Annotated in this window: 53 protein-coding genes and 2 pseudogenes; 44 read left to right on the top strand and 11 right to left on the bottom strand. The window is 59.2% G+C overall.

Features of this window, described 5'->3' with window-relative positions:
• Positions 1–112 precede the first annotated feature (112 nt).
• Complete coding sequence (locus tag J7E36_RS09925; RefSeq protein WP_215002323.1) at positions 113–1138, bottom strand: phage portal protein; 1026 nt, start codon at positions 1136–1138, stop codon at positions 113–115.
• Positions 1135–2895, bottom strand: coding sequence for a terminase ATPase subunit family protein (locus J7E36_RS09920; protein ID WP_215002321.1), 1761 nt, complete (start codon positions 2893–2895; stop codon positions 1135–1137). Before J7E36_RS09920 ends, J7E36_RS09925 begins: the two co-directional genes overlap by 4 nt.
• Positions 2896–3063: 168 nt before the next feature.
• Between J7E36_RS09920 and J7E36_RS09915 the strand changes: the two genes are divergently transcribed.
• The 12 genes and pseudogenes from J7E36_RS09915 (at position 3064) to J7E36_RS09865 (ending at position 9326) form a co-directional block, all read left to right on the top strand.
• Positions 3064–3894: a GPO family capsid scaffolding protein gene (locus tag J7E36_RS09915; RefSeq protein WP_215002319.1), complete on the top strand. Its 831-nt coding sequence runs from the start codon at positions 3064–3066 to the stop codon at positions 3892–3894.
• Positions 3895–3936: 42 nt separating this feature from the next.
• Complete coding sequence (locus J7E36_RS09910; RefSeq protein ID WP_215002317.1) at positions 3937–4956, top strand: phage major capsid protein, P2 family; 1020 nt, start codon at positions 3937–3939, stop codon at positions 4954–4956.
• A gap of 3 nt (positions 4957–4959) precedes the next feature.
• The gene (locus J7E36_RS09905) at positions 4960–5661 is read left to right on the top strand and encodes a terminase endonuclease subunit (protein WP_215002315.1); all 702 of its coding nucleotides are present in this window, start codon (positions 4960–4962) and stop codon (positions 5659–5661) included.
• Between the two features lie 103 nt (positions 5662–5764).
• Positions 5765–6226, top strand: a complete 462-nt coding sequence (locus tag J7E36_RS09900) for a head completion/stabilization protein (RefSeq protein ID WP_215002313.1) — start codon at positions 5765–5767, stop codon at positions 6224–6226.
• A complete protein-coding gene (locus tag J7E36_RS09895; protein ID WP_215002311.1) occupies positions 6226–6438 on the top strand; it encodes a tail protein X in 213 nt (70 codons plus the stop codon). The genes J7E36_RS09900 and J7E36_RS09895 overlap by 1 nt, the downstream gene beginning before the upstream one ends.
• 45 nt (positions 6439–6483) lie before the next feature.
• Positions 6484–6807, top strand: coding sequence for a phage holin, lambda family (locus J7E36_RS09890; RefSeq protein WP_215002309.1), 324 nt, complete (start codon positions 6484–6486; stop codon positions 6805–6807).
• Positions 6804–7646 carry an N-acetylmuramidase domain-containing protein gene (locus J7E36_RS09885; protein WP_215002307.1) on the top strand — a complete coding sequence of 281 codons (843 nt, stop codon included), beginning with the start codon at positions 6804–6806 and terminating at the stop codon, positions 7644–7646. The genes J7E36_RS09890 and J7E36_RS09885 overlap by 4 nt, the downstream gene beginning before the upstream one ends.
• A complete protein-coding gene (locus J7E36_RS09880; protein ID WP_215002305.1) occupies positions 7643–7849 on the top strand; it encodes a hypothetical protein in 207 nt (68 codons plus the stop codon). The genes J7E36_RS09885 and J7E36_RS09880 overlap by 4 nt, the downstream gene beginning before the upstream one ends.
• Positions 7850–7902: 53 nt before the next feature.
• A pseudogene (locus J7E36_RS25255) lies at positions 7903–8211 on the top strand (Rz-like lysis system protein LysB); the annotation flags it as partial.
• On the top strand, positions 8132–8389 hold the full coding sequence (gene lysC, locus J7E36_RS09875; protein WP_215002303.1) for an Rz1-like lysis system protein LysC: 258 nt from the start codon (positions 8132–8134) through the stop codon (positions 8387–8389). The pseudogene J7E36_RS25255 and the gene lysC, both read left to right, overlap by 80 nt.
• The gene (locus tag J7E36_RS09870) at positions 8386–8862 is read left to right on the top strand and encodes a phage tail protein (RefSeq protein WP_215002301.1); all 477 of its coding nucleotides are present in this window, start codon (positions 8386–8388) and stop codon (positions 8860–8862) included. Before lysC ends, J7E36_RS09870 begins: the two co-directional genes overlap by 4 nt.
• On the top strand, positions 8859–9326 hold the full coding sequence (locus J7E36_RS09865) for a phage virion morphogenesis protein (protein WP_215002299.1): 468 nt from the start codon (positions 8859–8861) through the stop codon (positions 9324–9326). The genes J7E36_RS09870 and J7E36_RS09865 overlap by 4 nt, the downstream gene beginning before the upstream one ends.
• On the opposite strand, the gene J7E36_RS09860 is transcribed toward J7E36_RS09865, so the two are convergent.
• Positions 9323–10540, bottom strand: coding sequence for a hypothetical protein (locus J7E36_RS09860; RefSeq protein WP_215002297.1), 1218 nt, complete (start codon positions 10538–10540; stop codon positions 9323–9325). The two genes, J7E36_RS09865 and J7E36_RS09860, sit on opposite strands and share 4 nt — an antisense overlap.
• A 123-nt stretch (positions 10541–10663) precedes the next feature.
• On the opposite strand from J7E36_RS09860, the gene J7E36_RS09855 reads away from it, so the two are divergent.
• The 14 genes and pseudogenes from J7E36_RS09855 (at position 10664) to J7E36_RS09795 (ending at position 21344) form a co-directional block, all read left to right on the top strand.
• Positions 10664–11236 (top strand): phage baseplate assembly protein V, encoded by a 573-nt coding sequence (locus tag J7E36_RS09855; protein WP_215002296.1) that lies wholly within the window; start codon positions 10664–10666, stop codon positions 11234–11236.
• Positions 11233–11577, top strand: coding sequence for a GPW/gp25 family protein (locus tag J7E36_RS09850; RefSeq protein WP_215002294.1), 345 nt, complete (start codon positions 11233–11235; stop codon positions 11575–11577). Before J7E36_RS09855 ends, J7E36_RS09850 begins: the two co-directional genes overlap by 4 nt.
• Positions 11574–12485 carry a baseplate J/gp47 family protein gene (locus tag J7E36_RS09845; protein ID WP_215002292.1) on the top strand — a complete coding sequence of 304 codons (912 nt, stop codon included), beginning with the start codon at positions 11574–11576 and terminating at the stop codon, positions 12483–12485. Before J7E36_RS09850 ends, J7E36_RS09845 begins: the two co-directional genes overlap by 4 nt.
• Complete coding sequence (locus J7E36_RS09840; protein WP_215002290.1) at positions 12485–13102, top strand: phage tail protein I; 618 nt, start codon at positions 12485–12487, stop codon at positions 13100–13102. The genes J7E36_RS09845 and J7E36_RS09840 overlap by 1 nt, the downstream gene beginning before the upstream one ends.
• Positions 13099–13572, top strand: a pseudogene (locus tag J7E36_RS09835) (phage tail protein); the annotation flags it as partial. The gene J7E36_RS09840 and the pseudogene J7E36_RS09835, both read left to right, overlap by 4 nt.
• A gap of 54 nt (positions 13573–13626) precedes the next feature.
• Positions 13627–14280: a gp53-like domain-containing protein gene (locus tag J7E36_RS25520; RefSeq protein ID WP_435304166.1), complete on the top strand. Its 654-nt coding sequence runs from the start codon at positions 13627–13629 to the stop codon at positions 14278–14280.
• 10 nt (positions 14281–14290) lie between these two features.
• Positions 14291–14746, top strand: a complete 456-nt coding sequence (locus tag J7E36_RS09830) for a phage tail assembly chaperone (protein ID WP_215002288.1) — start codon at positions 14291–14293, stop codon at positions 14744–14746.
• 90 nt (positions 14747–14836) lie between these two features.
• A complete protein-coding gene (locus J7E36_RS09825; RefSeq protein ID WP_215002286.1) occupies positions 14837–16006 on the top strand; it encodes a phage tail sheath protein in 1170 nt (389 codons plus the stop codon).
• 29 nt (positions 16007–16035) lie between these two features.
• Positions 16036–16551 (top strand): phage major tail tube protein, encoded by a 516-nt coding sequence (locus tag J7E36_RS09820; protein ID WP_215002284.1) that lies wholly within the window; start codon positions 16036–16038, stop codon positions 16549–16551.
• Positions 16552–16579: 28 nt separating this feature from the next.
• The gene (locus tag J7E36_RS09815; protein ID WP_215002282.1) at positions 16580–16909 is read left to right on the top strand and encodes a phage tail assembly protein; all 330 of its coding nucleotides are present in this window, start codon (positions 16580–16582) and stop codon (positions 16907–16909) included.
• A gap of 8 nt (positions 16910–16917) precedes the next feature.
• Complete coding sequence (locus J7E36_RS09810) at positions 16918–17037, top strand: GpE family phage tail protein (protein ID WP_215002280.1); 120 nt, start codon at positions 16918–16920, stop codon at positions 17035–17037.
• Positions 17027–19627, top strand: coding sequence for a phage tail tape measure protein (locus J7E36_RS09805; protein WP_215002278.1), 2601 nt, complete (start codon positions 17027–17029; stop codon positions 19625–19627). Before J7E36_RS09810 ends, J7E36_RS09805 begins: the two co-directional genes overlap by 11 nt.
• 5 nt (positions 19628–19632) lie before the next feature.
• Positions 19633–20073: a phage tail protein gene (locus J7E36_RS09800; protein WP_215002276.1), complete on the top strand. Its 441-nt coding sequence runs from the start codon at positions 19633–19635 to the stop codon at positions 20071–20073.
• Complete coding sequence (locus J7E36_RS09795) at positions 20070–21344, top strand: phage late control D family protein (protein WP_215002274.1); 1275 nt, start codon at positions 20070–20072, stop codon at positions 21342–21344. The genes J7E36_RS09800 and J7E36_RS09795 overlap by 4 nt, the downstream gene beginning before the upstream one ends.
• Before the next feature lie 49 nt (positions 21345–21393).
• Here the strand turns inward: J7E36_RS09795 and J7E36_RS25250 are convergent, their stop codons facing one another.
• From J7E36_RS25250 to J7E36_RS09780, 3 genes are all read right to left on the bottom strand, one after another.
• Positions 21394–21888, bottom strand: coding sequence for a BRCT domain-containing protein (locus tag J7E36_RS25250; RefSeq protein WP_231286395.1), 495 nt, complete (start codon positions 21886–21888; stop codon positions 21394–21396).
• A gap of 116 nt (positions 21889–22004) precedes the next feature.
• A complete protein-coding gene (locus J7E36_RS09785; protein WP_215002272.1) occupies positions 22005–22169 on the bottom strand; it encodes a hypothetical protein in 165 nt (54 codons plus the stop codon).
• Positions 22170–22269: 100 nt separating this feature from the next.
• Entirely contained in the window at positions 22270–22620 is a 351-nt protein-coding gene (locus tag J7E36_RS09780; RefSeq protein ID WP_215002270.1) for a helix-turn-helix domain-containing protein, read from the bottom strand.
• 84 nt (positions 22621–22704) lie between these two features.
• On the opposite strand from J7E36_RS09780, the gene J7E36_RS09775 reads away from it, so the two are divergent.
• Positions 22705–22956 carry a DNA-binding protein gene (locus J7E36_RS09775; protein WP_215002268.1) on the top strand — a complete coding sequence of 84 codons (252 nt, stop codon included), beginning with the start codon at positions 22705–22707 and terminating at the stop codon, positions 22954–22956.
• Positions 22957–22985: 29 nt separating this feature from the next.
• The gene (locus tag J7E36_RS09770; protein ID WP_215002266.1) at positions 22986–23459 is read left to right on the top strand and encodes a YmfL family putative regulatory protein; all 474 of its coding nucleotides are present in this window, start codon (positions 22986–22988) and stop codon (positions 23457–23459) included.
• A gap of 106 nt (positions 23460–23565) precedes the next feature.
• On the opposite strand, the gene J7E36_RS09765 is transcribed toward J7E36_RS09770, so the two are convergent.
• Entirely contained in the window at positions 23566–23727 is a 162-nt protein-coding gene (locus J7E36_RS09765; RefSeq protein ID WP_215002264.1) for a hypothetical protein, read from the bottom strand.
• Positions 23728–23749: 22 nt separating this feature from the next.
• Between J7E36_RS09765 and J7E36_RS09760 the strand changes: the two genes are divergently transcribed.
• The 10 genes from J7E36_RS09760 (at position 23750) to J7E36_RS09715 (ending at position 29846) form a co-directional block, all read left to right on the top strand.
• Complete coding sequence (locus J7E36_RS09760; protein ID WP_215002263.1) at positions 23750–23974, top strand: hypothetical protein; 225 nt, start codon at positions 23750–23752, stop codon at positions 23972–23974.
• A complete protein-coding gene (locus tag J7E36_RS09755) occupies positions 23971–24567 on the top strand; it encodes an antA/AntB antirepressor family protein (protein ID WP_215002260.1) in 597 nt (198 codons plus the stop codon). The genes J7E36_RS09760 and J7E36_RS09755 overlap by 4 nt, the downstream gene beginning before the upstream one ends.
• Positions 24545–24736: a hypothetical protein gene (locus J7E36_RS09750; protein WP_215002258.1), complete on the top strand. Its 192-nt coding sequence runs from the start codon at positions 24545–24547 to the stop codon at positions 24734–24736. Before J7E36_RS09755 ends, J7E36_RS09750 begins: the two co-directional genes overlap by 23 nt.
• A 12-nt stretch (positions 24737–24748) precedes the next feature.
• A complete protein-coding gene (locus J7E36_RS09745; RefSeq protein WP_215002257.1) occupies positions 24749–25039 on the top strand; it encodes an ogr/Delta-like zinc finger family protein in 291 nt (96 codons plus the stop codon).
• On the top strand, positions 25036–25407 hold the full coding sequence (locus J7E36_RS09740; protein WP_215002255.1) for a hypothetical protein: 372 nt from the start codon (positions 25036–25038) through the stop codon (positions 25405–25407). The genes J7E36_RS09745 and J7E36_RS09740 overlap by 4 nt, the downstream gene beginning before the upstream one ends.
• Before the next feature lie 76 nt (positions 25408–25483).
• Positions 25484–25717, top strand: a complete 234-nt coding sequence (locus J7E36_RS09735; protein ID WP_215002253.1) for a hypothetical protein — start codon at positions 25484–25486, stop codon at positions 25715–25717.
• A 6-nt stretch (positions 25718–25723) separates the two neighbouring features.
• Entirely contained in the window at positions 25724–28576 is a 2853-nt protein-coding gene (locus J7E36_RS09730) for a toprim domain-containing protein (RefSeq protein WP_231286393.1), read from the top strand.
• Between the two features lie 58 nt (positions 28577–28634).
• Entirely contained in the window at positions 28635–28973 is a 339-nt protein-coding gene (locus J7E36_RS09725) for a DUF7673 family protein (protein WP_215002252.1), read from the top strand.
• Complete coding sequence (locus tag J7E36_RS09720; protein ID WP_215002250.1) at positions 28970–29176, top strand: hypothetical protein; 207 nt, start codon at positions 28970–28972, stop codon at positions 29174–29176. The genes J7E36_RS09725 and J7E36_RS09720 overlap by 4 nt, the downstream gene beginning before the upstream one ends.
• Positions 29177–29570: 394 nt before the next feature.
• Positions 29571–29846, top strand: a complete 276-nt coding sequence (locus J7E36_RS09715) for a pyocin activator PrtN family protein (protein WP_215002248.1) — start codon at positions 29571–29573, stop codon at positions 29844–29846.
• On the opposite strand, the gene J7E36_RS09710 is transcribed toward J7E36_RS09715, so the two are convergent.
• A complete protein-coding gene (locus tag J7E36_RS09710) occupies positions 29821–30972 on the bottom strand; it encodes a site-specific integrase (protein WP_215002246.1) in 1152 nt (383 codons plus the stop codon). The two genes, J7E36_RS09715 and J7E36_RS09710, sit on opposite strands and share 26 nt — an antisense overlap.
• 103 nt (positions 30973–31075) lie before the next feature.
• Between J7E36_RS09710 and dusA the strand changes: the two genes are divergently transcribed.
• From dusA to tal, 4 genes are all read left to right on the top strand, one after another.
• Positions 31076–32086, top strand: a complete 1011-nt coding sequence (gene dusA, locus J7E36_RS09705; protein ID WP_215002325.1) for a tRNA dihydrouridine(20/20a) synthase DusA — start codon at positions 31076–31078, stop codon at positions 32084–32086.
• A gap of 168 nt (positions 32087–32254) precedes the next feature.
• Positions 32255–33991, top strand: coding sequence for a DEAD/DEAH box helicase (locus tag J7E36_RS09700; RefSeq protein WP_215002244.1), 1737 nt, complete (start codon positions 32255–32257; stop codon positions 33989–33991).
• Positions 33988–35976, top strand: a complete 1989-nt coding sequence (locus J7E36_RS09695; protein ID WP_215002242.1) for a UvrD-helicase domain-containing protein — start codon at positions 33988–33990, stop codon at positions 35974–35976. Before J7E36_RS09700 ends, J7E36_RS09695 begins: the two co-directional genes overlap by 4 nt.
• Before the next feature lie 181 nt (positions 35977–36157).
• Entirely contained in the window at positions 36158–37084 is a 927-nt protein-coding gene (tal, locus tag J7E36_RS09690; protein WP_215002240.1) for a transaldolase, read from the top strand.
• A gap of 106 nt (positions 37085–37190) precedes the next feature.
• Here the strand turns inward: tal and rssC are convergent, their stop codons facing one another.
• The 3 genes from rssC to J7E36_RS09675 form a co-directional block, all read right to left on the bottom strand.
• Positions 37191–37679 carry an anti-sigma factor antagonist RssC gene (rssC, locus tag J7E36_RS09685; RefSeq protein ID WP_215002238.1) on the bottom strand — a complete coding sequence of 163 codons (489 nt, stop codon included), beginning with the start codon at positions 37677–37679 and terminating at the stop codon, positions 37191–37193.
• Entirely contained in the window at positions 37679–38860 is a 1182-nt protein-coding gene (gene rssB, locus J7E36_RS09680) for a two-component system response regulator RssB (protein WP_215002236.1), read from the bottom strand. Before rssB ends, rssC begins: the two co-directional genes overlap by 1 nt.
• A gap of 346 nt (positions 38861–39206) precedes the next feature.
• Positions 39207–39896, bottom strand: a complete 690-nt coding sequence (locus J7E36_RS09675) for an MlaA family lipoprotein (RefSeq protein ID WP_215002234.1) — start codon at positions 39894–39896, stop codon at positions 39207–39209.
• Between the two features lie 202 nt (positions 39897–40098).
• Between J7E36_RS09675 and J7E36_RS09670 the strand changes: the two genes are divergently transcribed.
• The gene (locus J7E36_RS09670; protein WP_215002232.1) at positions 40099–40719 is read left to right on the top strand and encodes an HAD family phosphatase; all 621 of its coding nucleotides are present in this window, start codon (positions 40099–40101) and stop codon (positions 40717–40719) included.
• A 109-nt stretch (positions 40720–40828) separates the two neighbouring features.
• On the top strand, positions 40829–41098 hold the full coding sequence (locus tag J7E36_RS09665; protein WP_215002230.1) for a DUF4404 family protein: 270 nt from the start codon (positions 40829–40831) through the stop codon (positions 41096–41098).
• Positions 41099–41132: the final 34 nt, after the last annotated feature.

Raw genomic sequence — 41132 nt, 5'->3', positions numbered from 1 at the left:
CCACTTCCTGGGACACGATCTACATGTCCACTTCCAGTTCATGGTTACAGCCCCCACCGACCTTTTCTGCCACTGGCGCAGTTCGCTGTACAGAACCGAACGCCTTGGAGTCTTAAGCCTCCCCGCCGGTTGCGTAGTGTTTGAAACGCATTATTTCCTCCCCTAGCCAATGATTTAATTGCGTCATCCGCGTCTGGATGGGCTCCAGCTCATTCGCCGCATAAATCTGCGCAGCTTCCCGGATCGACCCAAACCCACCCGCGTTCTGCGGCACAATACCCATCAACTGCGGCGGAATCCGCAAGCTCGCCAGCACATCGTCACGTGTCTGATTCTTGATCGAGTTGAATTCATCCTTCGCCGCCACCTCACTGACAGGAATCAATTGAATCCCGTCCTTCTTGCCAGTCGGCGAATAGACAAACAAATTCCGAAAATTCCCCGGCCCCTTCGACTCCTTCAGCGCATTACGCAACGCATCAATATCCGCCTCAGTCTGCGCCGCATCGGTCATGTACAAGATGAACCCCGCATGGCTCCCATTCTCGTAATACTTACGCCGAAACAATGTCGCCGACTCGTTCAAAAGCGCCGATTGCAAGGCACTGATCCACTCCGGCAACCCATAAATTTCCTGGTGCAAATCCGCCTCACGCAGATGAAAAATGCTCCCTGGCTCAAACGCGTGCTCATTTTTCCATCCCTGCACCTGGTAAAACCGCCCATCCGGCCCAACCCGCATGTACTTCGCCAACGACGGCACCAGCTGCCGCGTACCGCCCAGCACCGAACGGCGCTTCTCCAAATACGCATTGCCCAGGCATAGAAAGTCCAGGGCGAACTGTTCAAAAGCCGCCCGGGACAGCATCGGGTGCGGGATAAACGTCTTGCTCAACAGGTTGCGCTTGAACATCAACCCCGAATGCAGATGCACGCTCGCTCCCACTGACCGGGCCAGGCCATTGAGCGACAACGGCGGCTCATACCACCGCCCGTTGAACCAGCACTCCAGGTAATCGAACACCTCGCGACCACCCAGCACCGGCGTCGGCTCCCCAAAGCTGAACACCTGTGTACCCGCACTGGCGGCATCGAGCGTAGCCGGCAACAGTTCCTGGCTGGCGAGTTGTTCGGTCATGTGAAAATCTCCATTCGCCCGGTATTGGCAGCGGTCTGCCCTTCGAGCGGTTCGTTGTGCAATGCGTGGAAGAGCGCCCAGGCCAGGTCGGCGTGGCCGGTGTTGTCGTTGCGCCCGGCGGTGTAGGTGAACTGGCGGCCGCCGGCGGTGATGGTCTTGCGGATTGCCATGAGCGACTGGGCCATGTCGGTCCAGCCAGCGTCGAACTCCAGCCGGCCCTTGTGGATCACGTCATAGGCCTTGAGCACAAGACGGGTTTTCACCTCGGGGGAGTAGCTGAAGGTGGTGACGGCCGGGAAGAACTGGCGCACCAGCTGGGCCACGCCGCTGCCCAGGCCGGTGACGTCGATGCCGATGTAGGTGACCCAGTAGCGGTCGCACACGCCCTTGATGGCGGCGGCCTGGGCAGCGAAGTCCATACCACGGAACTGATGGCGCTCAAGCACGCGGAATTTCCCGCCAGGCACCAGCGGCGGCGCGACCACCACTAGGCCCGAACAGTCGCCCGTCTCGGCCGGGTCGTACCCAACCCAAACCTGCCGGTCGCCAAATGGACGCATGGCGAACGGTTTGTAGTCCTCGGCCCACTCCACCCAACTGTCGACCATGCACGGCTGCAACACCGCCAGCGGAAAGATGCTCGCGCCGTCGTCGACGAATTCGCACATCAGCAGGTTGGCGAACGCCTCAGGGCTGTACTCCCGGCGCAGCTCTTCGATGTCGAATCGGTCACAACCGCCCCGCTCCGCGTCGAGGATAGTGACGATCTGACGCCACAGCCGGTCCTCACAGAACCGCCCCTGCTGGAGCGCACCATGGGACACGTCCACTTTGGTGTGCTGCGCGGCGGGCTTGCCCTTGTTGAAGCGCTCGCCGGTCCAGAAGGTGTAGGCTTCGTGAGCCATGCTCGATGGCGTCGAGAAGTAGGTTTTGCGCCACTTCTTGTGCATCGCCATGCCCGAGGCGACCTTGTTCAACTCCTCGAACTTGAACGTCCAGAAGAACTCGTCGAAGTAGAAATTGCCGTGATAGCCCTGGGCGGTACGGGCGTTGGTGCCGAGGAAAAACAGCTCGGCGCCGTTGGGCAGCACAATTGGGTCACCACTCAGCTCGACGCCGATGACTTCCCGGGCGAAGGCCTGGATGTACCCCCGAAACAGGTAGGCCTGGTTCTTCGACGCCGACAGAAAAATCTGATTACGCCCCGTGTCCAGAGCGTCGACGAACGCCTCGCGAGCGAAGTAGTAAGTGGCGCCGATCTGCCGGCTCTTGAGGATGACGCGTGTACGCTGATTGCCGGCTCGGTACCAGTCTCTCTGGTAATCAAAACAGCCGTCGATGAAGGCCTCGCGCAGCAGCTCGACCTGGTCTTCATCGATCTCATTTTTGACGGCCTTCTTCTTCGGTTCAGCGTTGCGCTTGGCCAGGTTCGGGTTGAGATCGGTTTCGGTACCGCCACCCTGGAAGCGCTGAATTCGCGCCTGCCGCTCCAACTGCCGGTGCAGCAGATCAATCTCCTTGAAGTCGCCGCCGCTTTTCCCCTCCTTGAGGATCAGTTGCACCAAACGCGCTTCCAACGCCCCGCCGATACGCTCAACATTATCGGCCCGGTCCCACTCATCGCGGGCCTTCCAGCTGTGTAGCGTTTTTTCCTTTTCGCCCGTAGCCTCGGCAATCTCGCAGACACGCCAGCCCATCCAGTACAGAAACTTGGATTGGCGTCGGGGATCGATGGGCAGCAGCGCGGGCGTCGTCATGGCCGAGATGCTGCCGCCCCACGGCCGCGACTCAACAGCGCCGCCCTTTGTACCCTCCCCGCCTACAGTCCCGCCTCGTTGCCGCCGCGCGCGCCCGTGACGACCATGCCCCTCATTGCAACGCACTGCTCAACCCAGCAGGCGCCCCACGCACTGAGGATTTCCGGCATGAAGAAGTTTCGCAGCAACTGGTTCCGCGTCGCCGTCGAGGGCGCCACCTCGGACAAGCGCACCATCAAACGCAGCTGGCTGGAACAGGCCGCCAAGAACTTCAACCCGACCACCTACGGCGCCCGCATCTGGCTGGAGCATTTCCGCAGCCTGCTGCCGGATAGCCCGTTCAAGGCCTACGGTGACGTGCTGGCCGTGAAGACCGAAGAGGTGGACATCAACGGGCAGAAAAAACTGGCCCTGTTCGCCCAGGTTGAGCCAACCCCCGAGCTGATCGCCATGAACAAGGCGAAGCAGAAGATTTACACCTCCATCGAAATTGACGACAGCTTTGCCGACACCGGCGAGGCCTACATCGTCGGCCTGGCTGTCACCGACTCACCGGCCAGCCTGGGCACCGACGTCCTGGCGTTTTCTGCGCAAAAGCCCGACGCCAGTCCGTTCAAGGACCGGCATTACTCGGCGACCTCGATGTTCACCGAGGCGCTGGAAACCGAGCTGAAGTTCGAAGAAATCGAAGAGAAACCGAGCATCGGCGCCCAGCTCTTCAGCAAGGTGCAAGCCTTGCTGACCGGCAAGCAGGCCAAGGACGACACCGAGTTCGCGCAGATCGGCGAGGCGGTCGAGGCCATCGCCGTGCACGTCAAGGATCTGCCCGACCAACTGGCTGCCGAGAAGCGTTTCTCCGCAGAACTCAACGCCCGCCTCGATCAACTGAGCAAAGACTTCACCGAATTGAAGACCCAGCTCTCCACCACCCAGGACCACAACCAAAAGACCCGCCCTCCGGTAACCGGTGGCGACAACCAGGTCATGACCGACTGCTGACAGCCGGCCACCCACAGCCCCGATCAACGAAGGACGACATTCATGCGCAACGACACTCGCGAACACTTCAACGCCTACCTGAGCCAGGTGGCGCGCCTCAATGGCGTGTCCTCGACCGCCGCCACTTTCTCGGTTGACCCGACGGTTCAGCAGACGCTGGAAACCCGCATGCAGGAATCCAGCGAGTTTCTGGGCCAGATCGGCATCATCGGCGTGGACGAACTGCAAGGCGAGAAAGTCGGCCTGGGCGTGAGCAGCACCATTGCCGGTCGTACCGACACCACCGGCAACGGCGTGCGCGTGCCTCGCGACGTGTCGTCGCTGGACAAAAAAGGCTACGAAGCCAAACACACCGACTTCGACACCGCTCTGCGCTACGCGCAGCTCGACGCCTGGGCGAAATTCCCGGACTTCCAAGCCCGCCTGCGCGACGCCATCCTCAAGCGTCAGGCGCTGGACCGCATCATGATTGGCTTCAACGGCGTCAGCGCTGCCGCCACCACCGACCGGCAGGCCAACCCACTGCTGCAAGACGTCAACATCGGTTGGCTTGAGCAGTACCGCCTCAACGCACCGGCACGCGTCCTGAATGAAGGCAAGGCGCCCGGCAAGATTGTTATCGGCAAAGGTGATGAGGCTGACTACAACAACCTGGATGCATTGGTGTTCGATGTCATTGCCAACCTCATCGACCCGTGGCATCGCAAGGATCCAGGCATCGTGGTCATCCTCGGCAGCAACCTGGTGCACGATAAATACTTCCCGCTGATCAACAAGGAACAGCCAGCGTCCGAGAAGCTGGCCACCGACATGATCCTTTCGCAAAAGCGCATGGGCGGAAAGCAACCCGTCGAGGTGCCCTATGTGCCAGACGGCGCCGCGCTGATCACCACCCTGCCGAACCTGGCCATCTACTGGCAGATCGGTGGACGCCGTCGCTACGTGAAGGAAGCACCAGAAAAGAACCGCATCGAGAATTACGAATCCAGCAACGACGCCTACGTCGTCGAGGATTACGGTCTCGGCTGCCTGGTCGAAAATATTGAGCTTGAGGAAGCTTGACCCATGGCCAGCAGCCTCGCGAAACGCCATTTCCAACGTGTCACGGCCGCCCAGGAGGCGGCCGCGACGGAGCCAACTCAAACCATGGCCGGCGCCACCGCTTACGAGCATCAGCTCAACCAACTGCTGCAAGACCGCCTGCGCCTCAAACAGGTCCAGTCCAACCAGGGCAAGGCCGAACTCAAGCGCCAGTTGCTGCCGGGCTACGAGTCCTATGTGCAAGGCGTGCTGGAGGCCGGCCAGGGTGCTCAAGACGAAGTCCTCACCACCGTCATGGTCTGGCGCTTCGATGCCGGCGACTTTACCGGTGGCCTGGACATCGCCACCTACGTGCTGGAACACAACATGGTCATGCCCGACCGTTTCGCCCGCACCTTGGGCTGCCTGGTCGCCGAAGAAGTTGCGACCGCGGCCTTCAGAGCCCAGAAGGTCGGCGAGCCGTTCGACCTGGCGATCCTGTATCGCACCGCCGAACTCACCGACGCACAAGACATGCCCGACCAGGCCCGCGCCAAGCTCTTTCTCGCCATGGGCCGCGCCACGCTGGACGGCCTGACCGAAGAACCCCCAGGGCAACCCGGCCAGCTTCAGGCCGGTGTGGACCTGCTGAAAAAAGCCATCGCCCTGCACGATGCCTGCGGTGGCAAAAAGGACCTGGAGCGGGCCGAACGCCTGCTCAACAAACGTGCCGGCACCGCCGGCTAACCGAGCGTCCCCACGCACCCCGCCGGCTCGGGGCAGATCGGCCAGGCATGCCGCCTGAACGTGAAGCCCCGACCACCGGCGACCTATTTCCGAGTGCTGTTTCATGAGCGGATTCGTAGCCGGCGGCGCCGTCGCCAGCGGCCATATCAACACCAACGCCTTCTGGCCTTCGATTGATCTCGACGACCTGCGCGCCACGCTGAGGATCGACGCCAGTGTCACCGCACCGCGTTTGGAAACCGCCGTCATTGCCGCCGTCCTCAGCGTCAACCGTGAGCTGAGCGAATGGCGCGCCGTTCAGCAAGCTGTCGGCTATGCCGAACTGGCGGACGTACCCGGCGAAAGTGTCAACGGCGTGCCGGTGCTGGTGTACCTCTATCGTCGCGCCATTGAAGCCGCCACGGGGGCCGAAGTGTGCGAGCGCTACCGCTCCTACGACACCACCCACAGCGGCAGCCAGAACGCCGACGACCTCACGCCAACCATCGACGAATACCGCCGGGACCTGCGCTGGGCCGTGCGGGATTTCCTCGGGATCAACCGCACCACCGTGGAGTTGATCTGATGCCCGTCACCGTCCGCGCTTTCCAGAACGACACCGTCGACGCCCTGTGCTGGCGTCACTACGGCCGCACCGCCGGCGTAACCGAAGCGGTACTCGAGGCCAACCCCGGCCTGGCCGACTACGGGCCGATCCTGCCCCAGGGCCTGGCCGTGCAAATGCCCGAAGCCCAGGTCGCCGCCCCACAAAGGCAGATGGTGAACCTATGGGACTGATCATTCAGCCACGAGCCCACGAACCCACCAACCCTGGATTACGGAATGAAGCACATGCCTGAACGTCCCGACACCTGGGCCTGGCTCGCCGCCTGGCTTGAGCAGAACTGGCCGGCCTTGTACGCGGGGATCCTGGCGCTGACCATCGCCGCCCTTCGGATCATCTACGGCGGCGGCACCTTGCGCCGCATGGCCGTCGAAGCCCCTTTGTGTGGTGCCCTGGCCCTGGCTGCCAGTCATGGCCTGGCACTGCTGGGCATCCCTGCTTCCACCGCGCCGTTCTTTGGTGGGGTGATCGGCCTACTGGGCGTCGAGGGCACTCGCGCCGCCGCCAAAAAGTTTTTCACCCGCAAGGTAGAACAGCTATGACGACACTTCGCTACGGGGACCGCTCCCAAGCGGTGCGCACCCTGCAAAAAACCCTGAACGCCCACGGCGCGCTGCTGGAGGTGGACAGCGACTACGGCGCCCTCACCGAAGCCGCTGTACGGGCCTACCAACTGAAGATCGGCCTGGTCGCCGACGGTGTTGCAGACGAGAAAACCCTGACAAGCCTGGCTGGCGGCAGTTGCCAGCAGTTGCTGAAAAACGCTGACCTGGTGAACGCGGCGCAGATCCTCGACGTGCCGCTGGCCAGCGTCTATGCGGTCAACGAAGTGGAGTCGAGAGGCAAAGGGATCCTGGCTAACGGCAAACCAGTGATTTTGTTCGAACGCCACATCATGTATCGCCAGCTGGCAACACCCCGCCACGAAGACGACCGCCCCGACGAACTCAAGCAGCACGCCGACCAGCTCGCCGTCGCCAACCCTGGCCTCGTCAATCCGAAGCCCGGTGGTTACGCCGGCGGAACCGCAGAGCATCAGCGCCTGAGCAACGCCCGACTGATCGACGACACCGCCGCGCTGGAATCCACTTCCTGGGGCGCGTTCCAGATCATGGGCTTTCATTGGCAGCGCCTGAGCTACGACAGTGTGCAGGCGTTCGTCGCTGACATGAACGCAGGCGAATCCCAACAGTTCGCCGCCTTCGTGCGGTTTATCCAGACCGACCCGGTCCTGCATAAAGCCCTGAAAGCCCGGAAATGGGCCGAGTTCGCCAAGCTCTACAACGGCCCGGACTACCAGCGAAACCTGTACGACATCAAGCTCCATCGCGCCTATGAGCGCTACATTGATTGCGGCTGCGGTCAGGAGGTGGCGGCGTGATCGATCTTGAAGCGGTGCGCAAACTGGACGTCCAGGACGGCAACCTGCTGGTGGTCCCGGAAAATACCGAACAAGAGGATATGCAGCTGCTGTGCGAGGCCCTGTCCTTCATGATGCCCGATTGCCGGGTGGTCATCGTGCGGGGCCCCGTGGAACAGATGGATGTCGGCGCCATGAATAAACTCGGCTGGTACCGGGCGTGAGTACCCTGCGCCAAGCCCTACTCGGTATCGCACTGATCGCGGCTCTGGGACTGATGGTCTGGAGCCAGGAACTGCGTATCAGCAAAGCGAACAAGGACACCCGACTGGCCGAGCGAGATGCCAACAATGCCCGGGAGCAAGCTCAACGCAACCTCTCAAACGTTAACGCCTTGCACACCACCCTCCAACAGGAGCGCAACGCCCAGACCACTTTGCGCGCTCAGCAGGATCAGTTGCGCCAAGGCCTGGCGAAGCGCGAACTCACCATCGAGGCACTGAAACGTGAAAACGCCGACCTACGCGCCTGGGCTACCCAGCCTTTGCCTGCTGCTGCTCGCCGGCTGCGCGAGCGCCCCGCCCTCACCGGCGCCGACGCTTATCGTCAGTGGCTGTCCGGCCGTGGTGCCCTGCACCCTGCCGGCGACGAGCCCACTCAATAACGGCGATCAGCTCACCGACCAGGACCGCATCGAAGCGGCATGGGCCGAATGTGCGGGTCAGGTCGATATGGTTTACCAACATCAGCAGGCCCAGCGATGAACAAGCCCGATAGTCTCAAGGCGCACTTGCTCGCCACCGTCGCCGAACTGAAGCACAACCCCGACCGGCTGCTGATCTTCATCGACAACGGCAAAATCCGCTGCACCGCGGCTGCCACGCTGTCGTTCGAATACAGCTTCGATTTACAGGTCATCCTCACCGACTTCACCGGCCACCCCGACAGCGTCATGCTGCCGTTGCTGGGCTGGCTGAGCGTGAACCAGTCCGAGCTGCTGGAGAACCTGAACAAGTCCGCCGAGGGCATCCAGTTCGAGGCTGACATCCTGGATAACAGCAAGGTGGACCTGAGCCTGACACTGCCGCTAACCGAGCGTGTGGTTGTGGGGAAAGACGCCGGCGGCAACACCACCGTCCGCCACCCTGGCGAACCTCAGCGGGTTGTGGCGTTCCTTGAACCTGCGTGGGTACCCGGCGCCCAAGGCACTGGCAGCGAATGGATGGTGCCGAAATGACCAACCGTCTGGAGGCACTGGAGGACTGGGCCGCTGGACTGCTGGGTCAGTTGGAGCCGACATCACGTAACAAATTGGCCCGGGGCATCGGGCAAGCGCTACGGCGCAGCCAGCAACAGCGAATCATTGCCCAGCGCAACCCGGACGGCAGCAAATACGCGCCACGCAAAAAGCGCAACCTGCGGGGGAAGCAAGGGCGGGTGAAGCGGAAAGTGCAGATGTTTCAGAAGCTGCGCACGGCAAGTTTTTTGAAGGTCCAAGGCGACCGCAACGCTATCAGCGTAGGGTTCGCGGGAAGGATCATAAGAATCGCTAGGGTTCACCAGTATGGATTGAAGGATCGAGCCGAACGGGGAGCACCAGACGTAGGATATGATCAGCGGCAACTCCTAGGATTTACCGAAGCGGATCTTGATCTGATCCGCGACGGACTGTTGGCACATCTGACTCATCATGAAAGTTAAAATTTTGTACCTGAAGGATGCACCCTAAGTCGCGGAAACATGCCTGTTTCTAGCCCATGGCTGAAAACCTTATTAAAAGCGTCATAAAAACCCTCATCACCTTCAATAAAGCGAGTGTACTGGTGCAGTTCCGTGTATGACAGAGGGATACAGGCTACGCCAGTCGCCTTGTAAAGCTCCAACATAGGAGGGGTATACTCATCATAATCATCATCAAAAAGCTCTCTCAATATCACTAGCGCATATATTCGTTTACCCGTCAAATCAATCTCAACTTCCTTTCCATCTATCAGAAAGACAAACGGAACTGTTCTCTTCAAATAGCCAATAGCTCCTTTTACTTGACCAAGTCCGCCCTTCAAAGACTTCTTGGTTGCATTTCGCTTCTTCTCAATAGTTTTGTTTAACGTACTCTCAAGATTTTGACTATCTTTGGCCTGTATAAGAATCACGCTACGAGCAGTTACCACTAGGACATCGACCACTTCTTCCTTATCATTAACCCTCAGAGGGGCAAGATAGATTTCTTTAGATTTAAATGTACGCTGAAGCAAAGCGACGATTTCTTTTTCTTGAAACGGTCCCGGTTCAGTACGTTCCAAAGGGGCCGAACTGAATCCCGGACTGCCATGATAGTCATGAGCATCAGGACGCATATCGAAGTATATGATGTCATCAGGCATAAGCGATTTTGTAAATGTCACTTTGATTGCTGAGGCATCATCTGCTTGACTGCTAAACCGAAACCACTCAGTGATGCGATCAAGAATCAAACTTTGATTCAGACCTTCAATAGAGGGAACAATGGCCCCTCTTAACATATCTTTGTGTCGTTTAGTGGAATGGAATTCGGTTCTATATGCCAGCATCTCCCTTCCAAGCTCATCAAAGAAATGAACATCAACAATTGGTGCTTGGAACAACAAAGAAAACTCTTTAGCCCTCAGCTCCTTTATGAGCGCACCACCTGACGTATAGGGGTGACGCTGATCATCAAAAAATGCAGCTAGGAAGGCGAGAGATTGAGCGCCAGGAATTTCGTATGGTATTAGATAGATAAAAAAACCCTGTCTAACCTTAGCCGTTAAGATTGCTTCCTTAGAGGTTTTTACAATCAGTTTCGGGATAGAGTCTCCCTTGATAGTTATTGGGAGCAGGCCGATAGACAAATCATGAACTTTATGCATCACGTTTGGATGCAGGATGGAAAGCATCAAATCACTCCTTGATACAACGATGTGTTCCATCACCTTAGCTGAGAAACGGGAACCTGTAGGTCGAGTTCTTACAAGGCGATATTGCTGAATTCGTACGCGCATGGCGCCACCATCGGCCCTATGAACGACTTAGCCACCCTCGCCCGCCTGATCGAAAACCTCATCCGCTACGGCACCATCGCCGCCGTCCAGATGCAGCCTCCGCGCGTGCAAGTCAAAACCGGAACCCTCACCACCGCCTGGCTACCCTGGATAGCACCACGAGCCGGCGCCGACCGCGAGTGGAATCCGCCAACCCTCGGTGAACAGGTTCTGCTATTCAGCCCCTCGGGCCAGCTCGGCAACGGCGTCGCCCTGACGGGCCTATTCAGCGACCGACTCCCCGCCAACGGCGACCGCGAAGGCCTGCACCGCGTCACTTACCGCGATGGCACAGTGATCGAGTACGACAGCCTCGCCCACCACCTCAACGCCACGCTCACCGAAGGCGGAACCACCCACCTGACCAGCACCGGCGGCATCAACATCGTCGGCAACATCACGCACCTGGGCGACTACACCCAAACCGGTAACCAAACAGTCACCGGCAAGATCACAGTTTCGGAGGATGTAGTGGCGGCGGACATCAGTCTCGTGGAACACGTGCACGGCGGCGTCACGCCGGGCAACGGCAAAACAGGGGCACCGGAATGAACCGACACACCGGCTCCGCCATCGATACCGTCGGCAGCATTGCCCAGTCCATGACCGACGTCCTCACCACACGCCTGGGCACTAGGGTCATGCGCCGCGAGTACGGCAGTCTGTTGCCCGAGCTGGTGGACCACCCGTTCAACGACATCATCCGCTTGCAGGTGTATGCAGCCACGGTCATGGCGCTGATGCGTTGGGAGCCGCGTATCCATCTGAGCCGGGTGCAGTTCCTGGGCGCGACGCTGCAAGGTCAGTCATCGCTGGATATCGAAGGCAGCATCGTCGACAGCAACGCGCCGCTGAGCCTGAGCGTGCCCTTACACCTTGGAGGCAGCGCATGAACTCGTTCGTCGCGATTGACCTGAGCCAACTCCCGGCGCCCGAGGTCGTGGAGCAGATCGATTACGAACAGATCCTTGCCGAGCGCAAGACCTACGCCATCAGCCTCTGGCCCGAGGAAGAACGGGAAGAGATCGCCGCCCGCCTCGAGCTGGAGTCCGAGCCGCTGACCAAACTGCTCCAGGAGAATGCCTACCGCGAGATGATCTGGCGCCAGCGTGTCAATGAGGCATCTGTCGCCAACATGCTGGCCTTGGCGAAAGGCAGTGACCTGGACAACCTGGCCGCCAACTACAACGTCAAGCGCCTGGTCATTCAGGCCGCCAAACCTTCGGCCGTGCCGCCCATTCCGTTGCTGATGGAAAGCGACGACAGCCTGCGCGAACGTGCGCAAATGGCCTGGGAGGGGTTAAGCACCGCTGGCCCGCGCAACAGCTACATCTTCCACGCCCGCTCTGCTGACGGGCAGGTCGCCGACGCCACGGCCGAGAGCCCAGAGCCGGCCGAGGCGGTGGTGACCGTGCAATCGATCCTCGGCGACGGCACTGCCGAGCCGGCCTTGCTGGCTACCGTCATGGCGTACCTCAGTGACGACGACCGCCGACCTGTTGCGGATCGGCTGACGGTACAGAGCGCCCAGGTCATCAACTACCAGGTGAAAGCCCAGCTGTACCTCTGGACCGCCGGCCCTGAAAGCGAGCTGATTCTCGCGGCGGCCCATGCGAGCCTGCTGAGCTTCGTACACAAGCGGCGGCGCCTGGGCCTGGAGGTCTCCGAATCGATCATCCATGCATCGCTGCACGTCGAGGGCGTGCGCAAGGTCGTGCTGGAAGACTGGGCTGATATCATCGCCACCCGCTACCAGGCCCCGTACTGCACCAGCATCGACTTATCGTTGGGGGTGGAATGATGGCCGACGTCCCCTTGCTCCCGGGCAACTCGACTCCACTGGAGCGTCAGGCAGCGCAGGCCCTGGCACAGATTCAGCGCGTGCCGATTCCGCTGCGCACCCTGTACAACCCCGACCGATGCCCTTTGCCCCTGCTGCCCTACCTGGCCTGGACCTTTTCCGTGGATCGCTGGGACGGCAACTGGACCGAAGCGGCCAAGCGCGCAGCCATTCGCAGCGCGTATTACATCCACTCGCGCAAGGGCACCATCGGTGCACTGCGCCGCGTTGTCGAGCCGCTTGGCTATCTGATCGAAGTCATTGAATGGTGGCAGACGGTGCCGCTCGGTCCACGCGCCACCTTCGCACTCAAGCTCGGCGTGCTGGACTCCGGCATCACCGAAGCGATGTACCGGGAACTGACCTGGCTCATCGACGATGCCAAACCCCTGACACGGCACCTCACCGGGCTTGCCATCAGTCTGCAAACCACCGGCCTCATTCACGTCGGCGTGTGCCTCACCGAAGGCGACGAAATCGACATCTACCCACCCGCACCGCGTGACATCGAGGTCACGGGCCACATCCGCCAGGGCGGCCGTGAACACCTGATCGACACCATGGACATCTACCCATGACAGACCAAAACAGCCAGTTCTTCGCCATTCTTACCGCCGTCGGCAAAGCCAAACAGGCTAATGCCGACGCCCTGGGCATCCCTTGGACGTTTGCCCAGATGGGCGTTGGAGATGCCAACGGCACCGACCCGATCCCCGATGAGCAACAGACGCAGTTGATCAACGAGCGTCGACGTGCGCCGTTGAATGAATTGAAAGTAGACCCAGCCAACCCGGCCGTCATCATCGCCGAACAGGTCATCCCCGAGAACGTGGGCGGCTGGTGGATTCGAGAAGTCGGGCTATACGACGCTGACGATGACCTGGTGGCGGTTGCCAATTGCCCACCCAGCTACAAGCCGCTGGTAACCCAAGGTTCAGGTCGTACCCAAGTGGTGCGGGTGAACCTGATCGTCAGCAACACCGCCAATGTCGAACTCAAAATTGACCCATCCGTGGTGCTAGCCACCCGTGCCTACGTCGACGGCAGAACGGTTCGCGCCAGCCAGGAAGAGGCCGAGGCAGGAACTGAAAACAGCAAGATCATGACGCCGGCCCGGGTGTTTCAAGCCATCGCCAAGCTCGTCAAGCAGGCCACGGAAACGGCCTTCGGTTGGGCCAAAATTGCCACTCAGGAACAAGTCACGGTCGGTACGGATGACACGGTCATCGTCACACCGAAGAAGCTGAGAGCCGCCCAAGCCACACAGGCCGAAGCCGAGGCCGGTACCGATAACACCAAGATCATGACGGCGCTCAGGGTGGTCCAGACAATCCGCTCAGCGGCAGCGACAGCCACCGAGGCGCTTCAAGGCGTGCTCCGCATCGGCACCCAGGCAGAGGTGAGCGCCGGTACGCTGGACAACGTCGTCGTCACGCCCGCAAAGATGCGCGGCGGCTTGCTCTACAGCCTTACCGAAAACGGCTACATCGTCTTACCGTCCTGGCTGCTCGGCATCACCTTCATGTGGGGCACGACACAGACCAACGGTTCGGGCGTCGGAACAACCACCTTCCCGCTCGCCTTCCCCACCGTTTGCTGGCACGTCTTAGGCACCGGACGCGCTACAAATCCGTTGCTTATAGGGATTTGGGGCGGCAGCGGCGCGCCCACGCAAACGGGTTACACCTGGTGCGCCTCCACCATCAACGGCAGCCCCGGCGTACTGGGCATCGACTGGATCGCCATCGGGCGATAAGGAACTTCACATGCTCAGACTCTACAGCGCCACCACAGGCTGCACCTATCTGGAAACCATCCACCCGGATGCGCCGCAGGACGCCGTACCCATCACGGAAGAACGCTTCCTGGAGGTTATCGCCAACCCAGCGCCCGGCAAGGTTCGCAGCCATGACGACCAGGGGCTGCCCATCCTGATTGATCCACCACCGCCAACGGCCGAGGAATTGGCCCTGGCTGAACGTCAATGGAGAGACGCCGAGATCGAAAGCGTTCGATGGCTGCGCGAGCGCCACCGTGACGAGATCGACTCCGAAAGGCCGACAACCCTCACGGTGGCGCAGTCCGGGGAGCTTTTGGATTACGTCCAGGTCCTGCGTGACTGGCCGCTGTCGCCAGATTTTCCTGACTCAGCGTGTCGGCCCGTGGAACCGCCTTGGGTGGCTGAGCACAACCGGCGACCGACCCGCCACCGCACCCTGTAACAGCCCCCTCTACAAGCCCCCGCGCTCGCCCAATCGGCGCGCGCGCGGCAGCCTGTGCACAGTCACTTCAACCACTGCGCAGGCAAACCCATGTCCGATTATCTTCATGGCGTGCGGGTCATCGAACTCAACGACGGCACCCGCCCCATTCGCACCATTCCCACGGCTGTAATCGGCATGGTCTGCACGGCCGACGATGCGGATGCCAACGTTTTCCCCTTCGATACGCCAGTCCTGCTGACCAACGTCCAAACCGCCGTAGGCAAGGCCGGCACCAGCGGTACGCTGGCCTCCAGCCTCCAAGCCATCGCCGATCAGACCAGGCCCTACACCATCGTCGTACGGGTCAAGGAAGGCGATACAGATGAGGAAACCACCAGCGCCTTGATCGGTACCACCACCGCCGACGGCAAATACACCGGCATGAAAGCCTTGCTCGCCGCCAAAGCCCGCGTTGGCATGGTGCCGCGCATCCTCGGTGTGCCGGACCTGGACAGTTTGCCGGTGGCCACCGCGCTAACCGCCATCGCGCAGCAACTGCACGGCTTCACCTACGTCAGCGCCTGGGCCTGCAAAACCAAGGAAGAAGTGGTTGCCTACCGGGACAACTTCGGCGCTCGCGAAGCGATGGTCATCTGGCCTGACTTCCAGAACTGGGACACCGTTAACAACGGGACGGTCACTGCTTCAGCCGTGGCCCGGGCGTTGGGCCTGCGCGCCAAAATCGATCAGGAAGTGGGTTGGCACAAAACCTTGTCCAACGTCGCGGTGAACGGCGTCACCGGCATCAGCGCCGACGTGTTCTGGGACCTGCAAAACCCGGCCACCGACGCCAACTACCTCAACAGCAATGAGGTCACCACGCTGATCAACGAGAGCGGCTTTCGCTTCTGGGGCAGCCGCACCACCAGTGAAGATCCGCTGTTCGCCTTCGAGAACTACACCCGCACCGCGCAGATCCTGGCCGACACCATGGCCGAAGCGCACATGTGGGCCGTGGACAAGCCGATGCATGCCTCCCTGGTGCGCGACATCATTGAAGGGATCAACGCCAAGTTCCGCGAAATGATCGCAGCGGGTTATCTGATCGGCGGCAAGTGCTGGTACCCGGACGACATCAACGACAAGGACACCCTCAAGGCCGGCAAGTTGTTCATCGATTACGACTACACACCCGTGCCACCGCTGGAAGACCTCACGCTACGGCAGCGCATTACCGACCGCTACCTGATGGACTTCGCCAACAAGATCAACAGCTGACCCGCGTCCGCGCAACGGAGAGCCCTGCCATGGCCATGCCCCGCAAACTCAAGAATCTCAACCTGTTCAACGACGCCAACAGTTACCTGGGCGTGGTCAAGTCCGTCACCCTGCCCCCGCTCGGCCGCAAGATGGAAGGTTATCGCGGCGGCGGCATGCATGGGCCGGTCAAGGCCGATCTCGGTTTCTCCGACGATGGTATCCAGTTCGAATGGAAGACCGGCGGCCTGGATCTGATCGTCCTCAAACAGTTCGGCGCCGTTAACGCCTCGGGTGTTGCCTTGCGCTTTACCGGTGCGTTCCAGCAGGACGACACCGAGGACGTCAGCGCCGTGGAGGTGGTGCTGCGGGGTCGCCACGAAACCATCGAAATGGGCGAAGCGCAGCCCGGTGAGGACACCGAACACAGCATCACCACCACCTGCACCTATTACAAATTGATCGTCGACAACGAAGAGATCATCGAAATCGACCTGCTCAATTTCATCGAGATCGTCGACGGCGTGGACCTGTTGGACAAGCAACGCCAAGCCCTCGGCATTTGATCACCCCTACCCCAAGCTGGAGCCAAAAATGAGTACTGAAGCCCCCCTCGAAGCCCCCGCCCCGATGGATGACAACACCGTGCCCCTGGATACCCCAATCATCCGTGGCAAGACCGTTATCGACAGCATCACGTTGCGCAAACCGCAGTCCGGCGAGCTGCGGGGTGTGCACCTGGTCGACCTGCTGAATATGGACGTGACCACCCTCATCAAGATTCTGCCGCGCATCAGCAGCCCAGGCATCACCGCACCGGAAGCTGCCGGCATGGATCCGGCCGACCTGGTCGCCTGTGGCAGCAAGATCTCCGGTTTTTTGTTGCAGAAATCGGCGAAGGCGGACGCATCCCTCACTGCGTAGAAGACGCCATGGCCGATCTGGCCGTGGTTTTCCATTGGGCACCGACTGATATGGACCAGTTGGGCTTGCAAGAGCTGATGGCGTGGCGCGAGCGCGCGCGGGTGCGGAGTTCCAGCGATGGCGAATGACTTGAAACTGCGGGTATTGCTCAACGCCATCGACCAGGCAAGTGGCCCGTTGAAGGCCATCAACAGGGGCAGTATCGGGGCCGCCCGCGCCCTCAAGGAAGCTCGCGACCGCCTCAAGGGGCTTAATGCCCAACAGAAGGACATCAGCGCCTGGCGCACCCAACGCGCCGCCGCAGAGCAGACCGAAAAAGCCCTCGGCGCCGCTCGTGAAAAGGTTCGGGCGCTGACCCAACAGTTCACAGCCACGGGCGCCCCCACCAAGGCAATGGCGAAGAACTTTCACGCCGCCGTCAGAGCTGCTAACGCGCTCAAACAGCAACATGCCAGCCAGCAGAGCCAACTGCACAGCTTACGAACCCGACTCAACAGCGCCGCCATCAGCACGCGCAACCTGAGCCAGGCCGAGCGAGAGCTGCGGACAAAAATAACGAGTACCAACGGAGTCATTCACCAGCAGGAGAATCGTCTGCGGCAGGCGACCAACCAGCAAAAACGCCTGGCAGCGGCGAAGACCCAATACGAGAAAAGCAAAAGTACCGTCGGCAACATGGCCCGCGCCGGGGCGGCTGGCGTGGCTGGCGGCAGCGGCATCCTGTACGCCGGCAGCAGAATGATTGCGCCGGGACTGACGTTCGACGCGAGCATGAGCAAGGTGCAAGCCCTCACCCGTCTCGACAAGGACTCGCCACAGCTGAAGGCGCTGCGCGACCAGGCGCGCCAGTTGGGCGCCAGCACTCAATTCACGGCCGGGCAAGCCGCCGACGCGCAAGGGTTTCTGGGCATGGCCGGCTTCGATCCGAAGGCCATCAAGGACGCGATGCCCGGCATGCTCGACCTGGCCAAGGCCGGCGGTGCCGAGCTGGCTGAAACCGCTGACATTGCCTCGAACATCCTCACGGGCCTCAACCTGAAAGCCGCGGACATGGGCCGCGTCGGTGACATCCTGGTAGGCACTTTCACGCGGTCCAACACCAACCTGCAGATGCTCGGTGAAACCATGAAGTACGTGGCACCGGTGGCCAGCAGCGTGGGCCAAGACATCGAGACCGTCGCCGCCATGGCCGGCAAACTCGGTGATGCCGGCATTCAAGGCAGCATGGGCGGTACCGCCCTGCGCGCCATCCTCAACCGACTCAGCTCCCCGCCCAAAGCCGCCGCGAAAGCACTGGCCCAACTCGGCATCAGCACCAAAGATGCCCAGGGCAACATGCGGCAGATGCCCGAGATTCTGACTGAGCTTTATAAAAAAACCAGGCACTTGGGGAATGCTGATCGCGCCGGGCTGCTCAAGCACATTGCCGGCGAAGAAGCCGTCAGCGCCCTGCAAGTGCTGGTCAAGCAAGCCGGTACCGGAGAGCTGCAAACATTCATCGGCACGTTGCGTCAGGCCCAAGGCGAAGCGGGCAAAACAGCCAAGGTGATGGCCGACAATCTCGCTGGCGACCTGAGCGCGCTGAACAGTGCCTGGGAGGACCTGGGCATCCAGATGCAAGAGCAACAGAATGGTCCCATGCGCGGCCTGGTCAAGAGCCTCACCGAGGTCATTGGCGCAGTCAAAAGCTGGATCGCGGAAAACCCCAAGCTGGCCGGGCAGATAGTCAAAGGCGTCGCCGGACTGGGCGCACTGATGGCCGTCACGGGGACCCTTGCAATCACCCTGGCCACCGTGTTTGGACCACTGATCATGCTCCGGCTGGTCTTGGCGCAAGTGGGCATCAAGCTGCCCGGCCTAATCGGTATGTTCTGGAAGTTGGGCAAAACCGTCCTGCCCTTCGTGGGCAAGGCCATCATTTGGCTGAGTCGAGCCCTGCTGATGAACCCCATCGGCTTGGCCCTCACCGCTATCGCCGCAGCCGCCTACTTGATCTACCGCAACTGGGACACAGTGAGAGCATTCTTCACCAGCGCATGGGCGGAAATTACCGCGGGCTTCAACAGTGGAGTGGGCGGCATTCTGCGGGTGCTCGCCGACTTCAGCCCCATCGGTCTGGTCTATCGCGCCTTCTCCAGCGTGATGAACTACCTGGGCGTAGAAATGCCCGGAAGGTTCACGGAGTTCGGCGGCATGATCATCAACGGCCTCATCGACGGGCTGACGGCCGAACTCGGCAAGCTCAAGGGCGTGATGGGCGACATCAGTGATTCGACCATCGGTTGGTTCAAGGAAAAGCTCGGCATCCACAGCCCGTCGCGTGTGTTTGCGCAGCTGGGCGGCTTTACCATGGCCGGGCTCAGCCAAGGGCTGGAGAGCGGCCAAAGTGAGCCATTGAGCGCCATGACGCGCCTGGCCAAGCAACTCACGGCGGCCGGCACCCTCGTACTCGGCGCGGCCATACCGGTGGCGGCCATGGCGCTGCCGCAATTGCCCGAGGGAGCCGCCGCGCTGTCCTCGCTGTCGGTCGATGATCGAGCGCCCATCAGCCAATCCGCCGCACCGGTCTACAACAGCCAGGACAGCTACCAAATCAATATCCATCCCACTCCGGGCATGGACCCACAGGCGATCAGCCGCGCCGTCCGCGCCGAGCTGGCGCGCATTGCCAGCGAAAAAGGCGCCCGCCAACGCAGCAAACTGTCTGACCTGGAGTAACGCTCATGATGCTCGCCTTGGGCATGTTCGTGTTCAGCCTGTCCACCGCCGCCTACCAGGAGCTGCAACGCCAGACCGAATGGCGCCACGCCGTCAACCAGCGCATCGGCGCTCCCCCAGCGCGGCAGTTTGTAGGGCGCGGTGACGACACCATCACCCTTCCCGGCATCATCCTGCCGGAACTGGCTGGCAGCGCGCTGAGCCTCGACGCCCTGCGCCTGATGGCGAATACGGGGAAGGCCTGGCCGATGGTTGAAGGCAGCGGCCGGATCTACGGCCTGTGGATCATCGAGAGCCTGAGCGAAACCAAAACCCTGTTCTTTCGTGACGGCACACCCCGGCGCATCGAATTCACCCTCAGCCTCAAGCGCATCGATGACGACCGCATCGACCTGCTCGGGGCTGCAACGCAGGTCGGCGTCAACATCATGAGGGCCCTGCTGTGATTGATACCGCGCTGGCCAAGGTCACGGGCTACCTGCAAGACCTGGCCGAGCGCTCCCAACGTGACCTCGCCTACCCCGTGCCGGCGTTCCGCATCACGGTCGATGGCAACGACATCGCGCAACTGATCAGCCCGCGATTGATGAACCTGGACCTGACCGACAACCGCGGTATCGAAGCGGATCAACTGAGCATCAGTTTGAGCGACCACGACGGATTGCTGGCCATCCCACCCAAAGGCGCAGTCATTCGCTTGTGGCTGGGGTGGAGCGACACCGGCCTGGTCGACAAAGGCACCTACACCGTCGACGAAACCGAACACAGCGGTGCACCGGACATACTGAGCATCCGCGCCCGCTCGGCAGACCTGCGCAAGGGTTTGAAAACCAAACGCGAGCGCAGCTGGAGCAACAGCACCCTCGGTGCGGTGCTGAGCGACATCGCCCAGGGCAACGGTCTCAACGCCACCATCGCCAGCGCCTTGGAAGACTCGCCCATTCTGCAACTCGACCAGGCCAACGAATCCGATGCCAACTTGATCAGTCGCCTGGGAGAGGAATTCGACGCCGTGGTCACCGTCAAGGCCGGTTGCCTGGTGTGCCTGCCGGCCGGCGGCGGTAAGACAGCCAGCGGCGCCGAGCTGCCGCACATCACCCTCGCCCGTGGCGACGGCGACCAGCACCGCTACCTGCAAGCCGACCGCGACAGCTACGACGGCGTGCGCGCCTACTTCTACGACGTGAACAGCGCCAAGAAACAGGAGGCAATCGCCGGCGGCGGCGAAAACCTCAAGGATCTGCGCCACACCTACAGCGACCGACAGTCCGCCCTGCGCGCAGCTCGGGCTGAATTCAACCGGTTACAACGCGGGAGCGCGACCCTCAGCTATACGCTCGCCCAGGGCCGGCCTGAGCTGATTCCTGAATTGACGTACACGCTCCAGGGTGTGAAGGCGGAAATTGACGAGATCGTTTGGTATGGCGGCAATGTGCAGCACGCCCTTAGCCCGGACAGCGGCTACACCGTCAGCCTGGAACTGGAGAGCAAGTTGCCCGAGGATACGGTAGAGGGGTTGGCGGAGGATAACGGCGAGGATTACACGGGGGTTATCGCGTTTTACCGTGAGAAGAAAACGGGGAAGGAAAAGAGTGTTACGGCGGGGGATCAGAGCAAGCCGAGACGGTTGCGGTGGTTGTATGCGAGTGAGAAAACGGCGAAGCGGGCGGTGGATCGGGAGTGGGTAAAGATGCAGCAAAAAGTGAGCCCTGCATGATGCAGGACTCACTTCTGGATTTAATGAATTAGACGAGAAACGGTTTAATTTAATTATCCGCCTCAGAGATTTCACCTGTATTAAACATTGCAATCAGCTGCTCTTGGCTGAGAATAAATGCGCCCTTCTCCACCGCTGACTTCACCTTAGTCCAGCCCGCATTATAACCAGCACATAAGAACGCGAGATTTTTGGTTGGAGTTTTAACTACTTTCAACCCATTCATCGCCGCAAGTTCCTCTAGCGACATTCGATCATCGGATTTGAAACCGGTAAAAAGAATTTCTCCTTGAGCGTCCGTAGGTAATCCCGCTGAAAATGGAGGAAGTGGTGGCGCACGATCAAAGGAAAGATGCTCTGCGCCCTTCAAATACTCTATTACTCGATCTTTGCGAAAAGTGCGGTAAAACTCATCAGCTTCAGCACGCCCTTGGATATAAACTGAAGTTTCCTTCCAATGAGTTAGGACGCGCTCCGTCACGTTCCCTTTACTATCTCTGTAGGAAAAAGACAGCGTCCGTGATGCATTTTTATTGGTATTCATTGAAGTTCCTTTTCTGATTTAAATGCCGAATTCAAATCGGCGAACTACGCACCCGCCTACCGCCTATTCACCAAATCTCAGGCTGAACGCCTGGACCTATGACCGTAACAGCAAGGTCATTCTGAAGTCGCGATCAGCACCTCAGCCATACGACGAATATGGCGCCGGTCGATATCAGACATCTCTCTATACAGCGTAAGAAGTTTCCTTTCATCGCCCGTCAACTTGAAGATTTCACTAGCGCTTTCGTCGTCCTGACTACCATCGCGTTGATCCAACATGCTCAATACTCCATCAAGTGCATAGTTGAATCGACGTTACCGGGCACTTTCGCAAAACAATACGTAGTTACATACAGACTTTACGTATTACTGTGTAGGACTATTCCTTTTCTCTCATCGCCATGTCCCACATAGCTCCGATGATACGGTCCACTGCTTGCTGGTCACCCTCCGGGAGGGATCGGTACTGATTCACTAAACGATCTTCCCTGACACTCAAGCCCTCGACCGGTCGCGGTGTGACAACTCCTGTTACCACAAACAAAACATCGATCCCGAGCTGCGAAGCTGCCGTATGAAGGTAAACAGAGGTCGGGTCAGTGGTGCCCGCTTCATACGCCGCCTGCGTACGTTTGGAGACGCCCATAGCGTCGCAAAACTGCTCCTGATTGAGACCCAAGCGTTTGCGCTCTGCCTGAAGCCGAGCACCTATTTCCGCTGAAAAATGCAAATTACTTCATCTCCGCTATTTACAAATGCAGATATGTGCATCATTCTTTGCGTGTCACCACATAAAAATGCACGGAACTGCACTATGCCCAACGCCCATACCTACGAGCAAGCTCGCCAGCTAGCGCGTGCCGCCCTTGAAAGGCGCGGCCAGACGGTCAAGGACTTCGCGGAGAAGCACCTGCTCAACCCCAGCACTGTTTATGCAGTGCTCAGCGGCCAGAATCGAGGCCGACGCGGTGAATCCCACCGTGCAGCGGTACTGCTAGGAATTAAGGACGGCGTTATCCCCCCCGCGGTGTCCCAAAACCATAGTGAGTGCGGGGACACAAACTAAGGCGTGTGAATTCAGGGAGAAACGAGAAAATGAAACGCTCAGTTCTAACCAGCCGAAAGGACGTCGTCAGCGCAGTGATTTGCGCTTACCCAGGTGGCCGCAAATACGCCGCGAGCGATCTCGGTATGCCGATCAAAAAATTCGATAACCAAGCCTATGAGAACGCCGGCAGTCGTCCATTGACAGACAATTACATTCACCGTCTGGAGCGTACCGCCGGTACTACGTTTCTGCCGGAATACATCTGCTCAATGTATGGCGGTGTGTTCGTACCGTTAGCAGAACCTGGGACGCTCGACAACGTGGAGTTGTACCAACGCACCGTAAAGGTCTCAGCCAAGCGAGGCGCCGTAGACCAGGCCATCGCCAAGGCCTTGGACGATGGTGTTATTCAGTCGGAAGAGGCCGACACCATTTTGAGTGCGCACCGGCGCTACCTGTCCGCGCGCCACGCTGAAGTGCTTGCAACATTGCAACTACATTGCAAAGGCGCGCGGCCGTGATTACACCTAGCCTACTTCGCTGGTTTCTCTGCGCGCCCCTTGAGTGCCTTAACCCCCGCAAGCTCGGATTTGAAGTGGTCCAGACGAATCAGTACCTCATCAAAATCTACGAATACGCGGCTTTCACGAAACGAATCTTCTTCGATACCGAAGGACGACGCGTATTCCCCCGTAGCATACGTCCTTTCAACGCGTGCTTCAGTGCGACGTAGTGCTCTTCCAGCGCCTGCAAACGCTTTTCAATGTCGTGCTTGAAATAAATTGCCATCCATCAACCTCCGAGGTTTCCCGTGTCCGTTGAAACTCACCCAAACCCTGCTCTGCAAAGAGATCAAGCCATAGCGTTATTTGACCAGGTGCTTGTACTCAATCACAACTTGATCGATGTCAATCATGCCATTGATAAAGCCTGGTCAACAGGCGACTACACCTTGGTGCAGGCCACGTTGGTGACGGCTCAGCAGGCCTTAAGCGCTGCTTGCGAGCTAACCGCGAAATTGGAGAGTCGATCATGACTACCCATTTGATACCCGTATTCAACGGCGAGCTCGACGGGAGAAACCAACAACTATGCGATGCTCGGGACCTGCACTCGTTCCTCAACGTTGGACGCGATTTCAGCACCTGGATTAAAGAGCGGCTGGAGCACTATGGCTTCGTTGAGCATGAAGACTATTCCCCGGTTTTGGGGAATAGGTCGGACGGTTTGCCGGGCAAACCTCGCACCGAATACCACCTCACCCTCGACACCGCCAAAGAACTCGCCATGGTCGAGAACAACGAACAAGGCCGGCAGGTGCGTCGCTACTTCATCGCCATGGAACGCGAAGCCCGCGAGAGCCGCGGCGCCTGCTACCTCAGTGTGGGTCAGCAGTTAGCGGTCCACCGTCAGGTGCCACGCCTGCTGGGTCAGCTCAAGGCCGAAACCTCACCCGCTATTCGCGCCACGCTGCACGCTCAGTTGAGCCAGCACTGCCATCTACTGGCTTTGCCTGTGCCCTCGCTGGAAAGCGTGGGCACGTCCCTGGGTGATAACCCAGACCTGTCTCCAAAAGATCAGCCCTCCCTTTTCAAGGTAAACCGCAATGACCTATATCCCCGAGGTTGAAAGGCATCAATTACTGGACCTGCTGGTTATCGCTCAGCAGCGATTGGACACCCTGAAAGACATCGTCGCGACGACCAACGACCCGTGCTCGGGCACCGACATCAGGCTCGCCATCGGTGATGCGATTACCCCACTGAACATCGCCCTAGAAGCGGCAGAAGCGCTGTAAAGGAATCTGGCTATGAGCACCTACAAACTCGTCTGCCCTCACTGCCAAGGCCGCATGCGCATTCGCACCAGTGAAGGCACGCACATTTTTCTGCGTGTGGCCTACCTGCAATGCACCAACGAGGCCTGTGGCTGGTCGGTGCGGGCCGAGTTCGAAATGACTCATGAAATGAGCCCCAGCGGCATGGCCAACCCCTCCGTCCGGCTGCCCATTGCCGACACGATCTTGCGACGTGCAGCGATGAGGTCCGCCAACGATCAACCCGACCTGCTCGACCAAATGGAAATGGAGTGTGCGAAATGAACCATGAACAGCTTGACCACGATTATCGCAGCAGCATGCAGCGGGCGGCCTTCGCCTATCTGCAACGGCACGAAGCGCAGCACCTGGTGGATTCAGACCTGCTGTATGAAAACTGTGTTCGGCACATGGCCACGGCGCTGGAAGTCCCGGTGTTCATGGCGCAGAAGCTGGTGCACAGCGCCTGGACCGAGTTGCAGGTTATCAATCAGCGCAAGTGGATCGGTGTGGATTGGGGCGACAGCCCGGGCAGCACCGTCGTGCACTTGATCGATACCCGGGCAGACGTGCGTTACCCGGTCCCGGCGAGGTTGCTGCCGCAGACCCTGCTGGCCCAGCGCGACACCGCGCTCAAGCAACACCCTCAGTAATCCCCTTTTAAAACTACCTGCCCTGCCCCGCTTCCCGTGGGTTTGGGTGAGCTTTGCCCGAAATCCGAGGTGGACCATGGAAATCGACGTCGCCATCACCGCACAACTGCCCCGTGAAGAGGCCGAAGCCCTGCTCCAGGCGCTACGCAACCACTACGCGCAGCAGTTCAACGAGCACTGGTATGACGATCGCTTTCGCATGATCCCCGAGGGTTTAAGGCATGGCTCGCTGCTCGCGGCCTTCCCGGTGATGGCTGCGCAAAAACGCCTGATTGGCGCCCTTAAACACAGTCTCGGCGAAGTGAAGTAAGCCCCGATGAATAAGCGACTCAACGTCTCCCATGGTGCGAAACCTGTTCTACGCAAACCCATGGAACATCAGCTGCGCGCTGACGTGCTACAGCGCCTTGAGCCCGATTATGGCCTGCAACATATGGCCGGCACGCATTACATGCGTAAGGGCACCTGCCCACAGTGCAACCAGAAGCGCTTGTTCTCCCGTCACGATGAGCCCTGGTTCATTCGCTGCGGGCGTGAGGAAAAGTGCCGTTACCAGGCTCCCGTCAAAGAGCTGTACCCCGATTTGTTTGACGACTGGAGCAAGCGCGCCCCAGCAACCAACGAGCAGCCTACCGCTACCGCCAAGGCGTACCTCACCTTTGCTCGCGGCTTTCACCTTGAGCTGATTGAAGGCTGGTACACCCAAGAAAGTTATTTTGACGGTGACCTCAACATCGGCTCGGCCACGGTGCGATTCCCGCTTGAGCATGGTGGGTATTGGGAACGTCTGATCGACCAGCCGTCACGCTTCGGCAAGAAGAAAGCCCGCTTCCAACCCAAGCAGAGCTACAAGGGTTACTGGTGGTGCCCACCTTGTGTGGACGTTCTGCAGGTGGAAGAGCTTTGGATTGTCGAGGGAATTTTCGACGCCATAGCGCTTATCCATAACGGCATTTCTGCGGTCGCCGCGTTGTCCTCGAACGCCTTTCCTGATGAGTCGTTGAAGGCCTTGATTGCGGCCTGTGAAGGCAAGCCGCCTAAGTTGGTATGGGCCCTGGACAACGAGCCTGGGGCGCATAAATACACCCGGTCCTGGGTCAAGCAAGCCAGAGAGCTGGGCTTCGTTTGCGAGGCCGCGCAGATCCCGCAGCCGGATGCGCGCAAGGTCGATTGGAACGACCTGCATCAACGCTGGGCGTTTTTGGGGGATGACGAGGCCCGGGCGCAGCGAATCGAAAAAGACCTGAAGGAAGCCAGGCATCAGGGCGCGCTGCTGATTGCCGAGAGTGCCAGCGACAAGGCTCTGCTCATGTACCAGTGGCGGGAGCGGGAGGAATTTCACTTTTGTTTCGACTCCCGCCTGTACTGGTGGAAGTTGGATATCTCCAAGTTCAACAGCGCCAAACAGGCGCTCGATGACAGCGACAAACAGGAAGACCAACTGCTCAATGAAAAGGCCATTCGCGAAAAAGCGCTGCGCATGTCCGGTTGCGTGGTCGAGATCGCGAACTGCTTCCCCAAAGCGCTGTATTTCCAGCGCAACGAGATAACCGACGAGTCCTGGTACTTCTTCCGCGTCGACTTTCCACACGACGGCGGTTCAGTGAAGAACACCTTCACGGGCGGCCAGGTCGCGGCGGCCAGCGAGTTCAAGAAAAGACTGCTTGGGATGGGCGCCGGCGCGGTGTTCACCGGTAGCGGCCAGCAGCTAGACAAGATCATGAAGGACCAGCTTTTCGGCATCAAAACCGTCCAGACCATTGATTACGTGGGCTACAGCCGAGAGTACGGCTGCTACGTCTTCAACGACGTGGCCGTGCGTGAAGGCCAACTGATCACTCTCAACGAAGAGGAATTTTTTGAGCTGGGGAAGCTGAAACTCAAGAGCTTGCAAAAGGGCGTGAAGATCCAGTTAACCAGGGATGGCAAAAACCACGATCCAAGGTGGTTGGATCTGCTCTGGCAGTGTTTCGGTACACAGGGGATTGTCGCCCTGACGTTTTGGTTCGGCTCGCTGTTTGCCGAACAGATCCGCCATCGCTACCAGTCGTTTCCTTTCCTTGAGGCCACTGGTGAAGCCGGTGCAGGCAAGACGACCCTGCTCACATTGCTATGGAAGCTATTCGGGCGCGACGGGTACGAGGGCTTCGACCCCTCCAAATCAACCAAGGCCGGTCGTAGCCGTTTGATGGGCCAGGTGTCCGGCATGCCCATTGTGTTACTGGAGTCCGACCGAAGCGGCGAAGACAAGGCGCACGCCAAAACTTTTGAATGGGACGAGCTGAAGGATTACTACGGCGGCGGCACCCTGGCGACCAAGGGGGTTAAAACCGCCGGCAACGAAACGTATGAGCCGCCCTTTCGGGGAACGATCGCCATCAGCCAGAACGCGCCGGTGGTGGCCTCCGAAGCGATCATGACCCGGATCGTCAAACTGCACTTTGTGCGGCCCAACGTGACACCCGAAAGTCGCGCCGCTGCCGACCTACTCAATGCTTTGGAAGGCACGACGCTCAGCAACTTCGTGTTGCAGGCCGTTCGCAAAGAGGCCGAGGTCATGGCGCTATTCGCTCAGCGTTTGTCCAGCTATGAAGCGAAACTTCGCTGCCTCCACTCGCATTGCTTCGCTTGCGATACGCCCTTCAAGGATGAGCAAAACGAGTGCGCCCATTGCGGCAACAGGCTACGCGGTTACATCCGCGTCGAGCGCATCAACAAGAACCACGCCCAATTGCTTGCGTTGCTCGATTGCCTTCGGCTGGTGGTGGCTCTCACCGATGCGCAGATCAGCAACACCTTCAGCCAAATCATTCGCATGGCCATCGAGCGCCAGGCCTCCATCAGCTCTGACCATCCTGTCGTGGCCGAATTCTGGGAAGTGTACGAGTACCTGGAGGGCCTCGACGCCGATGGGCCTGTGGTGAATCACAGCAAGAAAGACAACGTCATCGCCATCAACCTCAACGACTTCGTGAAGTGCGCGGCCGAGCATCGACAAAAAATCGCCGACGTCAGCGAGCTGCGCGAGCGGCTGAAGGACTCCCGCTCTCGAAAGCTGATCGACATCAACAAGGCAACGGACAGCGCGGTACGGGCTTACCAGGCCAAGCACAGCAACGCGGTTATCACCAAGCAGCCCATTGTGAAGTGCTGGCACTTCCAGGCCTGACCATTCGACAAGAACACTCATCAGGCGCGGCAACGCCTACCACTCAAGGAGAAGCACCATGCACAACGAAACGCTCAAAGATGCCTTTGACGAGTTGTTCCAGTACCAGGCCGAGCGTCCGGCCATTCGCAAAGCCGGCGTCGACGCGCTGGTTCGCTTGCTGCCGGTCGCGCAACGCGACACCGGGCAAAGCGCAGTCATCGGTCGTTTTCTGCTCGGTTTGTACAACGGCCAGGCACATCCGTTTGACCTGACCGAGCTGCGCCGGCTCGACGCTGGCCTGTTCGACGACTGCATTGCCGTCCTTCGGCTGGATAACAGCCCCGAGCAGGAGGTGCACACCTACTTTCCCGACGGCGAAGCAATCTGGCAGGACCTGCGTAGGGTCTGGGCATGAAGTGGGCAGCGAAACTCAACAGGGACGGGCAAATCCAGCAGAACTGCTGGATCAGCGACAGCGGCTACACCGTGGCTGAGTGCCGGTTGCCTGAAGCGCGCTACCCCATCACTCGCCCAGGCGGTGAGCTGCCTTTCGCTTATGCGAAGGATCGGGACGAAGTCATAGCGATCATTGAGCAAGACCTGGCCAGAACGGCCTGAAAAGACGGTGTCGAGGAGCGGCAACTCCTCGACACCTACCACTACTAAGGAGCAGCACCATGCAAGCACAGAACCCAGGCAGTAGCGACGCAGAGGCTAGCACGAACGCATTGAAAGTCGGAGCGGCCAACTTATGAGCGTTTTCCTTCTGCTTTACCTTTGCGCCGACGTAACACGAACGGATTGCCAGGTGGTACGCGCTCAACGCTGGGATGGGCCGGACGCCTACGAGCAGTGCATCGGCGCAGTGCCAAGGCTCACAGAGGCGTTAAGCGTACCTAACAGGGAGCGGCACCGGTTCGTTTGCGAAGTACAGACTGACGGCGCACAACCGGCAGGTCAGGCCACCCGGTCGGAGTTCACTCATCAATCATTTCGTATGTGAGGAACCATCATGAATACAGCCTTCATCCTGATGGCTCAGTACGATGGCCAGGCGATCATTCCGCTGGAGCTGGTTTGTCGGGATTACTTCACGCACCTGACGCCTGATATGTTCCAGCGCAAGGTGTTGAGTGGGCAGATCAAGATCCCGATCACACGCCTGGAATCGAGTCAGAAATCGGCCAAGGGCATCCACCTCAGTGACCTGGCCATCTACCTTGATCTTCAGCGCGCCGCGGCGGTTAAGGAGCACTGCCAACTCAACGGGTTAAAACACGCCTATTGAGCCATTTCATTGATGCGGCGCCCAGCTGGACGGGCGCCTTCAATATCTCTTCGTGCCATTCCCACTTCACATAGCGATCACCTTTGCCACGTAGGTGGGTGTAGCGCCTCAGCGAATTCCAATCCCTGTGTCCCGAGACGCTTGCCACTCGGGGAATATCCCAGTCCATTTCAAACAGGCGGCTTACCCCTTCGTGACGAAGGTCGTGGAAGTGCAGGTCCTCGATGTTGAGGAATTTGCAGGCCTTCGCCCAGGACGTCGAAATCGATTCAGGGCTGTAAGGGAAGATGTCGTCACCAGCCTGGGGCATTGAGTGAAGTATCTGCCATGCCTCATCCGGCAGGTAACACCAGACGTCATTGCCGATCTTCTGGCCTGGGTTCTTCATGTCTCGCACCAGGACGCGCTGGCCAGGTTCGTCGAGGTCATCCCAGCGAATCCGAGTGATTTCGTCGAGACGGCGCGTCGAGAACAAGGCAAAGCCCACCACTTTCATCATGTTGATAATGCTTCGGCGCCGGGCCTGCATGTCCTGGTAATGCTTCATGAGCTTCCCCAGCTCGTCCAGCGTAGGGCGGCGGTCACGCTCCCGGCTCTTCAAGTTGTAGCCGAGCTTACGCAGCACGCGCCTTGCGGCCCCCATGGCCATAGGGTCAAGCTGATAACCCCACGCGTCTTTGCCGATGGAAAGCACGGCGCCGAGGTGCGCCAGGTCGTTGCCGGCTGTCTGCGCCTGGACGCCCCCACCTTCGGGGCTCATCCGCCATAGCGCGTAATCGACCAGGCATTGCGTGTTGATCTGCGTATCAGCCAGCTTACCCATATACGTTGCGCCGATGGCCGTAAGGGTTGCGCGTTTGGTTTTGCCCAGCGGCCGGGCTTTCTCAACTTCGATCAGGTACTGGTCAATCATGTCTTTGAGCGTGACACCTACGCGACTCGCCCGCTCAATCGCACCAGGTTCATCCAGTTCGGATCTACGCTTGCGTGCCCAGGCCTGCGCCGCCTGTTTCCGGGCGAAGGTCTGGCTCTCTTGGTAGACTTGCACTCCGTCGCGCTTGATGCGGATCTGAGCCGTGTAGCTAACAGACCCATCCGCCAGTTTTCTTGCCCTGATAGTCGCCATGTCAAAAGTGGTACGCGTCAGTTTTCGAGTGGTACATCGTACCACCGAGCCTCCAAAAACGCCTGAAAACGCCCCAAATCACGCCCAGAACACGTTGAGTAAAATGCTAGATAAACAGAGCCTTAGCCCAGTAAATACGCGGCCTACGCTGTCTCGGCGCTTCAGCGTGGCCCCCATGATGGATTGGACCGACGCCCACTGCCGCTACTTCCTACGCATCCTGTCCAAACACGCCCTGCTCTACACCGAAATGGTCACCACCGGCGCCCTGCTCAACGGTGACCACGAGCGCTTCCTGCGCCACCACGAATCTGAGCACCCGCTGGCCCTTCAACTGGGCGGCAGCATGCCGGTCGATCTGGCTGCTTGCGCGCGCATGGCTCAGGAGCACGGCTATGACGAGGTGAACCTCAACGTTGGCTGCCCCAGCGACCGGGTGCAGAACAATATGATCGGCGCTTGCCTGATGGGGCATCCGGGGTTGGTGGCTGATTGTGTGAAGGCGATGCGTGATGCGGTGTCGATTCCGGTAACGGTCAAGCATCGGATCGGCATCAACGGGCGCGACAGTTACGAGCAGTTGTGCGACTTCGTGGGGACGGTGCGGGAGGCCGGCTGTACCAGTTTTACCGTGCATGCGCGGATTGCGATTCTGGAAGGCTTGTCGCCGAAGGAGAACCGCGACATCCCGCCGCTGCGTTATGACGTGGTGGCACGGTTGAAAGCGGACTTTCCGGAGCTGGAGATCGTGCTCAACGGCGGGATCAAAACGCTGGAGGCCTGTCACGCGCACTTGCAAACATTCGACGGTGTGATGCTGGGCCGCGAGGCGTATCACAATCCGTACCTGCTGGCCGAGGTGGATCAACAGCTGTTCGGCAGCACCGCGCCGGTCATCAGCCGGGCCGAGGCGCTGGCGCAGCTGCGGCCGTATATCGCCGATCATCTGGCCACCGGTGGCGCAATGCATCACATCACCCGTCATGTGCTTGGGCTGGGTACGGGTTTCCCAGGTGCGCGGCGGTTTCGGCAGTTGTTGTCGGTGGATATCCACAAGACCAAGGATCCGCTGGCGTTGCTGGATCAGGCGGGGCAGTTGCTGGAGGGGCGTTAATCCGTGCAGCTTGGACAAAAGATCTGTAAGGAACCTGCCAAGCTACCCTTGTGATCATCTGAGACTCGCCCCAAACGACAGCGGATTTTGGATCCACAATGCTCGCTCTCGGCTTCAACAGTATGTAAAACTGTTGTGCCATCACGGATAACAGGGACGAGTATCGCCATGCAAGGGCAGCATCCGCTTATTGAAAAACTTTTTGAATTTGTCCATGCCGAGCGCGACGCGAACCTTCATAAACTCCTGCAGACCTGGCAGCGCCCTTTACATGAAAAGCTTGAAAAGGGCTTGACCCAAGGCTTTACGCATCTTGAAAAAGCCGAAAAAAACTCCAGCCTTTGGGCCTATCTCGATGAAAGCGAATCACGCTTTCGTGAAGGGGACATGCTGCGCCTGCACCTCGGCGATCCGTCTACCGGCCTGTTATGTGCCCGGATGAGCTTTGAGCGCGAAGAAGAGGGTCGATGGTTATTGAGCGAGAAGCTGGCTAATACGGTATGGGGCAACTACCAAGACGGCCCCTGCTATGCCGACATGGATGCGCTTGATCTAACACCCCGCTATGAAAAGGCGCTGGAAGATATCGCCGATTCAATCCATGCCGACAATATAATCCTCCCGCTGCTCGACGATGCGCCAGTTATCACCTTCAGCGACGTGGATCTGGATTACGCCGAAGATTTCGCCATTCAGAACAAGTGCAATGAGCATCAGGCGCACGCTGTCGCCATGGCTTTTGCCGCTGAACAGATTGCTTGCATCCAAGGTCCGCCGGGGACAGGCAAGACGCGTGCGCTGGCGCTCATTGCGCAACTACTGGTTGAGCGTCAGGAGCGGGTATTTGTCACCTCTCACACGCACATGGCCATCAATAACGCCCTTGCAAAGATCGCCGAGCGCAAAATACCAACGGTGAAGATTGGTGGACGCCCTGAAGATCTGGGCAAAACCGTTGATTGGGCAAAAACACCCGCCGACTGGGAGAAGCTGCCTACTGACGGAAGCGGCTATGTCATTGGTGCGACGCCGTTCGCAACATGCAGTCAGCTGGAACACTTCACGTTTGACACGGTGATTTTTGACGAAGCCAGTCAGATTACACTCCCCCTGGCGCTCATGGCCATGCGCAAAGGCAAACGGTTTATCTTCATTGGCGACCAGAAACAACTGCCGCCGGTGCTGTTATCCCAGTCGATCCTTTCGGGCGAATCGATGTCGATATTTGGTCGCCTCACTGCGCAGACAGCCGATCATACGGTCATGCTCGAAGAGACCTATCGGATGAATCAATGGCTGACCGAATGGCCGAGCAACAACTACTACAATGGCAAGTTACGGGCGGCCGGCCCCAACAAGGAACGACGCCTCAAGCACGCTGATGTCGGAGCCCCAATGGATCGCGTGTTTGATCCAGACGCAAGCGCGGTATTTATTCCCACGACCGACAGAACCGCCAAGACCCGCAACTATCGCGATGCTCAACATGTGCTCGATCTCTGCAAGGTCGCCCAGACGATGGGCATCGCCTTGTCTGATATCGGCATCGTCACCCCTTACCGAGCCCAAGGCCGGACGATTCGATCACTGTTGGCTCGCCATTTCGGGCGCGAACTCGCCAGCACCATCGTCGCCGATACCGTTGAACGTATGCAGGGCCAGGAACGCGAGCTTGTCATCGTCTCATTGGCCAGTGGCGATGAGACGTTCATCAGCGCTGTAGCGGAGTTTTTTTTCCAGCCTGAGCGACTGAACGTATCCATCACCCGGGCCATGACCAAATTGATCATTATCGGGCCCGAGCTGACTCAGGGCATTGAATGCAGCAACAGCACCATCCAGCAATGGGCTGATGAGTATTCGAGCCTGGTCAGTCGGTGCCGTAAAGTGGTGCTCGCCCCATGACGCTCTTTATCCCTGAATGGCAGCGCAGCACCGGCGCATACGTCCACGTTAAACGGGCGCTGCGCAAACTGGATGACAACCATGTCGTACGCCAGTGCCTCGCGCGAGAAGGTTGGACGCCGGACTTTTTCCTTCAGCACGCCCAATATCAATGGCTGACCGTCGTGTTGTGTGAAGTCTCTTTTGAAACGCTGGACCCCGATCAACTGTTCAGCGCTACCGGACAACAGGCTTTTATCGAGCTGCTTTCGCGCCTGGAAGCAACCGAGCCCGAGGGGATGCCCTCCGGACAGCGGCTTGGCAAGCTGATCCTGATGTGGAACTGCACTCCCGAACAGACCAAACGCCTGTGGCAACACTACTCACGACCTGATGGTCCGCGATTGATGTCCAAGAGCACCTTTATCGAACATGGCCATGAACAGCTGCCCAGATTGCTCAGCCCGCTGAGCCATGAGGCCATTGATACGGTCATGGGGCACTACTTCCCGGAAGCCGAGATACCTGCCATCTGTACAACCCGCCGGCATTTCTCACGGGATAACTCACCCAAGACCACACGTTACTTTCTGGACTCACAACAAGAGTGGGCAAGTAAGCTGGATCTGGAGTTGCCTGAAGAACAAACACAAACCTTGAATGATTTTTCGGTGCGGCTGGTCAACGGCGTTGCAGGGAGTGGCAAAACGCTGATCGCGGCTAATCGGGCACTGATTCTGGCAAGCAAATATCCCGATCTGAAGATACTGATGCTGATCCACAATGTCCCGGTGGTTAAAGACCTCAAGCATCGTCTGAAGAAGGCCAGCTCGACGGGTGTACCGCGCAACCTGACCCTCATGACCGCCCTTGCCTGGATAAGGCAGCAATGGGTCAACCATTTTGAGCAGCAACCCGAGATGGCGTCTGCGAAAAAGGTTACCGATCAAATTGCCCACTATCGAAAATCTTTTCCGGACCTGAAACCTGGCGATGAACAACTTCTTGACGAATTCGACTTCATCAATGAATCGTTGATTTGCAACGAGCAGGGCTATCTGTCCGCCGAACGCGCGGGCCAAGGGTTTGCTTTGCGCAAGGAGGAACGGACACAGGTGTGGGCTCTCTACGAACAGGTGACCGCTGCACTGAGCACGCTAGGGCTTCGCTTGTGGAGCTCATTGTCCCGGGATCTTTGTCTCACGAAACTTGAAAAACTCGATAAGTACCAGCATATCCTGGTGGACGAAGCTCAATTCTTCGCGCCGACCTGGTTTCAATTGGTCAAAAGTACCCTGGCTGATGTCGAAGGTAGCCTGTTTCTATGCGCCGATCCCAACCAGGGCTTTTTGAAAAGCCGACTCAGCTGGAAACGTGTCGGCCTGGATGTGGCGGGCAAAACGAAGAAGCTCCACCGCTCCTACCGCACCACTCAAGCCATACTGCGAGCAGCCGGCCTTGTGCTGGCCGAGTTCACCCAAACCGACCCGGACGATTATCTGCAACCTGACTTCGATGGCATGGAAGAAGGTATCGCACCGCTGTTGATCCGATCAGACACTCCCCAGGACGCGGTCATACAGCTCTGTAACGAGATAGCGGACTATTTGCAGGGTTCGCAGGTCAATCTATCGAATATGCTTGTTCTATATGGACGCGATGCCAACAAGAAGCTGCTGTTCAAGGCGTTGAGTGATCGATTCGGTTCACGCAAGATCTGGGATCTGAATAGCATGGAGTCTATCCACGTTAACGCAGATAACCTGCGTGTTTCCACCGTGGATACTGCCACCGGGCTTGAAGCCAGTATCGTGTTCCTGTTGGGCCTGGAAAAACTCATGAAAGAAACAGCCCAGGCGGGCATTCTTTCGGCTCAAGAAAGTGAACAAAATTCGCGCAAACTCTATATGGCAATGACACGAGCAGGCCAGCGATTGATTCTGATCTCGACGACGCTTCTGCCGGAAGGTATCGCAAACCTGTTCTTGAACGCACAGAAACCATAACCGTCAGGCGATGATGTTGAACCTGCATGCTCTTTTGGCATCGTATCTAGGATACCCGCCCCAGCCTTTCAAACAGCCGTTTTCAGGTTGTTGCCGCTGGGGCCTTCGATACCTCTACACGCCCTTGAGTGGCTGCCGGCCCTCGGGTAATGTCAACAGACCCATAGGACAGAGCACGCTCATGACTTCCAAGCTGGAACAACTCAAGCAATTCACCACTGTCGTGGCCGACACCGGCGACTTCGAAGCCATCGCCCGCATCAAACCCGTGGACGCTACCACCAACCCTTCCCTGCTGCTCAAGGCTTCGGCTATTCACGGCTATGCCGAGCTGTTGAACGCCTGCGTGGCGGACTGCAAGGGCGATGTGGGCCTGGCCAGCGACCGGTTTGGCGTGGCGGTGGGCGGCGAGATCCTGAAGGAGATTCCAGGGCGCATCTCCACTGAAGTGGATGCCCGTCTTTCGTTCGACACGGACGCCATGCTCAAGCGTGCGCACCGTCTGATCGATCTGTACGACAAGGCCGGTATTGGCCGGGATCGCGTGCTGATCAAGATCGCCTCCACTTGGGAAGGCATTCGCGCGGCCGAGCAGCTGGAGCGCGAAGGCATCCAGTGCAACCTGACCCTGCTGTTCTCCTTCGCCCAGGCGGCTGCGTGCGCCGACGCCGGGGTGTTCCTGATTTCGCCGTTCGTGGGCCGTATCTACGACTGGTATAAAAAAGCCAATGGCAACGACTACACCGGTGCCGATGATCCGGGCGTGCAGTCGGTAACGCGCATCTACAACTACTACAAGGCCAATGACTACAAGACGGTGGTCATGGGTGCCAGCTTCCGTAACCTCAACCAGATCGAACAACTGGCCGGTTGCGACCGCCTGACCGTCAGCCCGGAGCTGCTGGAGAAGCTGGCTGCGGACGAAGGCAAGCTGGAGCGCAAGCTGGCGCCAGGGCAGGCCGGGGAAGCACGCTTGAACCTCAACGAATCGCAGTTCCGCTGGCTGTCCAACGAGGACGCCATGGCGACCGAGAAACTGGCCGAGGGTATTCGCCAGTTTGCCCGTGACCAGGAGAAGCTGGAGGCATTGCTGCAAGCCAAGATTTAAGGTCATTCGAAGGGATGTAAAAAGGGCGAACCTACGTAGGTTCGCCCTTTTTTATGACCCTGGTCAGGCCTCATCGCGAGCAGGCTCGCTCCCACAGGGAGGTGCCTTAGCCGCCGGGGCGCTCCAGCGCGTTGACCAGGTCGTGGAAGGCTTCACGGTTGGAGTCGTTCAAGCCCATCAGGATCTTGTGCGCCTCAAGCACCTTGACCCGCACTTCCTCTTCGGACTGGTCCTGGTCAGGCAGGTCGTCCAGGCACGACGGACAGGGCACCGGGTCGCCCACGATGTTGAACACCTGGTCGAAGCCCATCGATTGCAGAAGACGGGTGATGTCGTTGTGGGTGGTGACAACGGTTGGCAGCAGGCCGACCTTCTGCCGCGACAGGATCGACAACTTGGCCAGCAGCCCCAGGGTGGTGCTGTCAATGCTGCGGGTTTCGGTCAGGTCGATCACGATGGCGCTGAAGTTCAGCGCGGTGAAGATCCGCTCAATAGTCGCATCCAGCGCCGAACACAGGGTCAGGCGCACTTCACCGACAAACTTCAGGACAAAGGTGCCGTCCTGCTCGGCGAACTGGATTCTACCGGTACTCATCAAAGGTTCCTGCTCAACACTAACAGGGCGATATCATCCGGCATCTCCCCGAGCGTGGCTAATCCAAACACCTGGCGCAAGCCTTCCAGGCTGCCGCCCGCTGCACTCACCCGCTTGGGCAAGGCCGCTTCTTTCTCTTTGAGTGTAGGCTCGGTCAAAAGGTCCAGAATGCCATCAGACATCAGCGTCAAACTGAACGTCGGCGGCAGTTCCAGTACGTGGTCTTCGTAGGTGGCCTCGTTGAACAGGCCCACCGGCAAACCACGCCCCTCCAGGTAACGAACACTGTCTGGCGTATACAACACAGGCAACGGCAGGTGGCCGCCGATGCTATAGGTCAACAAACCAGTCTCCTCGTCGATGACTCCACCGACCATTGTGACGTGTTTGCCCAGCTTACAACTGATCAGGCCTCGGTTGATATGCCCAAGGACCTCGGAAGGTGTGAACTCAGGCAACGTGCCGTTGCGCTTGGACTCGAACAGCAGCCGCGTGGTCATGAACTTCAACAGCACCGTGACGAACGCCGACGATGCGCCGTGGCCGGAAACGTCCGCCAGGTAAAACGCCACGCGTCGCTCATCGACCCGGAAATAGTCCACGAAATCCCCGGACAGGTACAACGACGGGATGATCTGGTGGGCAAACCGGAACTCGTCGACGGCCCACGGGCTGACCGGCAGCATGTTCATCTGCACTTGGCGCCCGGCATTCTGGTCTTCCTGCAGCAGGTTCAGGCTGGCTTCCAGCTCGCGGTTGGCGGTTTCGAGCTTCTCGCGATAGCGCTGGTTCTCGACCAACAGGCGCGAACGGTCCAGGGCCCGGCGCACCGAGTGCTCGAGCACCGCAAGGTCTTCAAGGGGCTTGATCAGGTAGTCTGCCGCGCCCAGGCGCAGTGCCTCGACCGCGTCGTTCATCACACCCGCGCCCGATACCACGATCACCGGGGTCTGGGAGGAAATCCCGCTGACCTGGCGAATGAGTTCGAGTCCGCCCATCTGCGGCATGCGCAGGTCGCAGATGACCAAGTCGGGCTTGTCTTGCTCGAATACCTGAAGACCCTGTTGGCCGTTGCTGGCCTGCAGGACGCTGAAACCACTGTCTTCCAAGTAGGCCGCGAGGCTGGCTCGCACCACTTCGTCATCATCGATTATCAGCAGCGTGGCACTGGTTTTTGGCATGTGGGCAAACGGCGCCAGAATTAGGTTGGCGTAGCTGGCTGGGCCGTCTGGCCTGGCACACACTACTGGATTCGCTTTCTAGCCTCTCTGGTCGTACCGGTTTCAGGCCGTTGCCCTACACACAGTTTCATCAGAGGTGCCCTTCTAAGGCGCAGACGGTACTCCCATCCGCGGGGCGTTTCAAGCTCGGGCGGATAGCCGCCTGCCGTCTTTATTTGTCAAAGTACAGAGAGTTATAAGAACCGAGCGAAGCGTAACTCAATGGAAGGATCGAACCGCTCGAATACTGCGCAAAAACACAAAGGCGGCCTTTAGGGGCCGCCTTCTGTTCACTCAGGAATCGATATCAAAAATCGTCTTCGACCTGGCCGTCCTTGACTTTGAATTCGCGGTTCTGCAGGTAGGCGTTGCGGATGAAGACGTATTTGTCGCCGCTGACCATTTTCTCCGCCGACAACAGGCTGGCCCGGGTGTCGACGATGTTCAGGCCGAAGACCGAATTACGCACCGAGACGTTGTCCATGTAGCGATAGGGGCCGGTGTAGCTGTCGACATACTTGGCCGGTGCATCACGCAGTGTGCTTGGGCCCAACAGCGGCAGCATCACGTACGGGCCGCTGCCTACGCCCCAATAACCCAGGGTCTGACCGAAATCTTCATCGCTGCGCTGCAGACCCATCTGGGTGCCCACGTCGAAGAAGCCCAGCAGGCCGAAGGTGGTGTTGAAGATCAACCGGGCCGTGTCGACCCCAGCCGCGGCCGGCTTGGCCTGCAGCACGTTGTTGGCCAGGTTGCCCACGTCACCGATGTTGCGGAACATGTTGTGGATGCCGTCTTCCAGGAACTGCGGCGTCACGTACTGATAACCCTGGGCCAGCGGCTTGAGGGCATAGGTATCGAGGGTGTCGTTGAAGGTGAAGATCGGACGGTTGATGCTTTCCCAAGGATCTTCTTCCGTGGCGGCCTGGGCTGCAAACGGAACCAGCAGGACGCTGGCGGAAAGACACAGCTGAGCGACACGAGGGCTCCAGCGCATAGGGGAAAACTCCTTGGTTTATTCAGGCAAGGGCGCCGAGCCCAGGCGGTAAGATGGCTAGTATAAGACGGAACGCCAGGTTAGGCAGCATCGAAAACAGAAGTGGCCTGTAGGACGTTTCTGCCAACCAAGGCCTTCACGCCGCTGTCACCGGACTGTCATTGATGCGCGTTAGGCTGCGGGGTATTTCAAGGACGTCCCCATGCCCCGCGCCGAAGCCCTGCCCCTCCCTGCTCCGAGCCTGACCGCCGTGCTGTTTGGCTTGAGTGGTTGCCTGGTGGATTTCGGCGCCAGGGTGCGTCAGCCGGGGGCGAAACCGGCCGAGCATGCGCAGCCGACGCCGGGGGCACTGGAAAGCCTGCACCACTTGCAGCATTTGGGCATACCGTGCGCCTGGCTCGACGAGCTGCCGCCAGTCATCAGCCATGGTTTGGCGACGGCACTGCCGGCGTGGATCAAACCGCCGCAACTTCCAGCAACAAATAATCCTTGGCCCGCCCCACATGCCTGTTGGCAGGCGTTGATGGCACTCAACGTCCAGCAACTGGACGGTTGCGTACTGGTCAGTGGCGAGCCTGGGCTGTTGCAATCGGGGCTCAACGCCGGCTTGTGGACGATCGGATTGGCGTCCTGCGGTTCGTTGTGCGGCCTGGCGCCGGGGGAATGGCAAGCGTTGAACCAACAAGAGCGTGAGTCCCGGCGCGCCAAGGCCACCGTGCAATTATTCGGCCTGGGGGTGCACTCGGTGATCGATCACCTGGGCGAGCTCGACACCTGCCTCGCCGACATCAATCTGCGCCGACTCAAAGGTGAGAAGCCGTGACCGGGATCATGCAGGCTGTGTGAGGGTGGATTACTCTTAAGGCAAGCCACGGACTTTTGACGCACCGTCGCGGTCCATGGCTGTGCCTATCAATAAAGGGAGTACGCCAATGCCTGCCCGCCGCCGCGAACTGCAAGAACAACTCGATATCCTGCGCGAGCAATTGGACCAGAACCCGCCGCTGTCCGGACCAGAGCGCGAGAATCTGCATCAACTGATGGCTCAGATCGAAGCTGAAATCCAACTGGAAAATCAACTTCAGGACAGCAACCTGGTCGACGGCGTGAACCTTGCCGTGGAGCGCTTCGAACTGGAACACCCGACCATTGCCGGTACGTTGCGCAATATTGTGCAGACGCTGGGCAATATCGGGATTTGAATGGCAGATGCAATTCCCTGTGGGAGCGGGCTTG

Origin of the sequence: Pseudomonas fluorescens (assembly GCF_018614775.1) — a bacterium.
GTDB lineage: Bacteria > Pseudomonadota > Gammaproteobacteria > Pseudomonadales > Pseudomonadaceae > Aquipseudomonas > Aquipseudomonas fluorescens_BY.
The sequence above is the reverse complement of the archived record's forward strand: the minus strand, read 5'-3'. Positions and strand labels throughout refer to the sequence as shown.

Excerpts from the sequence above, each read along its gene's own strand:
- J7E36_RS09920 (WP_215002321.1), bottom strand. The coding sequence starts at position 2,895 with ATGACGACGCCCGCGCTGCTGCCCATCGATCCCCGACGCCAATCCAAG.
- J7E36_RS09890 (WP_215002309.1), top strand. The coding sequence starts at position 6,484 with ATGAAGCACATGCCTGAACGTCCCGACACCTGGGCCTGGCTCGCCGCC.
- J7E36_RS09900 (WP_215002313.1), top strand. The coding sequence starts at position 5,765 with ATGAGCGGATTCGTAGCCGGCGGCGCCGTCGCCAGCGGCCATATCAAC.
- J7E36_RS09725 (WP_215002252.1), top strand. The coding sequence starts at position 28,635 with ATGCACAACGAAACGCTCAAAGATGCCTTTGACGAGTTGTTCCAGTAC.
- J7E36_RS09695 (WP_215002242.1), top strand. The coding sequence starts at position 33,988 with ATGACGCTCTTTATCCCTGAATGGCAGCGCAGCACCGGCGCATACGTC.
- J7E36_RS09870 (WP_215002301.1), top strand. The coding sequence starts at position 8,386 with ATGAACAAGCCCGATAGTCTCAAGGCGCACTTGCTCGCCACCGTCGCC.
- J7E36_RS09825 (WP_215002286.1), top strand. The coding sequence starts at position 14,837 with ATGTCCGATTATCTTCATGGCGTGCGGGTCATCGAACTCAACGACGGC.
- J7E36_RS25250 (WP_231286395.1), bottom strand. The coding sequence starts at position 21,888 with ATGAATACCAATAAAAATGCATCACGGACGCTGTCTTTTTCCTACAGA.
- J7E36_RS09665 (WP_215002230.1), top strand. The coding sequence starts at position 40,829 with ATGCCTGCCCGCCGCCGCGAACTGCAAGAACAACTCGATATCCTGCGC.
- J7E36_RS09820 (WP_215002284.1), top strand. The coding sequence starts at position 16,036 with ATGGCCATGCCCCGCAAACTCAAGAATCTCAACCTGTTCAACGACGCC.
- J7E36_RS09865 (WP_215002299.1), top strand. The coding sequence starts at position 8,859 with ATGACCAACCGTCTGGAGGCACTGGAGGACTGGGCCGCTGGACTGCTG.
- J7E36_RS09710 (WP_215002246.1), bottom strand. The coding sequence starts at position 30,972 with ATGGCGACTATCAGGGCAAGAAAACTGGCGGATGGGTCTGTTAGCTAC.
- J7E36_RS09670 (WP_215002232.1), top strand. The coding sequence starts at position 40,099 with ATGCCCCGCGCCGAAGCCCTGCCCCTCCCTGCTCCGAGCCTGACCGCC.
- J7E36_RS09785 (WP_215002272.1), bottom strand. The coding sequence starts at position 22,169 with ATGTTGGATCAACGCGATGGTAGTCAGGACGACGAAAGCGCTAGTGAA.
- J7E36_RS09895 (WP_215002311.1), top strand. The coding sequence starts at position 6,226 with ATGCCCGTCACCGTCCGCGCTTTCCAGAACGACACCGTCGACGCCCTG.
- J7E36_RS09925 (WP_215002323.1), bottom strand. The coding sequence starts at position 1,138 with ATGACCGAACAACTCGCCAGCCAGGAACTGTTGCCGGCTACGCTCGAT.
- J7E36_RS09910 (WP_215002317.1), top strand. The coding sequence starts at position 3,937 with ATGCGCAACGACACTCGCGAACACTTCAACGCCTACCTGAGCCAGGTG.
- J7E36_RS09740 (WP_215002255.1), top strand. The coding sequence starts at position 25,036 with ATGAACCATGAACAGCTTGACCACGATTATCGCAGCAGCATGCAGCGG.
- J7E36_RS09730 (WP_231286393.1), top strand. The coding sequence starts at position 25,724 with ATGAATAAGCGACTCAACGTCTCCCATGGTGCGAAACCTGTTCTACGC.
- J7E36_RS09720 (WP_215002250.1), top strand. The coding sequence starts at position 28,970 with ATGAAGTGGGCAGCGAAACTCAACAGGGACGGGCAAATCCAGCAGAAC.
- rssC (WP_215002238.1), bottom strand. The coding sequence starts at position 37,679 with ATGAGTACCGGTAGAATCCAGTTCGCCGAGCAGGACGGCACCTTTGTC.
- J7E36_RS09850 (WP_215002294.1), top strand. The coding sequence starts at position 11,233 with ATGAACCGACACACCGGCTCCGCCATCGATACCGTCGGCAGCATTGCC.
- J7E36_RS09800 (WP_215002276.1), top strand. The coding sequence starts at position 19,633 with ATGATGCTCGCCTTGGGCATGTTCGTGTTCAGCCTGTCCACCGCCGCC.
- J7E36_RS09765 (WP_215002264.1), bottom strand. The coding sequence starts at position 23,727 with ATGGCAATTTATTTCAAGCACGACATTGAAAAGCGTTTGCAGGCGCTG.
- J7E36_RS09770 (WP_215002266.1), top strand. The coding sequence starts at position 22,986 with ATGAAACGCTCAGTTCTAACCAGCCGAAAGGACGTCGTCAGCGCAGTG.
- J7E36_RS09915 (WP_215002319.1), top strand. The coding sequence starts at position 3,064 with ATGAAGAAGTTTCGCAGCAACTGGTTCCGCGTCGCCGTCGAGGGCGCC.
- J7E36_RS09735 (WP_215002253.1), top strand. The coding sequence starts at position 25,484 with ATGGAAATCGACGTCGCCATCACCGCACAACTGCCCCGTGAAGAGGCC.
- J7E36_RS09755 (WP_215002260.1), top strand. The coding sequence starts at position 23,971 with ATGACTACCCATTTGATACCCGTATTCAACGGCGAGCTCGACGGGAGA.
- J7E36_RS09905 (WP_215002315.1), top strand. The coding sequence starts at position 4,960 with ATGGCCAGCAGCCTCGCGAAACGCCATTTCCAACGTGTCACGGCCGCC.
- J7E36_RS09815 (WP_215002282.1), top strand. The coding sequence starts at position 16,580 with ATGAGTACTGAAGCCCCCCTCGAAGCCCCCGCCCCGATGGATGACAAC.
- J7E36_RS09840 (WP_215002290.1), top strand. The coding sequence starts at position 12,485 with ATGGCCGACGTCCCCTTGCTCCCGGGCAACTCGACTCCACTGGAGCGT.
- J7E36_RS09700 (WP_215002244.1), top strand. The coding sequence starts at position 32,255 with ATGCAAGGGCAGCATCCGCTTATTGAAAAACTTTTTGAATTTGTCCAT.
- J7E36_RS09855 (WP_215002296.1), top strand. The coding sequence starts at position 10,664 with ATGAACGACTTAGCCACCCTCGCCCGCCTGATCGAAAACCTCATCCGC.
- J7E36_RS09845 (WP_215002292.1), top strand. The coding sequence starts at position 11,574 with ATGAACTCGTTCGTCGCGATTGACCTGAGCCAACTCCCGGCGCCCGAG.
- J7E36_RS09885 (WP_215002307.1), top strand. The coding sequence starts at position 6,804 with ATGACGACACTTCGCTACGGGGACCGCTCCCAAGCGGTGCGCACCCTG.
- rssB (WP_215002236.1), bottom strand. The coding sequence starts at position 38,860 with ATGCCAAAAACCAGTGCCACGCTGCTGATAATCGATGATGACGAAGTG.
- J7E36_RS09750 (WP_215002258.1), top strand. The coding sequence starts at position 24,545 with ATGACCTATATCCCCGAGGTTGAAAGGCATCAATTACTGGACCTGCTG.
- J7E36_RS09775 (WP_215002268.1), top strand. The coding sequence starts at position 22,705 with ATGCCCAACGCCCATACCTACGAGCAAGCTCGCCAGCTAGCGCGTGCC.
- J7E36_RS09810 (WP_215002280.1), top strand. The coding sequence starts at position 16,918 with ATGGCCGATCTGGCCGTGGTTTTCCATTGGGCACCGACTGATATGGAC.
- J7E36_RS09675 (WP_215002234.1), bottom strand. The coding sequence starts at position 39,896 with ATGCGCTGGAGCCCTCGTGTCGCTCAGCTGTGTCTTTCCGCCAGCGTC.
- tal (WP_215002240.1), top strand. The coding sequence starts at position 36,158 with ATGACTTCCAAGCTGGAACAACTCAAGCAATTCACCACTGTCGTGGCC.
- J7E36_RS09830 (WP_215002288.1), top strand. The coding sequence starts at position 14,291 with ATGCTCAGACTCTACAGCGCCACCACAGGCTGCACCTATCTGGAAACC.
- J7E36_RS09805 (WP_215002278.1), top strand. The coding sequence starts at position 17,027 with ATGGCGAATGACTTGAAACTGCGGGTATTGCTCAACGCCATCGACCAG.
- J7E36_RS09715 (WP_215002248.1), top strand. The coding sequence starts at position 29,571 with ATGAATACAGCCTTCATCCTGATGGCTCAGTACGATGGCCAGGCGATC.
- J7E36_RS09860 (WP_215002297.1), bottom strand. The coding sequence starts at position 10,540 with ATGCTTTCCATCCTGCATCCAAACGTGATGCATAAAGTTCATGATTTG.
- J7E36_RS25520 (WP_435304166.1), top strand. The coding sequence starts at position 13,627 with ATGACGCCGGCCCGGGTGTTTCAAGCCATCGCCAAGCTCGTCAAGCAG.
- J7E36_RS09745 (WP_215002257.1), top strand. The coding sequence starts at position 24,749 with ATGAGCACCTACAAACTCGTCTGCCCTCACTGCCAAGGCCGCATGCGC.
- dusA (WP_215002325.1), top strand. The coding sequence starts at position 31,076 with ATGCTAGATAAACAGAGCCTTAGCCCAGTAAATACGCGGCCTACGCTG.